The sequence below is a fragment of the Undibacterium paludis genome, from assembly GCF_022568815.1.
Lineage (GTDB): Bacteria > Pseudomonadota > Gammaproteobacteria > Burkholderiales > Burkholderiaceae_D > Undibacterium.
The window spans coordinates 1-57,671 of sequence record NZ_JAKZHX010000007.1; the positions used below are offsets into that span (position 1 = coordinate 1).

Consider the following 57,671-nt stretch of genomic DNA (forward strand, 5'->3'; position numbering starts at 1 on the left):
TTTTTTCCAGGATGTAAAAAAGGCAGGTGACTTTGTTCAGTTCCCTGCCTTTTTCTTTTCTGATTTTTATGATGCGTGATGACAGCGCTTTTTTTACTTGTTGTTTTCCATGAACGCAAAATACAGGTCACGTGCACGGGTGGCGATTTCACCTATCGGCAATTCGCGATTTTCATAGCGTGTGCATGGTGTGACTTTAGCATAATTACCGGTATTAAAAATCTCTTTCGCAGTCAACAATTCTTCTGGTTTGACTGAGCGTTCAGATACCTGTTTGCCATCCTCCTTCAGCAGGGCGATGACGCGTGCTCTGGTGATGCCTGACAAAAAACAGCCATTTGCCGCCGGCGTGACAATTTCATTCTCTGGTGTCACAAAAAAGATATTGGCTGTCGCGAACTCGGCGACCTGACCATGAATGTCACACATCACGGCATTATCAAAGCCACGCTCTTTTGCTTCACGCAAGGCCTTGGCCGAATTGGGGTAGAGACAAGATGCCTTGGCGTCGGTAGGCGCCATGCTGGGATCAGGGCGACGCAGGCTCGACAAACAGGCAGAGAAGCCGGCAAAAGGCGGCATGGCGGCATCAAACAAAGTCAATGCAAAGCCGGACGCAGCAGGCTCGGGCACAACCAGTCCATCAGTACCAAATACCAGCGGGCGTATATAGAGTTCTGCATCGGCGGGGAAAAGTGCAATACCTTCACGGCACAGTGCTTCCAGCTCATCGACGTTATAGGGGCACTGCAAACCCAGGCGATCTGCCGACTGTATGACGCGGTTCAGATGCAGGCGCAAATCCGGCGTCATACCGCGTATGGAACGTGCGCCGTCAAATACGGATGAACCCAGCCAGACAGCATTGTCCATGGCACCAAACAAAGGGGTATTGCCTTCACTCCATTGACCTTTGAAATAGCTACGATACATATCATTCCTCATTGTGGATGTTAAATAGGTCCTGCGCCTTGAAGGCATTATCCAGGCATCAGCCCGTCTGTGCATTTGCTACCTGATTGACACTATTACTGCTGCTTCTGATGACTATATATTGCTTGCGAAATTCCAGGCCCCGGTCTGGCCACTTTCCTGCGTACTGTTTCAAGTGTTCAACGGCGGGCAAAAAATCTTCCCCATTGACACGGCAATCTGCTGCCAGTTGCCCCTCATTATCGCGCGATGCAAACAGTCGTACACCAAGAAAATGGCTGGTCTGTAATACCTCGTGGAAAGCAGGCATGCTCTCGGTAAACAGGCAACAGGGGCAAAACGGGTGTTCTTCTTTTTTCTTCGGCTCCGGCAAGCTGGCCAGGTGTGCCACTGGCCCAAGTATCACTTGCCTGAACATGGGCTTGCCATCAGCCAGGTCAGCTTCACTGGCTATGTTCATTTCTATGACCGTACAGTCTTTCGGTGATTCACGGGTGGCGTCAAGCAGCACCAGTAAATCCATCCTGACCCAGGTACGAAAACCTTCAGTCAAGGCGAGCATCTCCGTACTTCCCATGGCATGCTGATATTCGCTTAGCCCTTGTGGGAAAAGGCTGGCGTGACTGACATGGATGCGGGTACAGGTCCTGAACTTGTCCTCAGCCAGATTCACAACTTCAACCGGCTCGGCCGCCAGTACCAGGCCCTCTGGCAGAGACAGATAACTGCCTTGCCAGCTTGATGCAATACCTTCGCTGCTTAATATCTCTGACAACATCTGCATCAATGCCGGATCAGCAGCTATCTGTGGTACGGCAGATGCCTGTACTTGCCTGGGATTCAGTTTGCTTTTGACGGCATTGACAGCTTTGAAGAACGAGTTTGAAACGGACATGGACAAGAAGAAAAAAGACTGGCAAACCTCATTGTAACAAGAACTGCCCTAACCGCCCCAAAACTGTGCATTCAGCCATTGCCAGAGGCATCACTCTTATGCAAAGCCTGCGCATAATTCGCCAGCGAGCGATTGTAGCGCGGCAGATAACCTGACAGCGCAGTCAGGCTGATCGCCAGTGCTTCTCTTTCCCGTCCAAGATCGGCCAGTGCCAGTGCGAGAAAGGCTCTTACGGCTCCATCCAGTTCATCGCCGCCCTCTTGCAATTCGGCTGTCAGCAAATCTGCTGCACGCTGCGGATTACCAAGATAGCGCGTAGAGCTGGCCATTTGTATGACCGCCCGCCGACGGCGCAGACCGGTCAATCCTGCCGCCAGTGCCGCCTGATACAGAGGAATAGCCAATTCCGGATAACCGCAGGAATCGCGCGCGGCACCACGCTCAAAACTGGCGATGGCAGCATCTGGCGGCAATTCTGCAGTCAGTGCATCCATGCGCGTAATGAAATCAGTTTTTTCCAGACTATCAAGGCTACCCCACAAGCTGGCCAACCTCTCTTCCCAATTATCAAGATTGTTCATCAAGCACTTTCTGCAATAGTTGCAAAGTTTAAGTCATGCTCATTCTAACAAGGATTTTTTCTTCAAAATCAAGCCTTGATCATACTAATCAGTTCACGTGCATGGGCCGACAGCTCATCATATTGCCTGACACAGATCAGCAATTGCCTGACCGCCCACATATCACTCAGGCGCAAATGCCGAATCTGCATGATTTTTGCATAACGCAAGGCAGCGCTTTCAGGAATGATGGCAATGCCGGCCGCACTTTCCACCATGCGACAGATGCCATCAAAGCTGCGCAGGCGTAGCCGGTACTGCAGGCGCTGGCCCAGTCTGGCAGCGTGCTCATTCAGGTATTGCTGTAGCGCGCTGTCGCCGGCCAATCCAATAAAATCATGGTGTAGGCAATCCATGAAATTTACCCTGCCATCACCATCTGTCATAGTAGTCAGCGGATGCTGATGCGCAGTTACCACGACCAATTCATCGTGACGAAACGGGAAGCTTTGGAGTCCGCTGCAATTGACGGTGTCGGCCACGATACCAATATCAGCCTGGTTATCCATCAATGCCTGGACGATGTCGTTGCTCAGGCGTTCTTCCACTTCTATGTTCACATGGGGATGTGCATGCATGTAAGTCGCCAGCGCCTGCGGTAAAAACTCGGTCAGGGCTGATGTATTGCATAACAGGCGTATCTGTCCTTTCAATCCCTTGGCATAGACAGCCAGGTCGCCACGCATTCTTTCCATCTGCTGCATCAACAGCCGGGCATGGTGCAAAAGACTGCGGCCTGCATCACTGAGTTCAATACCGCGGCGCTTGCGTATCAAGAGCGATACGCCAAGCTGCTCTTCCATGCCACGCAAACGGGCGCTGGCTGACGCCAGTGCCAGATGGCTGCGCTCAGCCCCCAGAGTGATGCTGCCTGCTTCGGCAACGTTCAGGAATAACTGCAAATCAATCAGATCAAAACGCATGAACAGCTCCTGCAAATCCGGTTGGGTAACAAGAACGCGACCTCAAGCTGGCCAGATGAAGCGCGCAATGGCAGCCTGTTTCCAATATTTCTCGACATAGCCTCAGTATAATCCGAAGGCTGACTGCGTATATTCCACATTTTCAGTTAATCAAGGTAATGGCAAACTGTCTATATGGAAAACCTGCCACAACTTTTCGCCAGCAACCAGCATTACCTGCTGGTTGTGCTTGTCTTTATCCTGGCGGGTATGGTCAAGGGCGTCATAGGGCTGGGCCTGCCTACGATTGCGATCGGCTTGCTCAGCCTGTCCATGCCTGCCATGGAGGCAGCGGCTTTATTGATCGTGCCTTCGCTTTTGACAAATATCTGGCAACTGGGTCGCGGCCCGCAACTGATCTTGCTGCTGCGCCGCTTGAGCCCCATGTTGCTTGGCATCTGTGCGGGTACCTTCTTGTCTGCCTTGCTATTTCACAAAATCAATGCTGCCTGGTCAGGACTGGGCCTGGGTCTGGCTTTGATCGCCTATGCAACAATGGGCCTGGCATCAATACACTGGAATGTGCCGACGAGACTGGAAACCGGACTGTCCAGCCTGACAGGCACATTGACAGGCATGGTGACCGCTACGACCGGCGTGTTTGTTATGCCTTCCGTACCGTTTTTACAGGCATTAAATCTCGACAAAGACAGCCTGATACAGGCGATGGGCCTGAGCTTTACCGTATCCACCCTGGCATTGGCCGTCAAACTGGCGAGTGCTGGTAGCCTGGACTGGCATGTCGCCGGCAGTTCTTTATTTGCACTGCTGCCAGCGCTGCTTGGCATGCAATTGGGTCAATGCCTGCGCAAGAAATTGCAACCCTTGTTATTCAAGCGCTGCTTTTTTATTGGCTTGTTTGGATTGGGTGCGCACTACCTATGGGGAGCAAGTGCATAATGGCTACCAAGATGGATACCTCGACACCCTGCTGCAATATTGCAGACTCACTCACCATCTGCAAACAATGCAGTGAAACCAGTCAATGCAACATCCTGTTCAATGCCTACCTGGACAAGCAGCATGTCGCCGCACTCGATTGCAGCGTCAATGACTGTGAAAGACAAATCCAGGTCCACGTCCTGTATGTGAAACCGGCATTCAGGGAGCAAGGTATCGCCAGGGCTCTGCTGAATTTTGTGCATGCAGATTTCCCGGGAATGGAAATCAGGTTCCAGCAGGGAACCTGACCAATAAGGCGGGTACAAAACACACAAACTCGCCGATTTACACTACCATCATGACTTTCCTTACCTGGCACTGAAGGTGAAAAGTCATGGATATCGAAGTACTTTTTCCTACCCTGGTTGGCATTTCACAAGCCGACCATGAAACCATCCTGCGTATCAATGAAGAAGTCTTGCAACACAAGGACGTGATGAATCGCCTGCTCAGCCATGCCTGGGGGGATAATGTGCTGAGCTCATTTGACAGGGAGAAAAACATCTTTGCCCATGCTCACCTGCATGCATTGAGAAAATTCGTGGAAGACAGCATCCTGGAGTTTGTACATAAAACCCGCCGGGACAAAGACTGGAAAATAGATCATCAATACACCCAGAGCTGGATCAATGTCACCAAGAAATTCGGCTACCAGGAAAGGCATAATCACGAAAGAAACGTCGAGGGCCTGCCGATTAGCGGCGCCTATTATTTCAGTACCAATCAGCATGACGGCGACCTGGCGATTTTTCCCGTCGACATGCACTACAAGCAATTTGAAAACTACATCATTCAGCCTGAAGTCGGCAAGCTGGTCTTGTTCCGGTCTGATGTATTCCATAGAGTAGGGGCAAACCTGACGGACACAGACAGGGTTTCATTCAGTTTCAATTATTTGCTGAACAAATAACCCCCAACTCCCAATGAGCAATTGCTTGCACAACGTTTTTGAACGATTTATCTTGGTAATAAGTGACGTTCAAAAAAATCACTGATTTTCTTGTCCACTTCAGCCATCTGGCTGCGCTCAAAACCAGGCGGATCATTGAGCATATCCCCGACCAGGCCAGTCAAATTCGGTGGCAGAGGTGATAGCAACGCTCCATGCCCTGCTGTTGTCAGGTCGGCGATGTGTTCGCAGGTTTTGCACACCTGCAATACCCTGTCGCTATGAAAACGAGGTATCAGCCAGCGGTCTTGCTGTGCAGTGACCAGTCCCAGTGCGATAGGTGGGTTGGCCAAAGTCGCCATATCAAAATCGGCAGCCGCTGGTACACCAGCAACCGCAGCAAGCACCCGTGGGTCGTGGTGTTCATGCATGGTGATGTCACTGAAGCGATGACTTATCACTTGTAAGGCCAGCCATTTCTTCAAACCATCGAATATGTTTCCCCTTAAACGGGTAATCAAACCCACACAGGTCTGGAAATCATCAGCTATATTGGCTTCGCAATGCTGTTTAAAACCGGCAGCCGACCAGCGACCGCCTGCCATACTGAGGGCTGTATGGCCGCCAGCTGACATGCCATACACCCCCACTTTATTGATATCAAACAAGGAGGAAAAACGCGGGTCACGACCAACAGCATCAATGGCGCGTGACACTTCGGCTGGCCTCAGCACCCAGCTTGCAGGCCCGGGATTGCTGTCATCCCTATAATTGTCGGCGTGATGCTCTGGCAGGGCAACGATGAATCCGGCTGCCACCAGAGTCCGGGCGAGGTCAGCATAGACCCAGGGTGAACCACCTGAGCCATGAGAGATGATGATCAGCCGATTATTGCCTGGCATGGGTTCAGCCTGTTCGGCCAGGCTAAGGACAAATGGCCCGCGCCTTACCGGTTGCTCCGTTGCAGTTGTCGGGTAATACAAGGTGATACGTCCATCCGTGGCACTGGCCGGTATAACTGCAAGGCCTACCGCCGCCCCCGCCACATTCGCAAGCAGGCTGGAAAAAACCAGCAGAAAACCGGTCACCAGCTTGCGCAAGTCAGTCATAGTTAAGGAAAAGGATAATACATCCAGAGGGTACATAAGTCAGGCTCCATGTCATGATTAAAACCAAAGACCAGGTTTTTGGTGAGCCTAACTGTGCAGTTGAAACAGAACGATGTCTCGCCAGAGTCTGTAAATTTCAGAATCCGGCTAGCCGATTTCAGGATTCGGCCATATTTTGTTTGCGGAACTCTGTCGGGGTCAGCCCTGTGGCTGCCTTGAAAGCCCGGTTGAAGGGCCCTATCGATTGAAAGCCCGAACTTAATGCGATCGTCAGCACCGGCAGTTCACGCCGGGCCGGATCTGTCAAGGCGGTACGGGCTTCTGCCAGGCGGAAGGCATTGATGTAGGAATTAAAATTGCGATAACCCAGTGCCTGATTGATCAATCTGCGCAGGCGATACTCAGGCAGCTGCATCCTGGCTGCCAGGCTGGCCAGGCTCAGATTTTCACTGCGATACAAATGCTCGGCCTGCATCAATGTCTGCAAAGCGTTGAGGTGATGGGTATCAGCCGCGTCGGTTTCAAGGTTTTTTTCTGATACTCTGGTAACTTGCATAATATCGATATCAGTAACACTGGTATCTGGCGCAGGCGGTTTGTGCAGAGCCGGAAACAATTCCAGATTACCCAGCATCAATATCTTGTAAGTGATCACCGCAATAATGCCGAGCAACATCAACACATCTGCCAGGGCTGATGTCGCTGTCAGCCGGCCATGCTGTCCACCCAGACGTGCAATCATGAAAATCAAGGTGTAAGCAACACCGGTGACAACAATAAAAGCGCGCAAACGCCGTCTTTGTTCCACCAGGTCGGTGCGCCAGCTTCTGGCCGCCGCCCAGGCTGCCAGGATGGCAAACAGCAATGGAATACCGCGTTGCACGCCCATCATGGCAGGTGCAAAGATGCTGGCGCTTCCTGCAACAACGAGACAGTTGAACAAGGTCAGGGCCATCACTACACACCAGCTAACGCCATGTATGGGCCTGAACCGAAAATCATCGTCAAACAAGGCTTGCACAAACACCCAGAACAAGACGCCATTGGCAACGGAAATAGCGATCAGGGGAACCTGCCACACAGCTGGCACGACTTCTTCAAATGCGGGGGTTGAACTGAAGACCTGCACGCAAAGACCAAGACAAAGCGCTACCCCAGCCTTGACAACCACCAGATCCGGACGGTCACGCAATAAAATAATGGACAACAGCAGAAGCAGCGCCAGCAAGGTGCCGCGCAAGCCTGCATCGATCAACATCAGCGGAGAAAAAGACAGCATGCTTATTGGACAGGATCAAAGATAAACAAGATATCAGTTGCCCGATATCTTGTGAAGCCTTGACTATAAGCTTACCTGCCGGCTCACCGGCAACATCGCCCATCAGCTATCGAGGTGGGAAATCAGCAAATTACTGAAGCGTGATAGTTCCTTGCGCCTGGCTTCATCGCCATTGGCAAGAGCATTTGCTGTACCTTCATCAGGTGCATCAATTGACAGCCCGACAGCAATAATGTCGATCAGCAGTAATTGCAATATACGGGAAATCATCGACAAGAAAGTGGCATTGTCTTCCGTATGATTGACCGCCAGGCAGACTGTGGCTTTTTTTGCCAGCGGCGATTGATTTGGCGTAATTGCAATCACGTCGGCGCCGGCATTACGGGCGGCATCCACGGCTTTCAGCAATTCAGGCAATTTGCCGGAATTGGACACCACGATCACCACATCACCAGGGTTGAGCAGCTCTGCCGCCATGGAGAACAAATGCGCGTCGCCATACGACGCCGTGGGGATGCGGAAACGGAAAAACTTGTGCTGGCCATCCAGCGCCACTGCGCGCGAGTTGCCCATAGCATAGAACTCGACCTTATTGGCCTTGCGCAGCAGGGCGATGGCCTGGTCCAGCGAACGCACATCAAGCTGATCACGGAAATTGAGAATTGCCGATACGGTATTGTCGATCACCTTGGCACTGAGGTCATGGGTACTGTCGCTCATGCGTACCTGGCTATGGCGCACAGGTATCGTGCCGGTCAGGCTGCTGGCAAATTTCAGCTTGAAGTCAGCCAGCCCCAAAAAGCCCAGGGACCGGCAAAAGCGGATGACCGTGGGCTGACTGACGTCAGCCAGGCGAGCGATCTCGGCAATGGCTTCATTCAGGACGGTACGCGGATTTTCCAGCACCAGAACAGCAACACGGCGTTCTGCTGGTGTCAGCTCAGCCTGGATTTGCTGTATGCGGTCCAGCAATGAACTGTCGCCACTACGGCCACGCAAGTGTTCCGACAGGATGGCCGATACTCCATAAAATGCCGGATTGGGCGTAGTAATGACAAAGGTCGGGATTTGCGCCAGGTAGCTGGAAAAACGACCCTTGGCTTCAAAACGGGTACGGAACAAGGAGGTCTTGAACCAGTCCCCCATTAGCGGCACGATGCCGCCACCGATATAGATGCCACCGAAAGCACCAAGCGTGACCGCCAGGTTGGCACTGAAGCTGCCCAACATGGCACAGAAGCATTCCAGAGCTTCCAGGCACAAGGCGTCCGCATCCGTCAATGCACCTCGCATGATATCCTGCGCAGCCAGTGCCTTGATTTTTTTACCATTGCGGTCCGCGAGGGCGCGGTAGATCAACTCAAGACCAGGGCCAGAAATCAGACGCTCTGCCGATACATGCGGCCATTCTTTCCAGGCAAACTGCAATATTGCATATTCCCTCTCGTCGACAGGAGCAAAATTGACATGGCCGCCTTCACTGCCCAAGGTCACAAAACCGTCGGAAGTCGGAATCAGGCCAGAAACGCCAAGCCCGGTGCCAGGCCCCAATACACCTATCACCGATTTTGCCACCGGCACACCGCCTCCAACCTGCATGACATCCCTGGCCTGCAAGCCTGGCAAGGACATCGCCAGTGCAGTAAAGTCATTGACGATCAGCAGGGTATACAAACCAAATTCACGGCGCACATCTTCAATCGAAAACGCCCAGTCGCGATTGGTCATCCTGACCTGGTCGCCATCGATAGGGTTGGCAATCGCAAATGCGGCATGATGAATCCTGACGCCAGGATTACCCGACACATATTCACGCAACAAGGGGATGATGCCTGTATAGTCATCACACTTAAAAACGCGCACTGCTTCAAATACGCCGGGTGAAGATTCAAGGGTAAAACGGGCATGGGTAGCACCAATATCTGCCAAAAGGCGTGGGCCACCAGAAAAGCCCGCCGCGCTGCCATGTTCTACAAGTGCGTGTTCTGTCGTCATGCTGTCTTTATTTAACCTGTCTTTATTTCACCTCTGTTGCCAGGGCGTGTTGCCAAATTTTCATAGCCAGAGCAATGTCGCAATTTACCACAAACCCTGCACTTTTCAGGGTAAAACCTGGCAAAAACCCCTTTGTCGGCTTAGTACTGAGCGTACAGAATGCCGGGTAATGTCGGCAGCAATATCATTTATTCAACTCGATATTGATGTTTGCCCTGGTATTCTTTCTCCATTCCACATCAAAACTCAGCAATTTTTTGCTGTCATCCCAGCTAAAAGTACTGACTTTGTTTTGCACCAGCAACTGCACAGGCTTGCTGTTGAGGTGATGGATTTGCATGCTTACCACCCTGTCCACCGCCGGTTCATGTTTACCGGTCTGTGCTGTCAGACGCAAGCTCAACACCTGGGTTTTCACCGTGCTGTCAAAATGCATCAAGGTGTAGCGACCTTTTTCATAGGCCTGTGCTGTTTCACCATCATCATCATAAAGCTTGCCGGCTGCCCTGCTCAGGGTCGCATCATGATAATAGTGGAGTTCGATTTTTTTGCTGGAGTAATCGCGCGTGTTTTGCACGACTTGCGTCATCGGTACGAAAGCACCACCACGTACAAACACGGGGATGTGATCTTCAGTCACGACAACGGATGCAATACTGCCGCCCTGGTATTGCTGCCCGGTATAAAAATCAAACCAGTTGCTGCCTGCCGGGAAATACACGCTCGCCTCTTTTTCACCGGACTTCAACACCGGATGTACCAAGAAGCTGTCGCCCCATAGATAGCTGTCAGCAACATTCAGTAATTGCTGGTTATGTGGCTCAGCATAAAACAGTGGGCGCATGAAAGGCAAGCCCTGCTGGTTATTGTCAAAGGCCAGGGTGTAATTGTAGGGCAACATGCGGTAACGCAATTCTACGGCCGCCTTGGCCAGCGCCCTGGTTTTTGGCTCACGCAAGACCGGTTCGGATGCTACTTCCTCCTGCGCATGCGGGCGGAATACCGGCTGGAAAACGCCATACTGCAGCCAGCGCGCATACAGCTCATCATCCAGATTGGCACCGGCAAAACCACCCAGGTCAGAATGCATATAAGCCATGCCCTGCATGCCCATTTGCAAGGCAATTTCTGGCTGCGAGCGTAAGCCACCCCAGGTGCGATTGACATCGCCCGACCACGGTATCATGCCCAGTCTTTGCGAACCTGAATAGCCGGAACGCATGAGTATGAAAGGTCGCTGATTGGAAAAATCCTTCTTGTAGCCCTCAGCAATCATTTTGGCCCATTGATGACCATAGATATTATGCAATTCGTCAGCACTACCTGTCTTGTGCTGCAAGGCAGATGGATGGACTTCCGGTTCACCCAGATCACCCCACCAGCCAGCGACACCCATATTCTTCAAGTCTTTATAGAGTGACCAGAACCAGTCTTGCGCGGGTGGGTTGAAGATATCGATAAGCCCGGTATTGCCGAAATAAAAATCATAAGTAAAAGGCTTGCCCTGTTTGTCTGTCGCCAGCACATTCTTGTCCACTGCCTCTTGCCATCTTTTTGAAGTCGTCAAGATGAAGGGCTCGGTAATCAGTACAGTCTTGATGCCTTGCTGCGCAAAGTCAGCAATCATACCCCTGGGATTAGGGAAGCTGTCTTTATCAAATTCAAGATTACCCATGGTGCCTTTGATGTCTTTACCAAACCAGTACAGATCAAAGATGATGGCATCGACAGGGATTTTCTCTGCGCGGAATTTATCCAGTATGCCACGCGCCTCTGCTTCATTGTGATAACCAAAGCGGCTGGCAAAATTGCCGAAAGTCCAGCGCGGCGGCAAAGGCTGGCGCCCGGTCAGGCTGGTGTAATTGCTGACGATGTCGGCCCAGCTGTCGCCGGCAATCACCTGGTAGGTTTTGCGGCCACTGATAGTTTCATAGGTCAATACATTGGTTTTCTTGCTATCGAGATCAAGATGGCCGATAGCCGCATTGTCAAAGTGTATGCCATACATCTTCGATGAAAATACCAGCGGCATGGCAAAGTTCATTTGCTCTGAACGCTCTTCATAGCCATAGTGTGCCTTATTGTATAAAGGCAGGCGATTGCCGCGACGGTTCATACCAAGTGCGCGCGCGCCGCCACCATACAGGGCTTCATTGGCATCGAGGTTGAAGTCCAGCACTTCTGCCTCTGCCGTTTTACTATAGCCATTTTTTTCTGACAGCAAGGGTTTGCCCTTGTAAGCATAGGCAATCTGCAGCGGTGACCTGGTGATTTTCACACTGATGTCACCGGCAAGGTATTGAATACTGCTCGCGGTCTCCTTGAAACTGGTCTTGACGCGCGCTGGCAACAAGACAACTGCATGCGAAGCTGGATTGAATCTTTCAGCAGCAGGAATAAAACTGGTTTCCATGATCTTGTCGCTATACGGCTTCAGGATATAGCGGCCATCATTGGTCTTGATTTCCAGATGGTCAGCCTGTTTGTTGACTGACACGATAGTGCGCGCAGAATTTTGCGCCTGCGCTGTGCTTGCCAATGACAGGATTGCTGCCGCAAGGATATTCAGTTTGATTGTGGATGTCTTTTTCATGTGTCTCAAATCATTTTTTGAGCAGACTAAGGCGCGATCAATACCGTGCTCAAGCCGCTATTGAATTGCACCTTGCCTTTGACGACTGTGGCGGTCTTGCCAGAGTAATAGTCACGCAGTCTCAGCCCATCGGCAAACACGCCACCGACGCTGATGGCGGGATTGCTGTTCGCCGGGATCTCCAGTGCAATCACTACCTTGTCGCTAATGCCATCTTTCTCATAAGTGCGCTTGAAGGTATAAGGTGCATCTGCGAGTTTTTCATGCAGGCCGGCACCTATGGCAGGATGACTACGCCGGAACACACCGAGACGGCTCCAATGCTGGCGCACATCGGCAATCCGGTAACCATCCCGGCTGGCATTGTTTGCCAGCTCATCCCAGTTCATGAAAGAGCGCAGAGTCGCGTCACCTTGCGCACCAGCGACATTCAAAGAGCGCGCGGTTTCATCGCCATAATAGATTTGCGCAGCACCAGGGCTCAGCAAGAGTTTATTGGCTGATTCAAAAGGCTTTTGGCGCAAGAGATCAAATGGCCCGCCGTCGTCATGCGAGCTGATGTAATTGAGTACCGAATACCCTGCCAAAGGTCCGTGCAGACGCGTGGCATAATCATTGAACAGGGCTTCATAGGGCTTATTGGCATCTGACTTGAAACCAAAATTGATGAGACTGTCAAAACCGTTCTGGTAAAAATTGACGGTCTGGCCACCACCCATATCAAAATCCTGGCCGTGAGCCAGTGCATAGTTATACACTTCACCGGTCATGAAGAAGGCTTGATTGCCCAGTTTCTTTTTGGGGTTGGCACGCTTCCAGTCTTCATAAGCTGCACTGGCAAGGCCATGCAGTTCTTTCCAGATTTCTGGCTCAGTATGTTTGGCAGTATCAGCACGAAAGCCATCGACACCATACTTTCTGATCCAGTCGGTATGCCATTTCATGAGGTAGTAACGCGGCGCACGAGGCAGGTGAGTACTTTGGAAAAATGCATCAAGCTCTTTGACTTCCTTATCGTAGCGGCCTTCTGCCTTCCATTTATCTGCCAATACTTGAGGAAGCGCGACATCTGCCTTGCTCTCGGTGCGTATGTCAGGCAAGTTTTTGACGAGGGTGCAACTGACGGTAGTCGCAGTATCTTTGTAGGTGCAGGTTGGTGATGTCCTGACCCATTCATCCGGCCAGACCGGGTCTTGCTCCGTAACCGGGCCCAGATGATTCATAACTACGTCGAGCAAAACCCGCATGCCATGCGCATGTGCAGTATCGACAAACTCGCGCATGTCAGCTTCTGTACCCAGGTTGGCATCGACACGCGTGAAGTCTTTGGCCCAGTAACCATGAAAGCCATAAGACTTGCCAGTCCCCTCATCCGTACCCGCATGGATTTGCTCTACCGGCGGCGTGAGCCAGATGACATCGACACCCAGGTCTTTGAAATAACCAGATTTGATTTTTGCCGTAATGCCAGCCAGATCGCCACCTGCATAGCCACGCAGAGGTGCTGCATCATTTTTACGACCATAGGCCAAATCATTTCTTGGATTGGCGTTATGAAAACGGTCTGTCAGTAAAAAATAGACAGTGGCATTTTCCCAGAAAAAAGGCTGGGCTGTTTTTAACTTTGGTGCGGCAAGTGACATGGAACTACAAGACGCGGCCAGCAACACTGCCAGACCGAGCCTGATTGCTTTTGCTTGCATGAGAAGACTCCGGCTGATGCCCAGATTAAATTGCTGCGGCATTAACTGCCGTCTTGTCCACGCTGGATGAAGCTTCTACAGCTTCATCCTTGACCAGCAAAGTCAACAAGCCTGCCAGCACCATGCAGGCACCACCGAGCATTAATACCTTGACCGACTGGTTATCAAAAAAATTCTTCATGATCGCCCCCAGTACAACACCGGCAATAATCTGCGGTATCACCACAAAGAAATTGAACAGGCCCATGTAGTAACCCATGCGGTTCGCTGGCAAGGCACCCGCCAGAATTGCATACGGCATGGTCAACACACTAGCCCAGGCGATGCCCACACCCACCATGGGCAAGAGCAGCATTTGCTTCGATGAGATCAGAAAAATACTCATCAGGCTGACACCCCCTATCACCAGGCAAAGCATGTGCACAAATTTGCGGCTGGTCTTTTTTGCCAGCACAGGCAACAAGAAAGCAGCGAGTGCAGAAACGCCACCATACACGGCGAACATGATGCCTACCCAGTTGCCGCCTTCCTGAAAAGCCGCTGACTGCGCATCGCTGCTATGGAAAACAGTTTGTGCTATCGAAGGCGTGGTATATACCCACATGGCAAACAAGGCGACCCAGGTAAAGAATTGCACGAGCGCCAGTTGCACCATGGTCTTGGGCATTTTGGTGAAGCCACCAAGAATTTCGCTGACCGCTTTGCCTATGCCCTGGTTGTTCTTGCGCTCCTGCTTGAATTTTTCAATATCGGCTGGTGGAATTTCTTTACTGGTGAATACCGTCCACATCACGGACAAGGCAAATATGGCACCACCGAAATAAAAGGAATAACGCACAGTATCAGGTATCGCACCGTTCACAGGCACATTGCTGACACCCAGGTAATCCGTAAATATCGTAGGCAGTAAAGAAGCAATCACGCCACCGCAACCGATGAAGAAAGTCTGCATGGCAAAGCCAGCAGTTTGCTGGGACACATCAAGCTTGTCACCGACAAAGGCACGGAAAGGTTCCATGGAAATATTGATGGCACTGTCCATCATCCACAACACGGCAATAGCCATCCACAAGACGCTGGAATTAGGCATGAGGAACATCGCAATTGATGCCAGTATCGCACCGATAAAAAAGAAGGGACGGCGGCGGCCCCAGAAAGGATGCCAGGTATTGTCACTCAGATAGCCAATGACCGGTTGCACCAGCAAGCCTGTAATCGGTGCCGCCAACCAGAACAGGGCCAGTTCATCCGGGTTCGCACCCAGGGTAGAAAAGATGCGGCTGGTATTGGTGTTTTGCAGAGCAAAACCAAACTGTATGCCAAAGAAACCGAAACTCATATTCCACAACTGCCAGAACGACAGGCGTGGTTTGTATGCAGATACTTGCATGGTGTTTTGTCCCCAAATTTATTATGAACTACTGTTGCAGTGTTACTTACTGGCCGAAAACGACTTCCCAACAAAGCCACCAGATCAAGAACATCTACATTTTGAAATACTACCACAGCAAAATGTAATCAAACTACATAAATTTTCAAGAACAACTACATAACATAAGTAACTATGATGAAAATGGAAAAATCCAATAAACCCTGAACCTGCAAACGCTAATCTGTAGCAATACTACCCATTGCTTGATGCACCTTTCCAAGCATATTCTGGCACATCTGCGCGCACAAACGCAGAAAGAAAATGCCCGCTACTTTCGCAAAAGCAGCGGGCATTTCACCTGAAAAAACGGAGATAAAAACTTACTTGCTCCTGAAAATCAACTCTTTCATCTTCTGCAATTTCGGATACACCACAGGTACGGTCAGCATGGTGCTGGCAATTGCCATCAACAACAAGGCGGTAAAAGTCTCGCTGGTGATGATGTTTTTATCGAGCAAAATATTGACGAAGATAATCATGATCAAAGCCTTGGTTTGCAATAACCAGCCTATGATGGATGCCTCGCCTTTTTCCCACTTGAGTATCCTGCCTGCCACCTGTATGCCTATCAGCTTGCCAGCGACAGAGGCGAACAGCAATACAGCCGCAGCGACGAAGACGGCAACACCGCCCATGGCCCAGTTAGTGCGCAAACCCGTGCTCAGGAAAAACACCGGCATGATGGCCAGCAAGACATGGTGGCGCATGAGATCCATTTTTTCCTGGTTGAACCAGTGTGCATCCATGACTGCACCCGCCAGAAAAGCACCCACCATATAGTGCAAGCCAGCCCAGTCAGCCGCAAAAGCACAGGCAGCCAGCCAAATCAGGCCCACATACCAGCGGTCACGTTCTTCCAGCCAGACCATAAGTTTGCGGAACAGCACTGTGGCAACGGCAAATACGAGCAAAAAGCCAACCTGACGCCCCATACGCGTCCAGTCCAGCAAGATGACTGCCAGCACGCCCCAGATGGCAATATCATCCAGGCTGGCATAACGCAAGATGCGCTGGCCTATGGGCTGGCGCAGGATATCGAGTTTTTCCATCAACAGGATCAGGATAGGCAAGGCAGTAACGGCGCAAGACATGCCTACACCGAGTACGAATTGCCAGCTCATGGCTTTGGGGCCCATCCAGCCATCCATACTGAGCAGGCCCATACCAGCTACGCAACCAAACAATAAGGGCATGCCTAACGCCAGGCCTGCCGTGATGCTGCTTTCGCGTCGGTATTCCCAGGCTTTCTTCAAGTCCAGTTCTATTCCGGCAATCATGACAAAAATCATGACTGCCCACCAGGCGATGCCATTCAATGACTGTATTACCTGGGGATTAAAGACAAACTTGTAGTAGTCGGGATAAATCGCACCCAACACACCAGGCCCCAGCAAAATACCAGTGATGATCTGGACTACTACCAGTGGTGCGTAATAGTCGGTTTTACCTACCCGCCAGATCAGGTAAGGCATCGTGAAAATCACTAGCATCGCGATCAGAAAGATCTCGGTAGTGCTCATACCAGTATGCATAATTTATATTTTTTTGAGTTTATTTTTTTATGCATTACTCATTAAAAGTAATGCCTCCCCCAACTCAACATTGCAAGGACTTACGCAAAATTGTCCCAGCAAGGCTAACGCCTTTAGGAAACATCTCTTGTAAGAGTGTTCGTTTCGCTGGCGGACAACATGTTGTCTGAAACCCCAGCCATACCGTAGCGACGAAGACAGTACTTTAGTACCGAATTTGCTCAATGCGGGAGCTACAACGCAGCTGGGGCGGTTTTGCGTAAGTCCGGACTTACTCAGCTTCTGGCCTTGCAATGCTGGGCAATATAGGCAGCATGCCCTGGCATGATGGCCACGCATTTCTGCACTACCTCACGCACACTTTCAAGATATTCCATGGTGTCCGCTTCGGTCTGCAAATTTACCAGAGGATTGAGGTTTTCAGGAATTAAATTTTGCCCTTCAAAAACCTGCAACCAACCAATCTCGGCAAACAGTTCATTATCGACGCGCAGCAAGCGCCCGCTGGCGCGGAACAAGTCAATCTTGTGCTGCAGACTTTCCGGCACGGGCATGGCTGCACAGGCTTTCCAGAAATCAGAATCATCGCGCTGATTGAGTTTGTAATGCAGAATCACAAAGTCGCGAATACGTTCATATTCAAAGCGTGACTGACGATTGTATTCTGCAATATCGACAGCGTTGAAACTCCGGTCAGGAAAGAAGTCAATCAGGCGCGCAATGGCAGATTGTATGAGGTGAATACTGGTTGATTCCAATGGTTCGAGAAAGCCACTGGACAAACCTATCGCGACCACATTCTTGTTCCAGGTTTTATTACGCATACCAGTCTTGAACCTGATGACGCGTGGATCAGCCAGTGGCTTGCCATCAAGATTAGACAGCAGCACAGAAGCCGCCTCATCATCGCTGACATACTGGCTGCAATACACATGGCCATTACCTATGCGATGTTGCAGAGGGATGCGCCACTGCCAGCCAGCACGGTGAGCGGTGGCCCTAGTATAGGGCAATAGCTCGGATGCAGATTCACAGGGCACAGCCTGCGCCCGGTCACAAGGCAACCAGTGCGACCAGTCTTCATAACCGGTGTGCAAAGTTTGCTCTATCAATAAGCCGCGGAAGCCTGAGCAATCAATGAATAAATCACCGTTGATGCGTTCGCCATTTTCCAGAACAATGGCATCGACAAAGCCATCAGCCTCGCGTTGGCTGACTGAGACTATCTTGCCTTCCGTACGCGTGACACCGCGTGATTCGGCGATCTTGCGCAGATAACGTGCATACAGTCTGGCGTCAAAATGATAAGCATGCGCAATCTGGTTCAGCGGTGAATTCGGCACGTCGTGACGTGCGGGCATGAATTTATTTGCCTTGCCCATCATGCGGGTGATGGAATAGGCCGCCAGCTCATCGGCCTTGCCCAGCGTGCGCATTTTCTGCCAATACTGATCAAAGCGTACGCTACCCAGGTCCTGGCCTATGCTGCCAAAGCCATGCATGTAGCGGTCACCCTGCCTGCCCCAGTTAACGAATTCTATCGCCAGCTTGAAGGTTCCCTGGGTCTCACGCAGGAATTCATTTTCATCGATACCGACGACCTGGTTGAATCTTTGTATCATCGGTATGGTGGCTTCGCCGACACCGACAATACCAATTTCATCCGACTCCACTACGCGTATCTGATATTGTCCCTGTAAGACCGTCGCCAGCGCCGTTGCCGTCATCCAGCCAGCCGTACCACCACCAACAATCACCACGTTTTTTATCGTTGTATTCTGCATTTTGTCTCCACCAAAAAAAACAGCCCCTGTAAGCTGACGCTGACAGGGGCTGTTTGTCTTTTCGCTTAAAACTTATAGTTCAAGCCAAACAGATAAGTTCTGCCATACACAGTTTTATCCGTGATCTTGCTTGGATCAGTATCATATTGCTGGAACGGTGCATTGTTCCAGTTATTTGCTTGCGCCAGCAATGATAAACCTTTCAGGTAACCTGTCTGGAATTCATACGACACCTGGAAATCAACGATGGTTTCACCCTTGATGAAAGTCAGTTGCTGATTATCCTGGAAGTCGCTGATCTGGCCCAGGAAGTCAGAGCGTTTGCGTCCGGCTACCGCTATCTGGAAGCCATTCTTTTCATAGTACAAACGCAGATTGCTGACGCGCTTGGACAGGCCTGGCAATGGAATATTTGCCGCACTGATATTCTGCGTACCAAAACCAAATGCAGGCAAAGTAATCTGACTCGACGTATCAGAGTGATTCACCATGACGCCAAAACCATCCAGTACTGGCGTAATCATGGAGAAAGGAATATTCAAGGCGACTTCAAAGCCATGGATATTGCCGCCATTGCCATTTTGTGGCGTCGTCAGCAAGCCAACGGTAGAACCTTGATATGGACCAGTCAAAGGCAGTGGTGTCGTTGCGCTGACAAACGGTTTAAAGTCAAAAGTGCGTGGCGCACGGTAGATATAAGTATCGAGTTGCTTATAGAAACCGGCAACGCTGAAATAACCCTTCTTACCGAAATATTTTTCATACGACAAATCAAAAGCCTTGGCACTGAAAGGCTTCAACTCTGGATTGCCACCAGTACCAGTGAGGATAGGGAAGGCGCCACCGGTTTTGACACCGAATTCCTGGCTGGCACGCAAATCATCCATGTTTGCACGAGACAACACTTTTGCCAGACCAACACGCAAGAACTGTTCTTTACCCAGATCAAAAGACACATTCAGGCTAGGCAGGAAATCGGAATAAGACTTGCCACCCGACGCAGTCGTAAATGGGCAGGTATCCACCGTAATGCCCGTGCACTTGGCGAGATCAACCTGATTACCGGTGGAGCGCTGGTTAGTATGAATGAACTGACCACCGAAATTACCACGGTAATTCAAGCCCATGAGCTGACCGTCCAGGTCACCCATCGCATAGGCGGTCGTTACTTTTTCACTGACAGACCAGTCTTTTGCGAGCACAGATGCGTCAACCCAGCGCGCCAGATCATAAATCGTACCCAAAGAACCATCAGGATCAAAAGAAACAACTGGCAGACCAACCGTGCCTGCGGTTGCAACCGCACTACCAGGCACAGCTGCAGATGCGTATCCGCCGCCGCCCTTGACAACCAGGCGCCCTTCCTGGCCAGTACGGGCTTTATCACGGTCCGTATAATTGAGGCCAAACTGGGCAGCAACGACAGGGCCAAAATTCACATCACGTTTAGCACTCAGACGTATGCTGTTGACCTTGTCGTTAATATCGGGCAAAGCCACATATCCGGCTTGTGGCGTATTCGGGCCACCGCCCCAGCCATCAACGTCAGTCAGCCTGGCAACATTGCGGTCGGAATAGTTCAGACTGGTCGTGTACTTCACATCAGAAAAATTACCGCCGTTAAAACCGGTATAAGAAATCGAACCCAGTGGCAATGCATCACCCGGCTGACCTGCGGTGGTTTCATAACGTTTGCTATGCTTGACTGCTTTCGAATAAGACAGATCGGCTACTGCGGTCCACTCATCGAGTTTCATTTCACTGTTCCAGCCTATCGAAGTCAGCTTGTCGTCAGCGCTTTCCTTGTGGTTGCGAACTACGCCTTTGTAGTTACTGAAAGTACCGGCTGTAGCGACGCCATTGACGATAGTTGCATTGCTGAGCACCCCGTCTGGATCATAACCGCCAGCGGAGCCGGCAATTGCACCTTCGAGACCGGTTTTCTTCAAGCTGGTAGAACCTGCTGAGTAAAATACATCGACCGATGATTTGAAGTTTTTATTTGGCTTGTATTGCAGCGTCAGAGAAGCGCCATCGCGGTTATTCTTGCTGACTTCCGTATCAGACTTAAATCCGCCTGGTGCCACAACTTTGGCGCCGTTATAATCAACTGTCGGAGCAAAGCCCCCCCAGGAGTCAAATTTTTGCTGACCACCGCCATCTTCCTTGAACTTGGTCAGGCCCAGCGAAACACCAATAGTGCGGTTGGCAAACTGATCGACATAAGAGAATGATGCGCGGTCGCCTGTGCCCTCTTCGGAGCCTGATTGTACGCCGGTGCGCTGTTTGCGATAGCTGGCTGCCAAAACGCGCTTGCCAAAATCGAGTGGCTTGAGTGTATTCAAATCGATAGTTGCTGCCAGGCCCTGACCAACCAGTGCTGCATCTGGCGTCTTATAGATCAAGACAGAACCCATGAGTTCAGCCGGAAACAGATCAAATTCCGGACTGCGGGCATTACCTGTAGAAGCCTGTTCACGACCGTTCAGCAGGGAGCCATTGAAACTTGGAGACAAGCCACGCACGCTGACATCCGCCGCTTTGCCGGACGAACGGCTGCGCTGTGCGGTAACACCTGGCAAACGGGCAATCGATTCTGCCACGCTTGCATCCGGCAGTTTGCCGATATCTTCCGCAGAAATTGCTTCGACGATGGAATTGGAATTTTTCTTGATCGAGATGGCTTCTTCTATGCCTTTGCGGATACCTGTCACGACCACTGTATTGCTTGACGCCTCTTGCGCGCTGGCGATATCGGCCATACTGAAGATCAACACCGCACATCCAGCCGCAACCGGACTCAACTTAAAAGAAAAACGGTGCAGAGCTTCGCCCTGCCGACGCTTTTGCGTAGCTTGTTTCATGTAATGTCCCCTCACACTTTTATTTGACTTGCACTCTTTGAGTCACCGGGCAGAAACCCAACATTCCGGCACGGCAATCAGAACCCAACGTTCCGAAATGAATTTTGTACTAAAACTAGATTAAGTGTCAAACAAAGACTACAAAAAACTACAAGTCTGAATCAAGCAATACATCCATCCTCTATGGGAAGCAGCGAGCCATGCACCAAGATGTGTTGCATACGCCCCACAAGAGAGCAAGAGAACAATGTAGTTAGACTACTTTATGTAATTGAACTACTTACTCTTTTATATACAAATTGCGCTCCCTAACTCTTTTTGCCTGCCTTTTGACAATCGTGAATAAGTCAAAGCGATTAGCACTCAGACAGGGAAATGCCTGGGGCCCGTATTACCAACACCTGATTCGATTGAAGTGACCACATACAGGAACAGAAACTAGAGGGGGGAAAGAGATCAAAGATTGTTGCTACCCCACAGACACGGGCACAGCAGTTCTTTATTGTTGATCAGATCGGTTAACTGACAGCATGCAGCTGGCAGCTCTGGCACAAAAATTACAAAAATATTAAAGGCAAGTATCGCAGCTTGGGTTAATCAGGTACCAGACTGGTCGCAGTACGCACGAACCACCCTGTCTTTAACTTCGATGACTGAAGTACTAGACATACAGCTCCCCCTTGGCTACCAGGCAAACTTGCCCGTGCACGGTAATCGTGTCGTCTGCTGCATTTTGCATGGCATGCAATTCACTGGGGCGATGTACAAAGCTACCCTGTGCAAATACCAGACCTTCTCCAGCTTGGGCGCGCTGATGCCTGATCAGGTATGCCGCTGCCGCTCCTGCCGCACTGCCTGTAGCAATGTCTTCGATCTTGCCTTCATTATCCCAGGTGCGCCCTTCGCGCCGGTTGATATCGAGCACATAGACAAATTTTGCATCAGCGCCGGCCAACAGTGTTTCAAATTTTTCATGACAGATACGTGCCCTGTCCAGGTGCTGCTGCACAGGTACGATCAGATAGGGTAAGCCGGTGGAAACCACTTGCAAGGGTAAATCATTTGCCTGATCATGCGCATGCAGGTTCAATGCTTTCAGAAAAACTTCGCTGACGGGTGGTGGCAACGGCTCACCAAAGCTGGCCTTACCCTGGTTCATGACGGCAAAGTAATTGCCATGCTCTTGTTTGCTACTGGCAAAGACACTGCGCTCATTCAAAACAAATTCAAACTCGGCAGACTCGTCCTGCGAAAAAAAATGCTGATGCAGGTAGGCTGCCGCGCCAATGATGGGATGACCGGCAAAGCCCAACTCTTCTTCCATGGTAAAAATGTGGGCACGCCATTTTGAGTGACCCTCTAGCGCCTGAAGAAAAATACTTTCAAACTGGCGCATCTCGCGCGTCATTGCCAGCATCATGTAGGTTGAGATAGTCTGTTCCAGAACGAAGACGCCCAAACCATTGCCAGCCAGGGTTTGCCTGGCAAATACGTCAACCAGGGCAAACGGAAAAGTTTGTTTTTTCAATCGATTCTCCCTGGCCTGCATCAGCCTGTGGCGAGTGACAAGGTTTCATCAGTATAGGCAAGAAAACCGCAAGATAAAGACAAATCTCATTCCGAGCCATGCTGGCGGCGACGCCAGTAGTGGCCATATAGATAAAGGCAACTCATGGGTAGCAAAAACCAGAATATCGCGTTGGCTATTACGCTTGCTTTTGTAAAATTGAAATCATAATGATTGTCAGTTGCATCCACATACACCGCCATGAAAGGCAGACCTGCGAACCAGCCTTCGCCAGCAACGTTAGAATAAGGTAAAAGCATCCAGAAAGTGCCCAGCCAGGAACTCAAGGCAAGCAGGATACCTGCAGCAAAAGCACCGTAGCTGAGTTTTTTCCAATTCGCTGGACTATCACCGCGCCCCACATGCAACAGGTTGCTGATCAGGCTGTAAACACCGGCAAGCATGAGCACACTGGCCGCCAGTATGATGGTAATGAACATGATGATCCTGAAACAGCAATAAGAAAATTTTAGCAATGCACAAGGCTTAAGCCAATTGTATATGTAATTATAGGAATTCATGCAGCTTCCGTTGTAAAACTGGCTTGTTCGCCTTTTTCCTGGCAGTCTTGCTTGATCACCGTGGCAGGCTGGATTAAGCTGGATGCGATGCATCAGTCACGACTGAAGATTACTGAGCCCGAAAATGGTCATAACAAAAAAACTTATGCAATCTCGATCACCATTTTTCCTGCCTTTATGTGCTGTCCTTGCATTGCTCAGCGGCGCAGCTCATGCAGCCGGTACCATAGAAGAAGAGGAACTGGCTCTGGTATATGGCGACAAGTCCATGATCAGTATCGCCACCGGTAAAGCACTGAGCTTGCGACGTGCTCCCGCGGTGGCCTCTGTCATCACGGCAGAGGATATACATGCCCAGGGCTTCACTGATATTGACCAGGTCATGGAAACCATACCCGGCATGCATGTGAGTCGTTCAGCCATCACCTATTTCCCTGTCTATATGATGCGTGGCATAGGTGGCGGTGGCGTCACCAATCCGCACATACTGGTGCTGCAAAATGGCATACCAATGACAACCTCATACACCGGCGACAAAGGACAGATGCTCTGGCACGGCATTTCAGTGGAGAACATTTCGCGTATTGAAATCATACGCGGACCGGGTTCCGCGTTGTATGGTGCAGATGCGTATTCGGGTGTTATCAATATCATCACCAAAACTGCAGACGAAATACCGGGTACGCTATTGGGCGCAGGCTTTGGTTCATTTCGCACCCGTGATGCCTGGGCTTTGCATGGCGGACAATGGGGACCATTCAAGGTGGCAGCTTATCTGCGTGCCGGCGCTACGGACGGCCAGAAAGAATTGCTGACAGCCGATGCACAAACCAGGAATGACAAGCTGTTCGGCAGCAGGGTGAGTCTGGCCCCGGGCAGCGTGCATACGGGCTTTAACCCTGTCGACGGCAATCTTGACCTGAGCATGGATAACTGGCGCTGGCGCTCCAGCCTGTTACGCAGGTCGGACTTACAAACGGGAGCGGGTGTTTCTTCTGCGCTCGATTTTGGCGCGGGCGCTACCACAGAAAGATTGACTTCCGACCTGTCCTGGACAGACCAGGATTTTGCCCCGGGCTGGGAAGTCGGCACGACGTTCAGCTATCTGTACTACGTCGAGACAAGCAGTCTGCAGCTCTTGCCGCCAGGCGCAAGATTACCTACTGGTGTCTTCCCGAACGGCATGATAGGCGGTCCGTCGCGCTGGGAGCGGCAATTTCGTCTGTCAGCCTTTGCCAGCTACACAGCCTGGACTGACCACCAATTACGGCTCGGTCTGGGACACGATGATGTGAATCTGTACCGTACCCAGACCATCAAGAATTTTCTGCTCAGCCCCGCAGGCATCCCCATTCCCACCGGGCCAGTAATCGACTACAGCCAGATACAACCGCACATATTGCCAACGAGGCGGCAAATCGATTACCTGTATGCGCAGGATGAATGGAATCTGGCCAAAGACTGGACCATGACCGCCGGCATACGCCACGACAGATATTCTGATTTTGGCAACACGACCAACCCACGTCTGGCCCTGGTCTGGGATGCCAGTCACAACCTGACCGCCAAACTGCTGTACGGGCGGGCTTTTCGTGCCCCGGCCTTTAATGAGTCCCGCGGCCTCAATCCCGTCGCCAATGGCAACCCCGATTTGAAGCCGGAGCGTATTGCCACCAGTGAGCTGGCCCTGTCCTGGCAAGCGAACAAGGATGTTTTACTGAACCTGAATCTGTTTCACTACACCATGCAGGACATCATTCGCGCCATACCAAACTCGACACCTGGCACAGGCTCGACTTTTTTCAACACCGGCCAGCAAAGCGGCCGCGGCCTTGAAGCAGAATTGCGCTGGGATGTGAATACAAATCTGAAGTTGCTGGCAAATTACTCATATCAGCATTCGACCGATGAAGCTACGCAAACCGATGCAGGTTATGCCCCTCACCATCATTTGTACGCCAGAGCAGACTGGCAGGTCAGTCCGGGCTGGAGCGTCAGCCCGCAATTGAACTGGGTGGCAGATCGTCGTCGCGCCGCCGGTGATCTGCGCCCGGCCATCCCTGACTACACCAGTCTGGACCTGAGTCTGCGCTCATTGCGGGAACGCGGCAAATGGGAATGGTCGGCAACGATACGCAACCTCTTCAATGCTGACATAAGAGAACCAAGTATTGCCCCCGGCCTGGCAATACCGAATGACCTGCCCATGGCGCCAAGATCCATTTATCTGCAAGTCTTGTATAAAATATAAGTATGTAAGACATGCATACATCCGTACAACGCCCTCTGAAAGTCAGTGACAGTACTTTCTGACGGACTTATGATGCAGATACTGAAGCAATGACTGACCGGGGGAGTAAAGATGCGCTTGCCGCCACACACAGCAATGCTGACAGCCATATTACTGGCCTTTTCACTAACAGCAAACGCACGCACACAAGTCAATGATGAAGATGATGACCTGAAGGCCATCTACGGTGACAAACTGACCGTCAGCATTGCCACCGGCAGCCAGAAACCCTTGCGACTTGCACCAGCCGTCACCAGCGTCATCACTGCTGCCGACATACGCGCCATGGGCGCCACCGATCTTGACCAGGTCCTGGAAAGCGTGGCCGGTATGCACGTAGAAAGAATCGGCGTCAATTCATTTGCTGCCTATGTCATGCGCGGCATCATCAACGAACTCAATTCGCAGATATTGGTATTGCAAAATGGCGTACCGATGACGGTACTGTTAACCGGCAACAGGTCACGACTCTGGGCTTCTTACCCCTTGCAGCATATCTCGCGCATAGAGATCATACGCGGCCCCGGCTCGGCCCTGTATGGTGCTGATGCCTATAGCGGCGTCATTAATATCATCACCAAAACTGCAAATGAAATCCAGGGAACAGCGTTTGGGGTCCGCACAGGCACGTTCTCCAGCCGCGACGTCTGGATACAGCATGGCGGCAAAGCAGGCAATGTGGACGTTGCTGCCTATTTACGGGTAGGTAGAACTGCCGGTAATACGGACGTGATCAGCACCGACGCACAAAGCGGCCTCGATCGCCTGTTCGGTACCCACGCCAGCCTGGCTCCCGGCCCCATCAATAATGGCCACGATGATATGGATGCCAATCTTGACCTGAGTTACGAAAAATGGCGGATGCGCACCAGCCTCATCATACGTGACAACATAGGCACAGGCACTGGAGTTTCTTCTGCGCTTGATCCGTCCGGTAAACTGAAAAGTCAGCGGCTGACGTCGGACCTGTCCTGGAGTGACGGCCATGTCAGCCAGGACTGGGGGTTGGGTTTCAATATCAGCTATATGCAATACCTGCAACGCCTGCCTGTTCCTCTGACGCTGTACCCGCCCGGAGTCACTTTTCCAACCGGCAGTTTTCCGAATGGAATGATAGGTTCACCCAATACTTCAGAGCGGCAGATACGCACTTCAGCGTATGCAGTATATTCAGGCTGGCGTGAACACCAGTTGCGCGTGGGAGTGGGCCATGACGATCTGGACATGTACGACACTTTTGAATACAAGAATTTCCTGATTACACCGGCAGGTCTGCCGCAACCGGCAGGCGCAGTTCAGCTCTATACCGGTGCACTCGCCTTTCTTGAACCGCATAAACGCAAAATTGATTATGTGTATATCCAGGATGAGTGGCAACTGGCGCCGGACTGGAATCTGACAGCAGGACTCAGGCATGACCGCTATTCTGATGTTGGCAGCACCTCCAATCCGCGCATGGCGCTGGTCTGGGAGGCGGCGTATAACCTGACCGCCAAACTCATGTACGGCGCTGCCTTCCGTGCACCTTCCTTTGCTGAACTTTACAGCATCAACAACCCCGCCCAGCGCGGCAATCCCACTATCCAGCCTGAGACTATCAAGACACTGGAAGCAGCCCTGATCTGGCAACCACGCAATGACCTGCAGGCGAAAATCAACGTCTTCCAGTTCAGGATGAAGAACCTGATACGCACTGTACCCAATGCAATCAAAGGCACCGGCAGTTCCTATGCAAATACAAATAGCCAGGAAGGACAGGGCGTGGAAACCGAACTGAACTGGCAAGCCAGTCGCCAGTTGCGGCTGAACGGCAACTACAGCTATCAGCGCAATACCGACCAGACCACCAACCAGGATGCCGGCTATGCACCCCAACACCATTTGTTTGCCCGCGCCGATTGGCAATTTGCGCAAGACTGGCTATTGAGCCCGCAATTGAACTGGGTGGCAGGACGCAAACGCACCGTGGGTGACCTGCGTCCACCGGTTGCTGATTACAAGATCCTGGACATCAGCCTGCGCACCACTGCCGGTCGTTGGGAGGTGTCCGGCAGTGTACGCAATCTGCTCAATGCAGATGCCCGTGAACCCAGCCTTGCGCCAGGCAGCATCCCCAATGACATACCGCTACCAGGCCGCAGCTTTTACCTGCAACTGGTCTACAGAATGTGAATGGAAATGTGAAACTGCACGATGCAGCAGATTAACTGCGGCGTGAAGCCAGCAGGCCAAGGCCAGCCGTTGCCAGCAAGGCAGAGCAACTGCGATTAAACAGGCGCTTGCCACGTGGCTCGGCAAACCAGCGGCGCATGTGCACCCCCATATAGGCATAGAGAATGATCGCTATCCATTCCAGCACCAGAAAAGCTGCTCCCAGAATGGCAAATTGCATGGCAGCCGGTTCTTCCGGGTTGACGAACTGCGGCAAGAAAGCCGTAAATATCAGGATAGCCTTGGGATTGCCAATGGCCACCAGAAATTCCTGTCTGCCCAGTGCCAGCAAACCCAGGCTCGGTGCCGTCACTTCGGCCTGCTGGCTGGTGTCGCTACGCCATAATTGCCATGCCAGGAACAACAGATAAACACCACCTCCCAGCTTGATCATGGTGAACAATAGTTCAGAGGTATGCAGTACCGCAGCCAGGCCGACCGAAGCCAGTGCCAGCATCAGTGCAAATGCCAGCAGACGTCCCACGCCCGCAACACAAGAAATGCGCAAACCATAACGCGTGGCATTGCTGAGCGACAGTAAATTGTTTGGCCCTGGCGCCATATTCAGGGCAAAGCAGGCGGGAACGAAGAGTAAAAGACTGGCGATATTCACGATATATCCTTGCACTAGCTGGTTTGGTTACTGACAATTTTTCCACAGATCAGACATCGAGGCAGATTAAATAGTACAGCACCCACCCTGTTTAGGTAAAATGCCAGCCATTAAGTTCAGTCGTCACTACAAAAGTACTTACTATCTTGAGTAATCCTGTCGTCTACCACCTCTTCCCGCCCCATCCCAAACTGTCAGCATTGCTCATGCATGTGCTGGTTGTGGAATTAGATGACCATGAAGTCTTGTTACCTGCCACTCTCTGCCCTTCCATTATGTTGTTCGCAAGCGGTGGCGCAACGCTGATTCAGGATGACCGCAGTGAGCTCGCTGTGGAAAAATTTTTTCTGCGCGGCCCCATGATGACTCCATCACTGGTGCGCTATGCTCCCAGGACCCTCACGGTGTCGGTCTGTTTTCGCCCTGGCATGTTGCAGCAAGCCATGGGCATCAAGGTTGCCGGTATGACTGGCACAGCTTTGAACTTTCATGACCTGGTCGATCAAGACAAGGTGAATCGTTTTCTGCTTGCAATCGACAATCAGACTGACATTCAACAGATAGTCGCCATGTTCCAGGATTTTTTACTGACAATACTTGATCACCGGCCACAAAGCAGTCTTGGTGCAGCCTTCCTGGCAGCACACAAGAAAATCTTCTTCCCTCTGCTGGAATTGACTGAATACTTCGGCATAGGGGAAAGGCAGCTGGAAAGACGGGTGCGTGACAATTTTGGCGTCACCTTGCGTGACGTGAGACGCATCGTCAGATTCGGCTTTTCCTTACCGCATATCATCAAACCTGGCCTGGCTTGGGGTGACCTGACCCAGATCGCCCAGGACACCGGTTACTACGATCAGGCACACATGCACAGGGAATATGTGGAACTGGCCGGCATACCACCAGACCAGCTCAGGCAAAAAATCGCCAGCCAGGACCAGTCTTTCTGGATTTACCGTATGCCGGGTGAGGACTTTGTCAAAGCTTTTATCCTCGTGGATTGACGGGTCGGTACAAATTTGACGGCTTGGTACAAGTAGATATCGGTTTGACCCGCTAGACTGGTTTCCATCAACAATCATGGAAGCCCGTATGAGTCACGCTAAAGGAATGGATAGAACTTCCCGCACATTGCAAGTCAGGCAGTTGAAAATCGATTTTTCACATGGTTTTTCCCGTCGCTGGCTGGGTGGCGATGCTTTCCGCACGCAATTATTCAATGCTCAGTCCTTCAGTTTCCCTATCGGCGAGCAATATTTTATCGACAGTGTCCGTGCAGCACTGCCACTGCTGACAGACGAAGCCCTGAAGGCCGAAGTGAAAGGCTTCATCGGCCAGGAAGCAAGTCACCGCCATCTCCACACGCAATTCAATGCACAATTGAATGCCCAGGGTCTGAGCTATTTGATTGAGCCTTTTGTATCCTGGCGCGTTCGCAGTGCGGCCCGCTTAAGTGTCAAAAGCAACCTGGCCATCACCATGGCATACGAACATTTCACCGCCATTTTTTCTGATGCCTGCCTGAGTGAAACATCCTGGATTGCTGATGCAGAAGAACCTTTGAAAACCCTGTGGACCTGGCACTCGATAGAAGAGACAGAACACAAATCAGTCGCTTTTGATGTCTACCACGCAATTGGTGGTGGCTACGTCGCCAGGATAGCCTGGTTCATCTATGTCAGCCTTTTGTTTGCCTTCGACACTACTGTGCAAACCTTGCATTGCCTGTATCGTGCTGGCGAGTTATTTAAACCAGCAACCTGGTGGCAAGGGCTCCGGTACTGCCTGCGCCCGCGTGGTCTGATCTGGTTTACCCTGCCCCACTACCTGGCCTATTTCAAACCTGGCTTCAAACCCTGGGATCGTGATAATTTACATCTGACTACACATTGGCTGACAGAACAGGCCGGCAACTATAGGGCACTGGGAAGACCAACTGAATCATAAAAGAAAAAAACATCGTTATTTGTTTCATGTTAGTGCACCAAAATCGATTTTGATTTGCTGGCGATACTGACGAATGTCTATTCCTACAGCATGGTTTCCAAGTAGCGTCGATACCCGGTCTGTGAACAATAATCAACCTTCTATAGGATTGATTTTCTGTAGTGCAAGGCTCGTGCTGTCGTTTTGACTTCCATATTGACCGATGCTGGAGTCGGGTCATACCCGTGTTGCTCAAATTTATACGACACGACCATCTACCAATTCAATGATGCGGTCGCAACGCCGAGCCAAGTCCATATTATGCGTCACCATCAGGAAGGTAGTGCCATTCTCGACATTCAACCGGCGCATCAATTCAAAAATCGCGTCTGTCGATTTGGTGTCAAGATTTCCAGTGGGTTCGTCAGCAAGTATCAGCGGCGGATTCAAGGCCAATGCACGGGCAATGGCGACTCTTTGCTGCTGACCACCTGACATGGTTCCAACCATACTGTTCTTCCATTGCTCCAGGTCCACTTGTGCGAGTAGCGCCTCTGCCCGTTGACGCATATTAATATCAGCATGACCTTTTTGCATCATCATTGGAATCATGACGTTTTCTGTGGCGGTAAAGGCACTCAATAAATAATGAGCCTGAAACACAAAACCAATCGCAGCACCGCGCAGATGCGTAAGCGCTGCATCATTCATCGTACTGGTTTCTTTGCCTGTCAAATACAGTAAGCCACTACTTGGTCTGTCCAGAAGACCGATGATATTAAGCAGAGTGCTTTTCCCAGAGCCTGATGGCCCAATCAAGGCGACGAACTCCCCTTTCCCAATATCTATCTGTATATCATGTAAAACCTGTGTTTCTGCAGGAGTCCCCAGCCCATAGGACTTATTGAGCATCTCCAGACGTAACAAGGATTCAGCCACGGATTGCCACCACGGGATCTAATCGGGATGCACGTAAAGCAGGGGTGACAGCAGCCAACAAACCTGTCAGCGTGGCGATCACCGCACTCCAAAAAAATAGAGTAAAGTCCATACTGATAGGGAACATAGGTGTGCCGTCCGGATTTTTGGCGATCACCCTCCATGCGGCCAGCAAACCCGTAGCAAGCGTGGAACCGACCAGAGAGCCAAGCAAACCAACCACTGCACCTTGTATCAGGAAAATCCTTAGTACCTGCCTGCGGGTTCCGCCCATAGCGCGGAGGATGCCAATCTCCTTTTGGCGCTGTACGACCGAAACCACCAGGACGCTGGCGATACCTGCTGCTACCGACAACGCCACAAAGATACGTATGAGCAGACTGGAGTATGTTTGCGCACGCATCCCCAGGAAAAACTGATTATTATTCGCTATCCAGCTCATGGCTGTCAGACCCGTCGCATTCGCGATCAATTGAGCAATCGCTTCCGCCAAGTATGGATCTTGTACTGTCAAGTCTATTCCAGAGACACCACCAGTCATGCCAAGCAGATTTTGTGCAGTCGATAGCAGGACAAATACCGTTCGTTGATTTGCTCCACGACTACCCAGATCAAAGATACCTGCAATATTCAGATTCAGGCTGGCACCTGCTGCACTGGTCACACGCAGTTTGTCACCAAGTTGCACCCCCATATCCTCTGCCAGTTGCATGCCGATGATCATGTCTGTATTAGTCATGCGAAAACTTCCGGCGATCATTTTCTCCGGCAAGGGCACGATCTTGATGTATGCATCCGGCTCAATACCTATCAGCGAAATAGCCTGAGTAGCACTGCCACGTACAACCAGGGCAGGTCCGGAAGCGCTTGGAGACACCGCTATAACGTCACTACGTGCACGCATCTGGTCACGGACTTTTTGCCATTGATCAATGGTATTCATCCGTTGCGACGGTTTTTGTATCGTAGCAGCGATGGTTTCCTGTCCATTGAGCTTCAATACGGGCGTGGCCTGTTGTTTGGGTCTCTCGAGGGTGATATGGGGTTGCGAACTCAGTACACGTTTAAACAAGTTGCCCTGCATGCCAGACAATAACGCTGACATAAAGACGATAACCCCTACACCAATTGCCACTCCCAAAATAATGAAAATGGATTGCATGCGTCCTTCACGCAAAAAACGCATGGCAACTATCCATTCAAATGGGAAGATGCTATTCATCACTAACCGCCACTTTGGGCACTCCTGGCCTGAGCTGCACCACCACGTTGCAAGTCTGCCCGTGCCCGCTTGCCCTCCTGTACTGCCATACCGGTCGCCGGCAACACCATATCCTGCTCGCTCAGGCCAGACAAAATCTCTACAGATTTATCACCGCGCACACCAACACTGATCGCACGACGTTCTGCTTTGCCTTTATTGATAAGCATGACCCAGGGTGAAGTCGCTACATCATGGATAGCTTCAGCGCTGAGAGACAGTGTGTCTTTCCGCCGCGCCACTTCAATCTCCACCGACACAGTCATATCCTGCTTTAAATAAGAAGGGGGATTAGGCACATTCAGTTTCACATCGACTGAACCACGTTGAGCGTTGACAGCTGGATTAATGAACGTCAGCTCTGCAGGAAACTTCTGCCCTGGGTAAGCATCTGCCGTCGCCACTGCAGATTGCCCCAATTGCATATAACGCAAATTTTTTTCATCTATCTGTATCAGCAACTGTGTCAATCCCACAGGTGACAAGACCATCAGGACCTTGCCTGGCTGAACCGTATCCCCTCTTTCAACATCGCGTGAAATCAAGGTTCCGTCTGCAATAGCCCTGATCTGGGTATGCTGCAGTTTTGCTTGCGCAGATTTTTGATTGGCCCTGGCTTGATCCAGTGCTGCAAGCGCCAATTGAAAGTCGCTACCTGTCGGCTGGGAGGACTGTTCCTGCAACTTTACACTATCAACCTGGCTACGCGCTATGTCCAGGTTACGCTTGGCTTCATCCAGTTGAGCCTGTCCGACGAAACCTTGCGCTACCAACTCTCTGGTGCGCTCAAATTGCTTTTGTACATTTGTGACATTGACTTGGGCCTGTTGCAGAGCTTGCTCCGCAAGCGGCTGGGTCAGTTCCTGAATTTGCCTGAGTTTTATTTCAGCCTGGCGCACATTTGCATTGGCCAGTTCAAGTGCCGCTTTTTCATCGGCACCATCGAGTTCGATCAGCAAATCACCGGCCTTGACGGTTTGCCCCTCCTTGACCGGTACCGATGCCACCAAGCCTGTAACCTGCGCTCCTATATCTACCCTGGCAGGTGTCTCTACACGACCGCTGGCGACCACTGTCTGAACCAGCTCACCGCGTTTTGCCTGGAAGACCCTGGATTTACTGCCAAACAAAAGGGGTGTGGCAAAATAAGCAACGAACACGAATGAGACTGCTAAAACAGCCGCTTTGATCAATCTGGATTTGGTCAGGAATCCATGCGTTTCTGCCATCATCAAGCCTTTCTTACCAGAGCCAAACAGACCAAGTTTGATGGCCTTGGATTATTTTGGCTTGATTTAAAGCAAGCAATAACAAAAAAGCCCGCCAACAAGCGAGCTTTTTTGTTGATTTCAACAATCTTAATGTTGCAGCAAGGCATTCACTTCAGCCAGATCATCCTCTTTCAAAGTACCTGCCGCAGATTTCAGGCGCAAGCCGTTCAAAATAGTGTCGTAGCGTGCTTTCGCCAGGGTCTGACGTGTGGTGTACAACTGTTGCTGTGCATTAAGCACGTCGATATTGATACGTACACCTACCTGGTAACCGAGCTTGTTAGAGTCCAGCGCCGACTGACTGGAAATTTCTGCCGCTTCGTACGCTTTCACCTGGGCCAGGCCGGAATTCACACCAACGAAAGCCTGACGCGCACCTTGTGCAGCAGTACGGCGAGCGTTTTCATAATCATTACGCGCCTTGTCTTCAAGCGCTATCGACTCCTTGACGCGACTGTCGACTGAAAAGCCTGAGAAGATCGGGATATTCCATTGCACACCGATCGTAGTCGGTTTAATGACGCCGGCGCCATTCGGATTGGTGGCGCCAGAATTGGATGTACGGCCAGTGCTGGCAACCAGATCGACTGTAGGATAATGGCCGGCGCGATTCTTTTCAATATCACGCTTGGCTATTTCAACAGCAACCTGTGACGCTACCACGCCGAAGTTCTGTTTTTCTGCTGAGGATACCCAGTCATCAACCTGCGCAGGTTGCGGGCTGCTCAGTTTGACACCCGGTTGCAACGAGGCCAGGTCACCTGCTTCTTTGGCGATGATTTGCTGCAAGGCTGCACGCTTGACTTGCAGATCGCTCTGCCCGGCAAATTCCTGTGCTGTCACCAGGTCATAACGTGCCTGGGCTTCGTGCGTGTCAGTGATGGTCGATGTACCCACTTCAAAATTACGCTTGGCAGAAGCCAGTTGTTCGGAAATGGCGCTTTTTTGCGCACGCAGGGTTTCCAGCGTATCCTGCGCTGCCAGCACATCAAAATAGGCTTGCGCAACACGGACGATCAAGTCCTGTCTGGCTTGCTCAAACTGTGCTTCACTGACCAGCAGGGACAATTTGCTTTGTTCATACTGTTGCCAGTTACCCCAGTTGAACAAGGGTTGCGACAATCCCAGAGTCCAGGTATTGGTGACACCTTTCCCGGTACGGGTGCCAGGCAAAACATCGTTTTCCACGTCTGTACTTGATTTGGTGTTACTACCTTTCAGAGCAATACCTGGCAACAGTGCCGCACGGCCCTGCACCGGTTTTTCCCGGCCGGCTATCAACGAGGCACGTGCACTTGCATACTGCGCATCATTTGCCAAAGCATCCTTATAGATTTGCAGCAAATCCGTGGCGTTTGCATTCAGAGAAAGGAAGGCACTGGCAAGCAGTGTGGCAAGAATGGGATTACGCATGTAAGGCTCCGAAAAAAATTAAATTAATAAGTGGGCATACCAGGATCAACTTGCTGTGCCCATGCATGCACACCACCAGTCAAGTTGATCGTCTGGGTAAAGCCCTGACGTTCCAAAAAATTTGCTACCTGCATACTGCGCCCACCGTGATGACAAATGCAGACAATCACGTCGTCGGGTTCCAGCTCCTGAAACCTGGCTGGCACCGTTTGCATGGGCATCAATTGCACACCCTCGATATGACAGGTTTCATACTCCCAAGGTTCCCGCACGTCCAGCAAAACCGGCGGTTTTTTACTACTATCGTTCAACCATTGCGCCAACTCTGCGGCAGTAATATGTTGCATGGCAAGCCGTCCGTTTCTTCTCTGGATTACAGGCTGAAATGCGAAACTGGTTTGGCGCCGGCAGCTGGTGCCACCACCGTTTCAAACAGATTCTTTTTCACGATTTCCGACGAAGATGCGCGTGTCAGCAATTCTGCAGTCAGGGTCGGCAATTGCCCGACAAAGGCCAGCAGGCGACCACCAACATTCAGTTGTTTTTGCAGATGCTCAGGGATAGATTCCAGACCACCGGCAATGACGATCGCATCATAGTTACCGGTATTTTTTTCACTGAAAGCATCAGCAAGAACCACATCAACGTTGTTGACATGATTGCGGTGCAGATTACCGGCAGCCAGCTCATGCAAGACCTTGGACGACTCCAGCACAGTCACGTGACGTGCGCGATAGGCAAGCATTGCCGCCAGGTAACCAGTACCAGCGCCGATCAGCAAGACGTTTTCCTGTTTTTTCAACCCAAGTTCTTGCAGGATGCGTGCTTCCAGCTTTGGTGTCATGGCCTTGCTGCCGTCTGGCAAAGGCAATTCCGTATCAAAAAACGCCAGACTTTTTTGCTCGGCAGGGAAATACTCTTCGCGTTTGACCACAATCAGCATATCCAGCACTTCCTGGTCCAGCACATTCCAGGGGCGAATTTGTTGCTCTATCATGTTGAAGCGTGCTTTTTCGATATTCATTTCTATACTCGATTGCAAAATTAATAGGGAAGCAGCATTTTATCAAAGCGCTTGCTCACGTAGACGTTTACCTTGCCATTTTTGCGTAATCCATAGACCCAGATCATCCAGATAGGTGTAAATCACCGGCACGACCACCAGGGTCAGTAATGATGAAGTGATAATTCCACCAATCACGGCCTGCCCCATGGGAGCACGCTGCTCTGAGCCTTCCGACAGGGCAAAAGCCAGCGGCACCATGCCAAATACCATGGCAAGCGTCGTCATCAATATCGGGCGCAGGCGTACATGGGCGGCTTCCAGCAGGGCTTCCATGCGTTCCATCCCCTCTTTTCTTGCCTGATTGGCAAAATCCACCAGTAAAATCGCATTCTTGGTGACCAGGCCCATCAGCATGATGAAGCCAATAATCGAAAACATATTCAGCGTGGACCGGAAGAACATCAGCGCCAGAAACACCCCTATCAGCGTCATCGGCAGCGCCGACATGATGGCGACAGGCTGCAGGAAGCTGGCAAACTGCGACGCCAGTATCATGTAGATGAAGATCACTGCCAGCGCCAGCGCAGACAAGGCATAGCCAAAAGATTCGGTCATGTTCTTGGTGGCTCCCCCCATCTTGTAACGATAGCCAGGCTGCCATTGCATGCCATCCAGCACTTTTTTGACTTCGGCACTGACTTCACCGGCAGAGCGCCCAACCACATTGGCAGACAATTCCACCTCACGGTTCAGGTCGCGCCGATTGATCTGGTTGGCGCCTGTCGACGGTTTGATATCGGCCACCTGGCGCAAAGGCACCATCTTCGGTGAACCATCCGCGTTAGTCTGCGAACTGGTCAGCATCAGGCGTGACAAATCATCGGCATTGTTCCTGTCGCCTGGTGACAGACGTACCGTCACATCGTAGTTTTCATCATCCGGGGCACGCCAGGTGGTGGCGATCTCACCAGCCAGCAAGGGGCGCAATGCGCCGCCGATTTGCGCTACGCCAACACCGAGATCGGCACCAATATCGCGGCGCGGCTGTACCGAGATGGTGGGTTTTTGCGCCTTCAGGCTGGAATCAAGATCAACCAGGCCAGGTATGTTGCGCAATCTGTCCTGCACCTGCTCGGATAATTTGCCCAACTCCAACAGATCGCTGCCCTGCAGACTGAAGCGCAGGTTCTTGTTGTCACCACCAACACCGTCCAGAGCACCTATATGCGTTACCGTAATGCCGGCAATCTGGCTCAGGCGCTGGCGCAGCGGGACGGATAACTGTGCTGTGGTCCGACTCCTGTCCTTGCGTGGCACCAGGCGAATGAAAGTCGTCACATAATTCTTGCCTTGCGCCGAACCGGTATTCACGGTGCTGTAGGTGTCGAGTACTTCAGGGAATTCCTTGACGACAGCCTCCACCTGGTGGACCTTGGTTTCTGTCAATTCCAGTGACGAGCCAACAGGCGTGTAGTAATTGACGCCAGTTTCAGAATAATCGGCCTGCGGTACAAATTCAGAACCGATCAAACCTGTACCAGGGATAGCCAGACCAAGGAAAAAAGTCAGTGCAGCAATCAGCAAGGTCTTGATACGGTGCTTGAGCGACCAGCGCAGCATCACCTGATAGCCACGCGAAAACCATTGCACGCCACGCTCAAACTGTTCCAGTACACGGCCTATGGTATTGGCATACCAGCCCTTGCGCTCGCCACCTGCGGCATGACCATGCGCATCAGGATCTGGCCAGATGGAAGACAGCATGGGGTCCAGCGTGAAGGACACGAACATCGATATCAACACCGCCGCAGTCACCGTAATGCCAAACTGGTGGAAGAAACGGCCTATGATCCCGCCCATGAAACCGACCGGCAGGAATACCGCCACGATGGAAAAGGTCGTCGCCAGCACCGCCAGGCCAATTTCAGCCGTACCTTCCAGGGCAGCAGTATGGTGGTCCTTGAACTTGCCATTCACCTTCATGCCGGCATGACGGACGATGTTTTCACGCACCACGATGGCATCATCAATCAACAAGCCCACGCACAGTGACAAGGCCATCAGGGTAATCATATTGATGGTGAATCCGAACATGTCCATGAACAGGAAAGTACCTATCAAAGCTACCGGCAAAGTCAGGCCGGTGATGACCGTAGAACGCCATGAATTGAGGAACAGGAACACAATCAGCACTGTCAACGCTGCACCTTCGATCAGGGTGCGGCGCACATTCTCTACACCCACACGTATCTGGCGTGAACCGTCCTTGATGATCTGCACTTTGACACCAGGGTATTGCGCCTGCAATTGCGGCTCCAGAGCTTTCAGGGCATCAGTCAAACCGTTCGCCACTTCTATGGTGTTTTGCCCCTGGGCCTTGAGAATATCAAGCGCCACCGTGCGTTGGCCGTTATACAGGGCCAGACTCTCCTGCTCTTCCTGGCCATCCACCACACTGGCAACTTGCGACAGCAATACTGGCTGACCACCACGACGGGCGACGATGATGCGGCCAAAGTCTTCAGGATTTTTTACACGTCCCTGTATCTGCACCACTTTTTCATTGTCCAGTGCACGTATGGCGCCGGTAGGCAATTCCTGGTTTTCATTGCGCAAGGCATTGATGACCTGGTCTACACCCAGCCCCAGTGCTTCGAGTTCATTTGGCTTGAGGTAAATCTTGATCTCGCGCCTGACGCCGCCAACCAGGGTGACGGAGCCGACCCCACGGACATTCTCCAGACGCTTCTTGACCAGTTGATCACCTATGGTGGTCAACTCGCGGAAGCCTCGCTTCTTGATTTTGTCATCATTGGTGACTGATACCGAGAAGATGGGTTTATCCGAAGGATCATAACGGGTGACGCGCGGCTCTTTCACTTCCTTGCGGAAACCGGCCTTGATCAAGGCCACTTTTTCGCGCACGTCCTGGGCTGCCTGTGCCGGGTCTATGGTCAGGTCAAACTCCAGGATGACGACAGATGTGCCTTCATAAGAACGTGAAGTCAGGGCGCTGATGCCATTGATGGTATTGACGGTTTCTTCGACCTTGCGGGTAATGTCGGATTCGATGGTTTCTGGCGAGGCGCCAGGATAATCGGTTTGGATGACCACCACAGGGAAGGTAATGTCAGGGAATTGATCAACCCGCAGGCGCTTGTAGGAAAACAGACCGAGCACTACAAAAGCCACCATCATCATGGTTGCCAGTACCGGGTTGCCTATGCTGATACGTGTGAACCACATGATTACACCTTGCCTGTGGTTGTGATCAGCTTCACTGCGAGGCCGGGTCGCAAACGCCCCAGGTTGGCTTTGACTATACGCGCCCGTGGTGCAAGTCCAGACTGCAACTCAACCACGGCCACGCCCTTGCTTTCACCACGCAAGCCCAGCTTGACCGGTTTTTGCTGCAAGACATTGTTTTCTATCGCGTAGACAAAAGCCTGTTCAGCGTCAAACTGTATCGCAGTTTCAGGCACGGTCAGCACATCAGATTTTTTCTCTACGACCAGTTGTGCTTCACCGAACATGCCTGCGCGCAAAACCGAATCAGGATTGGCAAGCTGCACATAAGCCATGATAGAACGCGAGCCCGTCGTAGTTGAAGGATTGATCCTGACGACCTTGCCTTCGACGGTAGCCGTAACACCTTCTATTTTTAACTGCACCAATTGACCTATTTTGATACTGCTGATGTCCTGGGTAGGGATAGGTGCTTCCATTTCCAGTACGCGCAGATCAACAACATCGAGCAGGCGATTGTCCGGTGATATTTTTTCGCCCGGTTGCACCATGCGACTGCTGACCAGACCACTGATGGGGGCACGTATGACTGTGTCCGCCAGGGCTTTCTGGGCGACAGCCAGCGCCGCTTTGGCACTGTCGACATTGGCTACCGCTATGGCATACTGGCTATTGGTGTTGTCGTAGGCATTCTTTGAGATGAAGCTTTTATCGAGCAGGGCCTTGTTATTGTCACGCGCCTGGCGGGCGATTTCCAGTTGCCCTTGTGCTGCTGCCAGCGCCCCCCTGGCCTGCTCCTGCCTGGCAAGATAATCACTGCTATCCATCTTCACCAGCACCTGCCCTGCCTGCACTGCCTCACCTTCACGTACCAGTACTTCGGTAATGTCACCAGCAACCTTGGCCTTGACAGCCGCCTGATTAACAGCGCGCAATGCGCCGGAAACGGCCAATAGCTTGCGTATGTCTGCAGTGCCTGCTTCCACAATATCGCCTGGCAAGAATTCAAGCACCTGTGGCATGGCGGACTGGCTGGCTTGTTGTGAATTGGCAGTATTTGCCGGTACCTGGGCAACACTACCTTGTGATTTCTTTTTCATGATGACCAGGCCGGCAGCCAGCAACAGCACTACAGCAATGATCCAGAAAGTCCTGCGCTTTAACATGGTGTTTTCCAAAAAGTAATGGTTTCAGAGCCTGGGCAAAAACATCAGCAAACTGTCCAGGTTACAAAACCCTGACTTTAAAGCCTGACACAAGGTAAGGGTCAAGCAGCGCATACTCTCCAATAAACAAATCTATTTTTTTAACAAACTACGCAAAGCCATCTCTATATAGTGTTGTATATAAGTATCGAGCTGCTCAGGATCGATCTTGCAAACACCCTGAGAGTGTTTCCAGATCATCATCATGATCATGGGGGCAACCAACAGGCGGGCATCGATTTCCAGATTCACATCCCGTATATCGCCACGAGCCATGCCGCGCTTGAGCATCTTTGCAACCATGCTTTCACCACGGTCGATAACCTCTTCCTGGTAAAACCTGGCGAGTTCAGGGAAATTCCCGGCTTCTGCCATCATCAGCTTGGGCAGGCCAGACAATTTGTTGTTGCCCACACTGCCCCACCAGGTCGTCATGATCAGGCGGAATAACTCTTCACTACTGCCTTCGAACTGATCAATGACACTCTCGGCTTCACCGATCAAGGGAACAATATTTTCCCTGACCACGGCTTTGAATAATTCTTCCTTGCTGGAAAAGTACAAGTACAAAGTCCCTTTTGATACACCAGCCGCACGCGCCACATCATCAAGACGTGTGGCAGCAAAACCGCGCTCAACAAACAAATCGAGGGCAGCAGCGAGCAATTCTTGCGGGCGGGCGTCCTTGCGGCGCTCCCACTTGGGCTTAAAAGGGCATGACATGATAGCAACAACTCAATTAACTTACTTTCGAGTCAGTAATATAGTCCGCGCCCAGATCAGCGTCAAGATAGATACCCTGCGTTTCGGCATGCATTCTTGCAAATCGTGACAAAACTAGCCCGATGTTTGCGACAAAATGACAATATTTGGGTAGGAAACGAGAAAATCACGGTGGCAATGTAAATTGTCCGGGGACAGTGGCATTGTTATTTTATTACCACAAGTGAATAATGGAATATCAGTCCGCCATGAATCCTCCATGACTAATTCTGTCCAAGAAAAAAGAAAAATTTCATTGGTCAACAATCTTGTTACGATGATCGTTATCAATGGGCGGACCTGAACCCAGGCTGCCAATACCAGATATATCACCCCGAATCTTACTTAAACAGACCATGTCGCGCGGGCTGCGCCTGGTCGAAACCGTGAAAGAATTGACTTCACTCCATCCCGCCCAGGACTGGCCACTGGAGGCCATGCACGAAGGAAATTAAAACTGACTGACATCGCCCATGACACGGTCTCTAATAATTACAGCCATTTCAGCAGCAGTTTTCGCTCCCTGTCTGGAGTGATGCCAACACAGTTACGCTTGCACATGGCTGGCGCCTACCTGAATTGTCATCTGCATCAGTCACAAGAGGGATTGATTTGCGCAAGATTCTGGTAGCCGCGACCTGTCTCAGGTATTAAGCTGATCCAGTCTGTCTTTCACCATAAAAGCGGGATTCATGCACCATCACTTCAGCCCCCTGTTCAATGTCAGCGACATGCCGCGCAAGACCCGTATCAGCCTTGGCCTGCTGGCCTTGTCGTTGCTGGTTTTTCCATTCATTGCCGCACAATTCGGCAATTCCTGGGTACGCATCATGGACATGGTTCTGCTCTACATCATGATGGCACTGGGCTTGAATATTGTTGTCGGTTTCGCCGGCCTGCTGGATCTTGGTTATATTGCCTTCTATGCACTGGGAGCATATATGACAGCACTTTTGGCATCCCCCCAATTCGCTGTCGTACTGGCTTCCTTCGTCGAACATTACCCGACACTGGGCAATGCCCTGGTCTGGCTGTGCGGACCAGAAGTAACCCAACATGGCCTGCATTTATCCATCTGGCTGGTAGTGCCCCTTTGTGCCGCACTGGCGGGATTTTTTGGCGCATTACTCGGCGCACCAACCCTGAAACTGCGGGGTGATTACCTCGCTGTTGTTACACTGGGTTTTGGTGAGATCATCCGCATACTGATCATCAACCTGAATGCCCCGATCAACATCACCGACGGCCCCAAAGGCATCAATATGATAGATCCCGTCTCGGTATTTGGCACGTCGCTGGCGGGTGAGCCCGGTTCCAATGCCATGCTTGACATCGCCGGATTGATGATGCCCTCGGTCAATGCCTATTACTTTTTGTTTCTGTTCCTTTGCCTGTTGATTATCTTTGTTTCCGTGCGTCTGGAAAACTCACGTCTGGGTCGGGCCTTTGTTGCAATCCGCGAAGACGAGGTGGCAGCCAAAGCCATGGGTATCAATACCCGTAACATCAAGTTGCTGGCATTTGCACTGGGCGCTTCTTTCGGTGGCGTGGCTGGCTCCATGTTTGCGTCGTTCCAGCGCTTCATTTCGCCAGAATCGTTTTCACTCAATGAATCGGTAGCAGTGTTGTCCATGGTGGTGCTGGGTGGCATGGGTCACATCCCCGGTGTCATACTAGGCGGCGTGATACTGGCTGCCCTGCCCGAGATATTGCGTCATGTCGTCGAGCCTTTGCAGCAACAGCTGTTTGGGCAGATCCTGATTGATGCGCCGGAATTACGGCAATTGCTGCTGGGCTTTTCCATGGTGCTGATCATGTTGACCCGCCCTGCCGGCCTGTGGCCACGCCCCAGACATGAAGACAAACTCCCGTCTGAAGCTGGTCAAACAGAGCAGCCGATAGATACAGTCAATACCATGCTGACCTGACTGGCGCACTTTACTGCTCTAGCGGAAGCGTCTGGTCGTTTCCCTGGCGATCAATTCCAGTGGCGGCAAGGGACTGTCGACTTCACTACCGCTGATCAGACCCAGCAAGGTCCTGGTCGCCAGCAACCCCATGTCATACAAAGGCTGGTGTATAGTCGTCAGAGGCGGTGTGGTATACAGCGAACTGGGCAGATCATCAAAACCTATCAACGAAATATCTTCTGGCACGCGTATGCCTTTGCGGTACAGCCCCAGCCTGACACCATAGGCTGACAGGTCATTCGCAGCAAATATGGCGCTGAATTGCTGCTGCGTTTCCAGCAGGCGGTTGATCGCCAGCAAACCGCTGGCCTCATGGAAGTTACCCTCGGCAACCAGGTTTTGCTCAAACGCGATATTGGCCTCGCGCAACGCCCGCTGATAACCTTGCTGGCGCTCTTCTGCATCAGTGTTATTTGCCGGGCCGGTCACAAAGGCAATGCGGCGGTGCCCCAGTTCAATCAGGTGACGGGTGGCAAGATAAGCGCCATACTCATTGTCAAGCTTGAAGCCTACCGCTGTCTTGCTACGCAAGGCCCGGCCCGTAGCAACGATGGGTTTATCTTTGGCAAATTCCAGCACGGTCTTGTCAGCAATACGGCCAGACAAGAGGATAATGCCGTCAACCTTGCGCGCCAGCAGCAGCTTGATGCGTGCAGCCTCTTCTTCGGCATTCCAGTGACCACTGACGATCACCGACGCATAACCAGTGCCTTTGAGACCATCATCCACACCATGCAGGGTTTCATCAAAGAAGGGGCTGGCGATATCCTGGACCACGATGCCTATGGTCATGGAACGACCACTTTTCAGTCCCTGTGCCAGTTGATTGGGTTCGAATTTCAGCTCGGCGATGACGGTTTCCACCGCCTTGCGTTTTTCTGGTGAAACCTTGGCCGTGCCATTGAGTATGCGCGACACCGTACTGGGGGAAACCCCGGCTTCGCGCGCCACATCCAGCAGAGTTACCGGTTCATTCTTTTTTTTTATTTTTTCAACCACGCAATACCTTCCAGTGAGCAGGAATTATCAATCTATAGCACAACAGGATGCAGCCCTGTCATTTTCCCCTATTGTCCCTATTGCTTTACACCTGATTCCCAGGTGAAAAGCTTTTCACGACCAGCATAGCATGCTTTTTCCCCGACGAGCAGCCCAACAATAGGTTGTCACTATGGCTGCGCCTGTCTAAGAAACGGGCAGCGACTGACTCCCTCTGGCTGCTTTGCGGCAAAGATACTCCACCAGGCGCCGGTGATCGGGCAAGTCCGCCAGGGCGCGCTGTGACATCTGGGCTATCATCTGGAATTCACGCCTGGCCTCTTCCCGCTGCGGATAGTTGAACTGGTTCGCGGCCATGTCAGTCTTGAATTCCATGCCATACAAAACAAATTGCCAGCTTGATGGCGGATACATTTCCAGATCAGTAATAAAATCCATGCGGTGGGGTGGCCGACACTGCCACATCATCAGTTTCTCTTTCAGGCTGTCGGGTATCGATGCTGGGTCAGTATTGTCGCGCCAGAATGCTGTATCTGTTCTTTGTGTCAGACAATAATGCATTTTCACAAAATCGACGATGCGCTCATAACGCGCCTTCATGTGCCGATTAAATTCTCTGGCAACAGGGGCATACTCACCATTGAACGGAAACATGTACGTAAGCATGTAAGCCGCCGTTTCTATCAAACCTATACCGGAAGACTCGAGCGGTTCCAGGAAGCCGCCTGACAAACCGATGGCCACACAATTTTTGACCCATTGCGTTTCACGATAACCGACATTCAGTTTCAGCAGGCGAGCCGACATGTCCCTGGACGCCGGACCGATGTAGTTGCGCAAAACCTGCTCCGCACTATCTGCGTCGGTATGAAGGCTGGAGTAGACATAACCGATGCCGCGTCTTTGTTGCAAACCTATATCCCAGGTCCAGCCAGCTTCATGTGCTGTGGAAATGGTGTAAGAAGGGATATCGGCGTCAGCATCATCATAGGGCACCTGCATCACCACTGCACGATCAACAAACAGCACATCATTGATAGCTTTGAATGGCGACGCCAATGCATCGCCTATCAGGGCAGCACGAAAACCTGTGCAGTCTACATACAAGTCTGCACTCAATGCCTGCCCTTCACGCGTATGTACTGCGACAATTGCGCCATCATCCCCCAGTTGCACATGTTCTACAGTTGCCAGTATCTGCTCCACACCAAGGGACTTGCCCTGCTCGGCCAGCAATGCAGCCAGGCGGCCCGCATCGAAGTGATAGGCATAATTCATTGGGCCAAGGAAATCCTTGTCTTCATAACGCTTGGGGCCGCGCGCCGCATCAGCGATGCGCTTTTGCATGGTGACTGCATCGGCAAACGAAGGCGAGTTACCGTCACTCGTTGCCGCCAGCCCTTGCAGCCAATAAGGCAGCAACTCAGGGCCACGCTGGCTGGGATGACTGAAGGGATGAAAATAATGATTTACTCCCGCACTGCCTGTCGGCCTGACCCAGTCATTGAACCTGATCCCCTGTTTGAAGGTCGCATGACATTCGCGCACAAAGCGTGCTTCGTCTATGCCTATTGCCGCCAGCGTGCCGCGTATGGAAGGGAAGCTGCCCTCCCCCACGCCGATGATCCCGATGTCTTTTGACTCCACCAGGCGTATCTGCACTCCCCTACCCACATGGCTCTGGCTGACGTGACGCGCCAGGAAGGCGGCAGTCAGCCATCCTGCTGTCCCGCCGCCGACTATCAAAACATTTCTCACCGATTGCACCACAATACCCCCGCAAAGAAAGCAACAGATTAAACAGGACATGAAAGGCAAGGCTGGTCTGGCATAGAACTTTTGCTTATCAGTAACGTGATAAACAGTGCCCTGACTACAAGACTTGAAGCAGGTTTCGACTCATATTACAACAATTTGAAAACGTTACCATTTTATATTTGACACAAAATTGAAAATTTATGTAATATGAAAACGGTTTCAAGGCAATGCCGCACCAAGAACCCATAAGAAAACGTTTTCAAAGAAAAACGCGGAATTCAAACCACACTAACCTGCAACAGGAGACATATGAAAATCCGTAATCTGGCGACCCGGAAGGTCGCAGGCACCCCTATACAGTTGGCGATATTTACCTTGATTGCCAGCATGGGCGCTGCCCAGGCTCAAAGTCAGACGCAGCCACCGGCACCATCAGCCCAGGCGCAAAACAAGGCAGATAGCAATAGTGCTACCATCTCCGAAGTAATCGTGACCGGCACCAAACGTGCCACTTCACTGCAACGCACCCCGGTTGCCATTACCGCCATCAACGCCGCCGCACTTGAAGATGCGCATGTACAAAATGTGCAGGACGTCGTCAACCTCGTGCCAGGCTTCCAGGCTACAGGACAGGGTGACCATGGCGTCATCACCATGACCATGCGTGGTATTGGTAACGACAGCGCGAAAACCGAATACGCCGACCCTGAAGTAGCCTTGTTCATCGATGGCATCTATGCCCCGCGCCCGGAAGGTGCGACCTCCCTGCTGTTTGACCTGGAAGGTATAGAAGTCCTGCGTGGCCCGCAAGGCACGTTGTGGGGGCGCAATGCCACAGTCGGCGCAGTCAATATGCAAACCACCAAGGCCAAGATAGGTGAAAGCTCAGGTAATCTCGAGGGGGGGCTGGGCAGTTACAAACGTTTTGGTACACGCGGCGCTTTCAATATCCCGGTCAGTGATGAATTTGCCCTGCGCTTTGCTTTTGTGCATGAAAAACATGATGGTTATGTCGATTACCAGACGCCACCCACACTATCACTCGACAGCCAGAAAGCGGCATTTGCCACCTATCTGAAAAACGGCGGGACGGTCGTCAACTTCCAGCCGATCAACTACGCCCTGTTTGTTCAGGATGGCCCTAAATATGGCGCCCAGGATCAGAGTGCAGCCCGTATCAGCATGTTGTGGAAGCCAAATGCAGCTACCAGGATCGACCTGTCCTACGAAAAGTTCATAGACCGGGGCACGCCGTCAATGAACCTGCTGCAAAATCCAAGACCAGGTACGAGCCATTGGTCTGCACTGATCGATACTGCTCCCTACCTGCAGCGTGATACGGATTCCATCCGTGGACGGATAGAGTATGCGATCGATAAAAACATGCAATTGACCTATATCGGCGGCTATTCGAAATTCAGCGGATCTTCCCGTTTTGACCAGGACGGCGGCGCCAATGTACCGACCAGCTTTACCTCGGGCGGCAGCATGCAGGCGAATAACACAGTCTCATCCAACTACAAGAACTTCAGTCATGAAGTTGAGCTGCAATCAGTCGGGACACGTGAAGTTGACTGGCAACTGGGCCTGTATTACGGCTCCGAAACCAATGACATACGCTTTGACATCCCCATCCTGAACGGCACCTACCAGGGTACAGTGGGCTGGCAGGGATCCTTCATCCAGCCGAAGGAGACTGTGGAAACCGCCGCCGCATTTGGCCAGGCAACCTGGAACCTCAGCAGCAGTACGCATTTCACCGGTGGCCTGCGTTTTACTTCAGACAAGCGCACCAATGTCGGCGGCCGTGGCTACGGATTTTCAGGCAAACCTGAACTGAGTCAGTCGGCAATTACACCCAATGTCGATCCTGCATCGCCCAATTCCAACTTTGCTGCCTACTCCTTCAATGACGGCAGTTACAGTGGCAGCAAGATGACCGGCCTGCTACGCCTATCTCACGATATCGATAAAGACAATATGATTTACGGTAGTATTTCTACCGGTTACAAGTCTGGTGGATTGCAGGATGGTGGCAAAACCTATGGCCCGGAAACCCTGACCAATTTCGAGATCGGTACCAAGAGCAGTTTGATGGGGGGCACAATCCGTTTGAACAACGCCCTGTACTATGGCAAGTTCAAGGACTTCCAGTTCAGTGCGCCGGTAACTGCACCAGACGGTACACGCGGCCTGCAAACCTCCAATGCAGACGGCGCCACTGTGTATGGTTTCGAATCAGAACTGGCAGCAAAACTGAGCAAGGATGACAAGCTGCAAATCACCCTTGCACTTGCCAAGGCCACGCTGGGCAACCTGATCGGCGGCTCCAATGATTATGCACTGCCTGCCTGCAAAATCCCCGGCATCAGCAATTGCCTGGATGTCTCCAACAACACGATGCCACATACACCCAAGTTCTCTGCCCAGGTCATGTATCAGCATACCTTCCATCTCGATCAGGGTACTCTGACACCGCGTATCAGCCTGCATTACGAGACCGATACCTGGCTCAGTGTGTTCAATTATGGTGATGGCGACAAGCAGGAAGCCTATGGTCGTGCCGACCTGGGCCTGCGTTATCAGTCAAGCGGAAAAACCAACTGGTATGCCGATTTCTTTGTCCGTAATGTCAGCGACAATAAAATCAAGACCAGCGCCATGAATGCCAATGGCCTGTGGCAGGCACAATACCTGCCACCGCGCACGATAGGTTTCAATGTCGGCATTGATTTCTAATTGAGAAGCAAGATTCAGATCAGAGGCAGCAATACAGCAACACAGCAACAAATAAAAAAACCGCCACGGCGGTTTTTTTATTTGTCGTGAGCAAGAATACCTATGCGCATGCACGCTAGTTGTTGTACAGCTTATTTGTTTAGCATTGTTTAACAAAGGCTGAAACACCAAACATTGCATTCCGTAAATTCGTGATTAGAATGAAGTGACCTCAATTCTGTCTTTCCCGGTTTTGCAATATCATTTCAACAATAGGAGATCACGATGCGACAATTCATCAGAGTCATGCTGGCATGTGTAGGCTTTTTCTTCATGGCATCCGGCCAATTGGCACAGGCGGCCGACAAAGGGACTGCTGATGAAGCGATAGCGCTGGTGAAAAAAGCGGCCGCCTACCTGAAAGAAAACGGCAAGGAAAAAGCCTATGCCGAATTCAACAACCCCAGCGGTCAGTTCGTTAATAAGGATTTATATGTATTTGTCTATAACACCAACGGTGACGGCATCAACCGTGCCCACGGCGCGAATGCCAAAATGGTAGGGAAAAACCTGCTGGAATTAAAAGATGCCGACGGCATGCCCATCGTGAAAAGTTTTCTCGATGTTGCCAACAGCAAGACTGGCCATGGCTGGGTTGACTACAAATGGCCAAACCCGACTACCAAGCAAATGGAACCCAAATCAACTTACATTGAACGTGTAGGTGATGTACTGATCGGTTGCGGCATTTATAAATAATCGTCTCTGTCTGGGGCGCAAGTACAAATGCGCTCCAGACATCTCATCGTCGTCATTTTAGGCTTTTGAGATTTCACGTATCAGTAAAAAACTTGCCCCTCCATCGTGTGGACTGCGGTAAATACCTCTGGCATTCAGTACGTGGACTGCAACTGCAGCCATCTCCCAGGCATTCACTTCTTCAGCGGCCCACTTAGGTGTAGTCAAGCACGGGTAATCGCACCGTTCACCAAACTCACGTACTGCCCGAACACTCGTTCTTACATTTTCAAGCAAATGGAAATTTGCCCAGGCCCATAGCCATGTGCCCGTCTTGGATGAATAGGAACCTATGAAGTCTATCTTGGCAACGACAGCTGCTATGCCATTATTGGAAAAGACCAGTTCCCCTTTTGCCTGGTCCCAGTCATATCGCTGATGAGAACCCAGGTCAAACTCCCGGTTCAACTGATCAGTTTTCTTTTGCAAATCTTCGTAACAGGTATCAAGAAAATTATTCCATGTAGCGAGTGCAGTTCCCTCTATCCTGTCCAAGCTGGCAGAGCGAGCATCTTCATAGCAAACATGGCAAAGCAATTTAATAGGTACCAGACCTTCATTGCGCTCATTCCATTCACCTTCTTCCTTATAATGTGCATCACATATTGCACACCATGCATCCGGCCAGTGGTTTTCAGCATCGGGGTAATCACAATGCCACTTTTGCACGGGATTAGCTATCAGGTGCTCACATACATAAGTCGTATACGCCTTGCCATGTTGTGCACATTCCAGCTCATCTACCTCTTCAGGTTTTTCATCCATATAAAAATCAGGTTTTCGTTTTTGTGAAAATCTGAAATTAACAGGAAAAGCGGCATATGACTATTCCTTTTTTTTACTGGAGAAATATTCAGGATTTCACTTCGCCTGCGGTTGCTTACTGACAAAATCACGGTACCAGTGTGCGCTCTCCTTCAAGGTGCGTTGCTGAGTCTCATAGTCGACATGCACCAGGCCAAAACGTTTGGCATACCCTGAGTTCCATTCAAAATTATCGAGCAGGCTCCAGTAAAAGTAACCTTGTACATTGACGCCACAACGCATGGCTTCATGCAAGGCTTGCAGGTGCATTTTCAGGTAAGCGATTCTTTGCTCGTCATGGATCTTGCCATCTTCCATTTTGTCGGCAACAGCCATGCCATTTTCCGTGATGTAGATTGGTGGCAGGTTCTCATATTCAGCATGCAGTTTGAGCAGCAAATCGGTCAGGCCAGAAGGATAAACTTCCCAGCCCATGTCGGAGAACCCCAGCTTTCCTTCTGGCTGCTTGGGCGGATTATCGGTGCTGACAAAGGCCCGGAAATAATAATTCACACCAAGGAAATCGAGGGACTGGCGTATTATCTCCATATCTTCGGCATGCACATGAAACCGGCTGAGGTCCATACGATCCAGGGCTTTTTGGGGATAACTGCCTTTGAATATCGGGTCCATGAACCATTGGACAGAACGTGCATATTCCCATTCCGCCTCAGCGACATCAGCCGCCTTGTCCGTGGCAGGCATGGCTGGCCACTGGTTCAGCACTATGCCCAGTTTGGCCGGGCAATTCTGTGCGCGCATGGCTTGCAAGGCCAGTCCATGCGACAACAATAAATGATGCGATACCTGTGCAGCCAGCGCAGTGTCAGCAACGCCCGGCGCAAACTGGGCATTGCCATAGCCCAGGTTGGCAGTACACCAGGGTTCATTATGGGTCGCGATGCTGACAACCCGGTGACCAAAGCGGTGTGCAATTTCTGCTGCATACTCAGCAAAGCGCAAGGTCGTTTCACGATTAAGCCACCCCCCCCTGTCCTGCAAGCCCTGCGGCAAATCCCAGTGATACAGTGTCAGGTGTGCTGCGATACCATGCTTTTCCAGTTGATCAAGCAGGCTGGCATAAAATGCAAAACCTTTTTCATTCCAGTCACCGTAGCCAAGTGGCTGCACGCGCGACCAGGATACAGAGAAACGATAAGCCTTCAGCCCCAGGTCAGCAATAATGGCGACATCATCAACATAACGATGATAATGATCGCAGGCGACATCACCGGTACTGCCATCAATGATGGTGCCAGCAGTATGGGTAAAAGTATCCCAGATGGATGGTCCGCGTCCGTCGACATCAGCGGCCCCTTCAATCTGGTAGGCACTGGTAGCGACACCCCAGCTAAATGCAGTCGGAAATTCAGGCATCGTTTGAGGATTTTTCATGGTATTTGTCTGGATGATATTCATTGTATGTTCAATTTGGTGCTCTGGATTTACCTGAAATGCCGTCTGGCAATGCATGTCGCTTTACTTTGAATCACTGAAAAATCTCAGCAGAATCACAAATTAGGCTCCACCTGGTATGCACGGTGATGAATGCCTGGCAGTACGCCAACCAGGCACACCCGTGTCCCTGGTTCAGTATTTTTTGAGGCTCCCTCAACTTCAGTGAAATCGTTTTCAATTTAATGCAAAAAAAAATAGCCTTCTAAAAACCCCGGCAAATTGAAAATATTCTCATTATCTGTTTGCAATCTATTTTGTAAAAAAATCGACTCACTTAGTGAAAACGTTTTCAAATTCAGAATTTATCACTTGGATTTCCCGCTGTCAACGCTCATACCTGTCAAACATTTTGTCCTGTTGACGTTTTATGCTTCCCCAAATACAGGCACGATCTCTATAGGCACATTTATTCCAAGACAAATTCAGGCCCAGATGTGAAATCATTTTCACATCACATAAGATATCGTGCTGAATGATTTGTTTTTTTTCAGATCTAGCCACACTTGCCAATTTTAATGAAGGACGTCTGGAAGTATGTTGTAAGCCTTACCAATACTGATGTTCAAGGCATAGTCTGTATAGGAAGGAGAAATTTTTTCCAATTATTTTTAAGTTTTCCCGCCAATCTGATGTAATGCTGAAAAAAATCATGCTATCCTTCGTTTGAAAAGGTTTTCATAAACATGAAAATATGAGAACTGAATAAATAGAACGATTGATGAGACAGCCTGACCACTTACTAACTGGCAGTACACGGCAGCGAAGCATGCAGCATTACATACGGTTAGCGTAGAAATTCATCGCCCGCAGCAGGGCTTGCGTCAAGATGAAAATGGACAGGTGTGCCGCCCACTTAAAAGAAGCGTGCTAACCATGATAACCGAGACAGAAATCACCATGTCAGCCAGCCCGGCCAGAAAAACGCCGCTGTTCTGGGTGCCAACCACCTATTTCACCATGGCGCTGGCCTATATGATGCTGACCAATGTCAGCGCCATCATGTTCAAGAACATGGGAATGGATAATGGCAAGGCGGCAGAATATGCAAGTTACCTGATCCTTGCTTACACCATCAAACCCGTGTTTGCGTCTTTCGTAGAAATGTACAAGACCAAAAAATTCTTTGTCATCTGTGCACAACTGGCTATCGCCGTGGGTTTTGTCGGTGTCGCTCTGGTCATGTCGCTGCCAGGCTACATGATGATATTGATGGCCTTGTTCTGGTTTATATCCTTTCTTGGAGCAACCATGGATATTGCAGCCGATGGTGTGTATGTCACCTCACTCGACAGCAAAATGCAATCTCTCTACTGTGGCATACAGAGCCTGAGCTGGAACATCGGCCCCATCGTTGCCGCGGGTGGCCTGGTGTTTTTAAGTGGTAAACTGCATACGGATTTTTTCCATCACGATCCCAAGGTATTTGGTGCCGACTGGATGGATGCCTGGCGCGTTATCTTCCTGATCGTGGCAGCCATCATTGCCCTGATGGCAGGTTGGCATTTGCGTACCATGCCAGACGGTGCCAGGGCAGAAAACACACCGAAAAACGTCGGTGAAGCACTGTACATATTGCGCGACTCTTTCGTCACTTTTTTCCAGAAGCGCGACGTCTGGATGATGATAGCCTTCGCCTTTCTGTTCAGGCTCAGCATAGGTTTCCTGGAAAAAATCGGGCCTTTCTTCATGGTGGATCCCGTTACCAAAGGCGGCCTGGGTTTATCGAATGAGTTGCTGGGCCTGACTTATGGCACGTATGGCCTGATTGCCGTCTTGCTGGGCTCATTGCTGGGTGGCTGGTTCGTGGCAAAACGCGGCTTGCGCCCCAGCCTGTTCATACTATGCTGTGCAGTGAACATACCCAATGCCAGCTTCCTGCTGATGAGCGTCTTCCAGCCGGAAAGCCTATGGCTGATCACTGCCGGCGTGGCTGTCGAAAAATTCTTCTTTGGCTTTGGTTCTGTCGGCTTCATGATCTACCTGATGCAGCAACTGGCGCCCGGTAAATACACAACGACACACTATGCCTTCGGCACCGGCCTGATGGGGCTGTGCATGATGCTCACTGGCGTCATCAGTGGTCACTTGCAGCAATTATTGGGCTATACAAATTATTTCATCTTCGTGATGCTGGCAACCATCCCCTCATTTGCGGTATGCTGGTTCGCCCCCTTCCATCATCAGGAGGATGCGGCGCAGAATTAAAAGACTATGCATTAAACTTGTTTTTCATAATAAAAGAAAAGCGGCTCGTCCCAACCGGGCACGTTTTAACGTAGCACTGTCCCCCACTTTGATGCCGCCCCAGGGCGGCATTTATATTTCTTGCCACCTTCCTTTTCACCCAATCAAGCCCTACCATAAATAACCTGCTTACCATACCGGCACGGCCACCAATTACATTAATAGAATGATTAGTCTTTTAGATAAGTCATTGATAGCCAAAACGTCTATACTATGACCATGCGAATACACTTTGCTTCCTGGCAGCAACTGGCGGACTGTAATAGTGGAATCGAGAGTGCAGGACATGTGCCCGGTATATCAGGGCAAGACAAGGTGTTGATCAATAAGCGCAGTGATAGCATGCCTGTCGCGAGCATTTGCAACGCTGCCATGATCGTCGGGCGCATGGCAAGCACTCCGATCTTCACTGTGACAGTCCACCAGATTCAAAACCCTGTCTGACTCGAAGCATCAGCATTTTTTGCATATACATAGACGGAAAAATTCCTTCCGGCTTACCAGCCGGTATCGCTAGCATGACGGCCTCTTCAACCAAAGACAGCCAGTCATGTATGAATGATGTACAGCCTGGAGTAAGTAATAATGACAAAACAAACTGATCCCGCAGTACTTGCGCTGATTGGCAATACCCCCATGGTCAAGGTTACCCGCTTTGACACAGGGCCATGTGAATTATTCCTCAAACTGGAATCGCAAAACCCGGGTGGCTCCATCAAGGACCGCATAGGCCGCTCCATGATAGAAACGGCAGAACGCGAAGGCCACCTGCAGGCAGGCGGTACCGTCATCGAAGCAACGGCTGGCAATACCGGCCTGGGCCTGGCATTGGTAGCGCGCGCCAAAGGTTACCGCGTGGTGCTGGTGGTGCCGGACAAGATGTCTACAGAAAAAATCCTGCACCTGAAAGCCATGGGGGCAGAAGTTCACATCACTCGCTCCGATGTCGGCAAGGGTCATCCTGAGTATTACCAGGACTATGCCGCACGCCTGGCCAGGGATATTCCCGGCTCCTTCTTTGCCGACCAGTTCAATAATCCTGCCAATCCGCTCGCGCATGAAACCACGACAGGACCGGAAATCTGGGCGCAGACTGACCACAAGCTTGACGCCATCGTCGTTGGTGTAGGCTCTGCCGGTACGCTGACCGGCCTGACGCGCTATTTCAACAAAGTCCAGCCTGGGCTGGAATTCGTTTTGGCTGACCCAAAAGGTTCGATACTGGCAGAGTACATAGAAACAGGCCATGTCAATGAAGTCAGCGGCTCCTGGGCCGTTGAAGGAATAGGCGAAGACTTCATCCCTGGCATTGCCGACATGCGTTCTGTCAAACATGCCTATACCATCGACGATGCCGAAAGCTTTGGCACAGCGCGTGAATTGCTGCGCGCCGAAGGCATACTGGCTGGTTCTTCGACGGGTACCCTGCTCGCGGCAGCACTGCGCTATTGCCGCGCCCAGACCGCGCCCAAACGCGTAGTCACTTTTGTCTGCGACACTGGTACACGCTATCTGTCCAAGGTATATAACGATAACTGGATGACAGACCAGGGCCTGCTCAAGCGAAAAAACTATGGCGACCTGCGCGACATCATCAGCCGTCGCTTCGATGAAGGCGGCGTGATCAGCGTCAATGCCAGCGACACCCTGATGGTGGCTTTCAACCGCATGCGCAGTGCCGATATCTCACAACTGCCTGTCATACGTGATGGCGCGATTATCGGTATTATTGATGAATCAGACCTGTTGTTGAAAGTATCTGCCGATGCCAGCCTGTTCCGCAGCGCCGTAGAAAGCACCATGACCAGCCAGATAGAAACCCTGGCGCCGGACGCCAGCATTGCCGCTTTGCGCAGCATACTGGATCGCGGCCTGGTTGCCATCATCGCCGCCAACAAACCTGAAAAGCAGTTTTATGGCCTGATTACCCGCTTTGACCTTCTTAACCATATGCGCAGGACACTTTCATGAGCTATCCCGAATACAAGAAGCCTACCCACCCGCAAGCCTTTGGTACCCGAGTCATCCACGCCGGGCAATTCCCTGACCCGGTGACCGGCGCCATCATGCCGCCAATTTATGCGACATCAACCTTCGTGCAGGACAGCCCTGGCGTGCACAAAGGCCTTGATTATGGCCGCTCGCACAACCCCACGCGCTGGGCGCTCGAACGTGCAGTCGCTGATCTTGAAAGTGGAGCACAGGCGTTTGCCTTTGCCTCCGGCCTGGCCGCGATTGCCACAGTGCTCGAAATTGTCGACAGTGGCGCCCATATCATCGCCGGTGACGACATGTATGGCGGCAGCTATCGCCTGTTTGAACGCGTACGCAAACGCAGCGCCGGTTTACAGTTCACTTATGTGGACATGACCAAGCCGGGAGAAGTGCTGGCCGCCATACGCCCGGACACGAAGATGCTGTGGGTGGAAACACCAACCAACCCCATGCTGAAGCTGGCAGACTTGCGCGCCATTGCAAAAATCTGCCGTGAACACAACATCATCGCCGTGGCCGACAATACCTTTGCCAGCCCCAAGGTACAGCGCCCGCTGGAACTGGGTTTTGATATCGTCGTGCATTCAATGACCAAATACCTGAACGGTCACTCCGACATCATCGGCGGCATCGCCATTGTTGGTGGCGAACCACATCAGGCAGAATGGCGCGAACGCCTGGGCTTTTTGCAGAACTCGGTTGGTGCCATCGCAGGCCCCTTCGACAGCTTTCTCGCCCTGCGTGGTATCAAGACACTCAATATCCGCATAGAGCGCCATAACGCCAATGGCCTGGAACTGGCACGCTGGCTGGAAAAACAGCCCAAGGTCAAGAAAGTCTACTACCCGGGTCTGGAAAGCCACCCGCAACATGCATTGGCGAAAAAGCAGATGGATGGTTTTGGCGGCATCATCTCCATCGAACTTGATACCGACCTGGCAGGCGCACGGCGCTTCCTCGAACGTTGTGAAGTGTTCGCCCTGGCTGAAAGTCTGGGCGGCATAGAAAGCCTGATCGAACATCCAGCGATCATGACGCATGCCACCATACCGGCAGAACAAAGGGCTAAACTGGGAATCACCGACGCCTTCATACGCCTGTCTGTGGGTATAGAAGATGTGGAAGATTTAAGGCAAGATCTGCAATCTGCACTGGACGCTGTTT

Annotated in this window: 42 protein-coding genes (1 of these 42 running past the window's edge); 13 read left to right on the forward strand and 29 right to left on the reverse strand. The window is 51.3% G+C overall.

Translation table 11 applies throughout. The annotated features are described in order from the left end of the window. Positions 1 to 93: 93 nt before the first annotated feature. From LZ463_RS12785 to LZ463_RS12800, 4 genes are all read right to left on the reverse strand, one after another. Positions 94 to 933, reverse strand: a complete 840-nt coding sequence (locus tag LZ463_RS12785) for a branched-chain amino acid aminotransferase (RefSeq protein ID WP_241456131.1) — start codon at positions 931 to 933, stop codon at positions 94 to 96. A 58-nt stretch (positions 934 to 991) separates the two neighbouring features. Then, a complete protein-coding gene (locus LZ463_RS12790; protein ID WP_241456132.1) occupies positions 992 to 1,828 on the reverse strand; it encodes a DUF6348 family protein in 837 nt (278 codons plus the stop codon). A 71-nt stretch (positions 1,829 to 1,899) separates the two neighbouring features. Further along, on the reverse strand, positions 1,900 to 2,409 hold the full coding sequence (locus tag LZ463_RS12795) for a tetratricopeptide repeat protein (RefSeq protein WP_241456133.1): 510 nt from the start codon (positions 2,407 to 2,409) through the stop codon (positions 1,900 to 1,902). A 68-nt stretch (positions 2,410 to 2,477) separates the two neighbouring features. Beyond that, positions 2,478 to 3,371 carry a LysR family transcriptional regulator gene (locus tag LZ463_RS12800; protein WP_241456134.1) on the reverse strand — a complete coding sequence of 298 codons (894 nt, stop codon included), beginning with the start codon at positions 3,369 to 3,371 and terminating at the stop codon, positions 2,478 to 2,480. Between the two features lie 174 nt (positions 3,372 to 3,545). Here LZ463_RS12800 and LZ463_RS12805 point away from each other — a divergent pair, with 174 nt between their 5' ends. The 3 genes from LZ463_RS12805 (at position 3,546) to LZ463_RS12815 (ending at position 5,262) form a co-directional block, all read left to right on the forward strand. Further along, the gene (locus tag LZ463_RS12805) at positions 3,546 to 4,310 is read left to right on the forward strand and encodes a sulfite exporter TauE/SafE family protein (RefSeq protein WP_241456135.1); all 765 of its coding nucleotides are present in this window, start codon (positions 3,546 to 3,548) and stop codon (positions 4,308 to 4,310) included. After that, positions 4,310 to 4,600 (forward strand): GNAT family N-acetyltransferase, encoded by a 291-nt coding sequence (locus LZ463_RS12810; protein ID WP_241456137.1) that lies wholly within the window; start codon positions 4,310 to 4,312, stop codon positions 4,598 to 4,600. Before LZ463_RS12805 ends, LZ463_RS12810 begins: the two co-directional genes overlap by 1 nt. Positions 4,601 to 4,686: 86 nt before the next feature. After that, entirely contained in the window at positions 4,687 to 5,262 is a 576-nt protein-coding gene (locus LZ463_RS12815) for a putative 2OG-Fe(II) oxygenase (protein ID WP_241456138.1), read from the forward strand. A 47-nt stretch (positions 5,263 to 5,309) separates the two neighbouring features. Here LZ463_RS12815 and LZ463_RS12820 read toward each other — a convergent pair whose 3' ends face one another. From LZ463_RS12820 to LZ463_RS12870, 11 genes are all read right to left on the reverse strand, one after another. After that, positions 5,310 to 6,350, reverse strand: coding sequence for an alpha/beta hydrolase family protein (locus LZ463_RS12820; RefSeq protein ID WP_241456465.1), 1,041 nt, complete (start codon positions 6,348 to 6,350; stop codon positions 5,310 to 5,312). Between the two features lie 157 nt (positions 6,351 to 6,507). After that, positions 6,508 to 7,629: a helix-turn-helix domain-containing protein gene (locus tag LZ463_RS12825; protein ID WP_241456140.1), complete on the reverse strand. Its 1,122-nt coding sequence runs from the start codon at positions 7,627 to 7,629 to the stop codon at positions 6,508 to 6,510. A 102-nt stretch (positions 7,630 to 7,731) separates the two neighbouring features. Next, a complete protein-coding gene (locus LZ463_RS12830) occupies positions 7,732 to 9,624 on the reverse strand; it encodes a glucokinase (protein WP_241456142.1) in 1,893 nt (630 codons plus the stop codon). Positions 9,625 to 9,808: 184 nt separating this feature from the next. After that, a complete protein-coding gene (locus tag LZ463_RS12835) occupies positions 9,809 to 12,217 on the reverse strand; it encodes a glycoside hydrolase family 31 protein (protein ID WP_241456143.1) in 2,409 nt (802 codons plus the stop codon). Between the two features lie 26 nt (positions 12,218 to 12,243). Next, positions 12,244 to 13,920 (reverse strand): alpha-amylase family glycosyl hydrolase, encoded by a 1,677-nt coding sequence (locus LZ463_RS12840; RefSeq protein ID WP_241456144.1) that lies wholly within the window; start codon positions 13,918 to 13,920, stop codon positions 12,244 to 12,246. 25 nt (positions 13,921 to 13,945) lie between these two features. Continuing rightward, on the reverse strand, positions 13,946 to 15,310 hold the full coding sequence (locus tag LZ463_RS12845) for an MFS transporter (RefSeq protein ID WP_241456145.1): 1,365 nt from the start codon (positions 15,308 to 15,310) through the stop codon (positions 13,946 to 13,948). A 362-nt stretch (positions 15,311 to 15,672) separates the two neighbouring features. Continuing rightward, on the reverse strand, positions 15,673 to 16,872 hold the full coding sequence (locus LZ463_RS12850; RefSeq protein WP_489686111.1) for a cation:proton antiporter: 1,200 nt from the start codon (positions 16,870 to 16,872) through the stop codon (positions 15,673 to 15,675). 287 nt (positions 16,873 to 17,159) lie between these two features. Continuing rightward, positions 17,160 to 18,668 carry a tryptophan halogenase family protein gene (locus LZ463_RS12855; protein WP_241456147.1) on the reverse strand — a complete coding sequence of 503 codons (1,509 nt, stop codon included), beginning with the start codon at positions 18,666 to 18,668 and terminating at the stop codon, positions 17,160 to 17,162. 65 nt (positions 18,669 to 18,733) lie between these two features. Next, positions 18,734 to 21,532: a TonB-dependent receptor gene (locus LZ463_RS12860; RefSeq protein WP_241456148.1), complete on the reverse strand. Its 2,799-nt coding sequence runs from the start codon at positions 21,530 to 21,532 to the stop codon at positions 18,734 to 18,736. 661 nt (positions 21,533 to 22,193) lie between these two features. Next, the gene (locus tag LZ463_RS12865) at positions 22,194 to 23,060 is read right to left on the reverse strand and encodes a PhzF family phenazine biosynthesis protein (RefSeq protein ID WP_241456149.1); all 867 of its coding nucleotides are present in this window, start codon (positions 23,058 to 23,060) and stop codon (positions 22,194 to 22,196) included. 86 nt (positions 23,061 to 23,146) lie between these two features. After that, a complete protein-coding gene (locus tag LZ463_RS12870) occupies positions 23,147 to 23,539 on the reverse strand; it encodes a hypothetical protein (RefSeq protein WP_241456150.1) in 393 nt (130 codons plus the stop codon). Between the two features lie 226 nt (positions 23,540 to 23,765). Between LZ463_RS12870 and LZ463_RS12875 the strand changes: the two genes are divergently transcribed. Both LZ463_RS12875 and LZ463_RS12880 read left to right on the forward strand, forming a co-directional pair. Beyond that, complete coding sequence (locus tag LZ463_RS12875) at positions 23,766 to 25,871, forward strand: TonB-dependent receptor plug domain-containing protein (protein ID WP_241456151.1); 2,106 nt, start codon at positions 23,766 to 23,768, stop codon at positions 25,869 to 25,871. A gap of 111 nt (positions 25,872 to 25,982) precedes the next feature. Further along, a complete protein-coding gene (locus LZ463_RS12880; RefSeq protein WP_241456152.1) occupies positions 25,983 to 28,082 on the forward strand; it encodes a TonB-dependent receptor plug domain-containing protein in 2,100 nt (699 codons plus the stop codon). Between the two features lie 31 nt (positions 28,083 to 28,113). Here LZ463_RS12880 and LZ463_RS12885 read toward each other — a convergent pair whose 3' ends face one another. Next, positions 28,114 to 28,734 carry a LysE family translocator gene (locus tag LZ463_RS12885; protein WP_241456153.1) on the reverse strand — a complete coding sequence of 207 codons (621 nt, stop codon included), beginning with the start codon at positions 28,732 to 28,734 and terminating at the stop codon, positions 28,114 to 28,116. Between the two features lie 146 nt (positions 28,735 to 28,880). Here LZ463_RS12885 and LZ463_RS12890 point away from each other — a divergent pair, with 146 nt between their 5' ends. Next, positions 28,881 to 29,738: an AraC family transcriptional regulator gene (locus LZ463_RS12890; RefSeq protein ID WP_241456154.1), complete on the forward strand. Its 858-nt coding sequence runs from the start codon at positions 28,881 to 28,883 to the stop codon at positions 29,736 to 29,738. A gap of 88 nt (positions 29,739 to 29,826) precedes the next feature. Beyond that, positions 29,827 to 30,681, forward strand: coding sequence for a metal-dependent hydrolase (locus tag LZ463_RS12895; protein WP_241456155.1), 855 nt, complete (start codon positions 29,827 to 29,829; stop codon positions 30,679 to 30,681). Positions 30,682 to 30,918: 237 nt separating this feature from the next. Here LZ463_RS12895 and LZ463_RS12900 read toward each other — a convergent pair whose 3' ends face one another. The 9 genes from LZ463_RS12900 to LZ463_RS12940 all read right to left on the reverse strand — a co-directional run bounded on the left by LZ463_RS12900 (position 30,919) and on the right by LZ463_RS12940 (position 41,724). Next, positions 30,919 to 31,599, reverse strand: a complete 681-nt coding sequence (locus LZ463_RS12900; RefSeq protein WP_489686112.1) for an ABC transporter ATP-binding protein — start codon at positions 31,597 to 31,599, stop codon at positions 30,919 to 30,921. Further along, positions 31,592 to 32,821 (reverse strand): ABC transporter permease, encoded by a 1,230-nt coding sequence (locus tag LZ463_RS12905; RefSeq protein WP_241456156.1) that lies wholly within the window; start codon positions 32,819 to 32,821, stop codon positions 31,592 to 31,594. Before LZ463_RS12905 ends, LZ463_RS12900 begins: the two co-directional genes overlap by 8 nt. 2 nt (positions 32,822 to 32,823) lie before the next feature. After that, positions 32,824 to 34,092 (reverse strand): efflux RND transporter periplasmic adaptor subunit, encoded by a 1,269-nt coding sequence (locus LZ463_RS12910; protein ID WP_241456157.1) that lies wholly within the window; start codon positions 34,090 to 34,092, stop codon positions 32,824 to 32,826. Positions 34,093 to 34,218: 126 nt separating this feature from the next. Further along, the gene (locus LZ463_RS12915; RefSeq protein WP_241456158.1) at positions 34,219 to 35,544 is read right to left on the reverse strand and encodes a TolC family outer membrane protein; all 1,326 of its coding nucleotides are present in this window, start codon (positions 35,542 to 35,544) and stop codon (positions 34,219 to 34,221) included. Positions 35,545 to 35,567: 23 nt separating this feature from the next. After that, complete coding sequence (locus tag LZ463_RS12920; RefSeq protein ID WP_241456159.1) at positions 35,568 to 35,891, reverse strand: rhodanese-like domain-containing protein; 324 nt, start codon at positions 35,889 to 35,891, stop codon at positions 35,568 to 35,570. A 26-nt stretch (positions 35,892 to 35,917) separates the two neighbouring features. After that, a complete protein-coding gene (locus LZ463_RS12925; protein WP_241456160.1) occupies positions 35,918 to 36,568 on the reverse strand; it encodes a protein-L-isoaspartate O-methyltransferase family protein in 651 nt (216 codons plus the stop codon). A 42-nt stretch (positions 36,569 to 36,610) separates the two neighbouring features. Beyond that, the gene (locus tag LZ463_RS12930; protein ID WP_241456161.1) at positions 36,611 to 39,796 is read right to left on the reverse strand and encodes an efflux RND transporter permease subunit; all 3,186 of its coding nucleotides are present in this window, start codon (positions 39,794 to 39,796) and stop codon (positions 36,611 to 36,613) included. Between the two features lie 2 nt (positions 39,797 to 39,798). Further along, positions 39,799 to 40,962, reverse strand: coding sequence for an efflux RND transporter periplasmic adaptor subunit (locus LZ463_RS12935; RefSeq protein ID WP_241456162.1), 1,164 nt, complete (start codon positions 40,960 to 40,962; stop codon positions 39,799 to 39,801). 132 nt (positions 40,963 to 41,094) lie between these two features. Further along, positions 41,095 to 41,724 carry a TetR/AcrR family transcriptional regulator gene (locus LZ463_RS12940; protein ID WP_241456163.1) on the reverse strand — a complete coding sequence of 210 codons (630 nt, stop codon included), beginning with the start codon at positions 41,722 to 41,724 and terminating at the stop codon, positions 41,095 to 41,097. Positions 41,725 to 42,494: 770 nt separating this feature from the next. Here LZ463_RS12940 and LZ463_RS12945 point away from each other — a divergent pair. Then, entirely contained in the window at positions 42,495 to 43,691 is a 1,197-nt protein-coding gene (locus tag LZ463_RS12945; protein ID WP_489686115.1) for an ABC transporter permease subunit, read from the forward strand. Positions 43,692 to 43,709: 18 nt separating this feature from the next. Here the strand turns inward: LZ463_RS12945 and LZ463_RS12950 are convergent, their stop codons facing one another. After that, positions 43,710 to 44,732 carry a LacI family DNA-binding transcriptional regulator gene (locus LZ463_RS12950; protein ID WP_241456166.1) on the reverse strand — a complete coding sequence of 341 codons (1,023 nt, stop codon included), beginning with the start codon at positions 44,730 to 44,732 and terminating at the stop codon, positions 43,710 to 43,712. A 186-nt stretch (positions 44,733 to 44,918) separates the two neighbouring features. After that, positions 44,919 to 46,490 (reverse strand): tryptophan halogenase family protein, encoded by a 1,572-nt coding sequence (locus LZ463_RS12955; protein ID WP_241456167.1) that lies wholly within the window; start codon positions 46,488 to 46,490, stop codon positions 44,919 to 44,921. 309 nt (positions 46,491 to 46,799) lie between these two features. Here LZ463_RS12955 and LZ463_RS12960 point away from each other — a divergent pair, with 309 nt between their 5' ends. Then, positions 46,800 to 49,229 (forward strand): TonB-dependent receptor, encoded by a 2,430-nt coding sequence (locus LZ463_RS12960; RefSeq protein ID WP_241456168.1) that lies wholly within the window; start codon positions 46,800 to 46,802, stop codon positions 49,227 to 49,229. 264 nt (positions 49,230 to 49,493) lie between these two features. After that, positions 49,494 to 49,967: a cache domain-containing protein gene (locus LZ463_RS12965; RefSeq protein ID WP_241456169.1), complete on the forward strand. Its 474-nt coding sequence runs from the start codon at positions 49,494 to 49,496 to the stop codon at positions 49,965 to 49,967. 57 nt (positions 49,968 to 50,024) lie between these two features. On the opposite strand, the gene LZ463_RS12970 is transcribed toward LZ463_RS12965, so the two are convergent. After that, complete coding sequence (locus tag LZ463_RS12970) at positions 50,025 to 50,771, reverse strand: DUF6882 domain-containing protein (RefSeq protein WP_241456170.1); 747 nt, start codon at positions 50,769 to 50,771, stop codon at positions 50,025 to 50,027. 96 nt (positions 50,772 to 50,867) lie between these two features. After that, on the reverse strand, positions 50,868 to 52,205 hold the full coding sequence (locus tag LZ463_RS12975) for a GH1 family beta-glucosidase (protein WP_241456171.1): 1,338 nt from the start codon (positions 52,203 to 52,205) through the stop codon (positions 50,868 to 50,870). Between the two features lie 936 nt (positions 52,206 to 53,141). On the opposite strand from LZ463_RS12975, the gene LZ463_RS12980 reads away from it, so the two are divergent. The 3 genes from LZ463_RS12980 to LZ463_RS12990 form a co-directional block, all read left to right on the forward strand. Further along, positions 53,142 to 54,473 carry an MFS transporter gene (locus tag LZ463_RS12980; RefSeq protein ID WP_241456172.1) on the forward strand — a complete coding sequence of 444 codons (1,332 nt, stop codon included), beginning with the start codon at positions 53,142 to 53,144 and terminating at the stop codon, positions 54,471 to 54,473. 624 nt (positions 54,474 to 55,097) lie between these two features. Then, complete coding sequence (locus LZ463_RS12985; RefSeq protein WP_241456173.1) at positions 55,098 to 56,483, forward strand: pyridoxal-phosphate dependent enzyme; 1,386 nt, start codon at positions 55,098 to 55,100, stop codon at positions 56,481 to 56,483. Beyond that, a protein-coding gene (locus LZ463_RS12990; RefSeq protein WP_241456174.1) for a trans-sulfuration enzyme family protein crosses the window boundary here: on the forward strand, positions 56,480 to 57,671 show its 5' portion. Its footprint extends 2 nt past the window's final position; the window shows 1,192 of its 1,194 coding nt (coding positions 1–1,192); its start codon is at positions 56,480 to 56,482; the stop codon is cut by the window's right edge — 1 of its three bases falls inside, at position 57,671. The genes LZ463_RS12985 and LZ463_RS12990 overlap by 4 nt, the downstream gene beginning before the upstream one ends.

Excerpts from the sequence above, each read along its gene's own strand:
- LZ463_RS12870 (WP_241456150.1), bottom strand. The coding sequence starts at position 23,539 with ATGTTCATTACCATCATACTGGCGGCCAGTGTGCTCATGCTTGCCGGT.
- LZ463_RS12800 (WP_241456134.1), bottom strand. The coding sequence starts at position 3,371 with ATGCGTTTTGATCTGATTGATTTGCAGTTATTCCTGAACGTTGCCGAA.
- LZ463_RS12855 (WP_241456147.1), bottom strand. The coding sequence starts at position 18,668 with ATGCAGAATACAACGATAAAAAACGTGGTGATTGTTGGTGGTGGTACG.
- LZ463_RS12875 (WP_241456151.1), top strand. The coding sequence starts at position 23,766 with ATGCAATCTCGATCACCATTTTTCCTGCCTTTATGTGCTGTCCTTGCA.
- LZ463_RS12825 (WP_241456140.1), bottom strand. The coding sequence starts at position 7,629 with ATGCTGTCTTTTTCTCCGCTGATGTTGATCGATGCAGGCTTGCGCGGC.
- LZ463_RS12925 (WP_241456160.1), bottom strand. The coding sequence starts at position 36,568 with ATGAATATCGAAAAAGCACGCTTCAACATGATAGAGCAACAAATTCGC.
- LZ463_RS12790 (WP_241456132.1), bottom strand. The coding sequence starts at position 1,828 with ATGTCCGTTTCAAACTCGTTCTTCAAAGCTGTCAATGCCGTCAAAAGC.
- LZ463_RS12970 (WP_241456170.1), bottom strand. The coding sequence starts at position 50,771 with ATGGATGAAAAACCTGAAGAGGTAGATGAGCTGGAATGTGCACAACAT.
- LZ463_RS12945 (WP_489686115.1), top strand. The coding sequence starts at position 42,495 with ATGCCGCGCAAGACCCGTATCAGCCTTGGCCTGCTGGCCTTGTCGTTG.
- LZ463_RS12820 (WP_241456465.1), bottom strand. The coding sequence starts at position 6,350 with ATGACTGACTTGCGCAAGCTGGTGACCGGTTTTCTGCTGGTTTTTTCC.
- LZ463_RS12935 (WP_241456162.1), bottom strand. The coding sequence starts at position 40,962 with ATGTTAAAGCGCAGGACTTTCTGGATCATTGCTGTAGTGCTGTTGCTG.
- LZ463_RS12840 (WP_241456144.1), bottom strand. The coding sequence starts at position 13,920 with ATGCAAGCAAAAGCAATCAGGCTCGGTCTGGCAGTGTTGCTGGCCGCG.
- LZ463_RS12810 (WP_241456137.1), top strand. The coding sequence starts at position 4,310 with ATGGCTACCAAGATGGATACCTCGACACCCTGCTGCAATATTGCAGAC.
- LZ463_RS12830 (WP_241456142.1), bottom strand. The coding sequence starts at position 9,624 with ATGACGACAGAACACGCACTTGTAGAACATGGCAGCGCGGCGGGCTTT.
- LZ463_RS12880 (WP_241456152.1), top strand. The coding sequence starts at position 25,983 with ATGCGCTTGCCGCCACACACAGCAATGCTGACAGCCATATTACTGGCC.
- LZ463_RS12920 (WP_241456159.1), bottom strand. The coding sequence starts at position 35,891 with ATGCAACATATTACTGCCGCAGAGTTGGCGCAATGGTTGAACGATAGT.
- LZ463_RS12815 (WP_241456138.1), top strand. The coding sequence starts at position 4,687 with ATGGATATCGAAGTACTTTTTCCTACCCTGGTTGGCATTTCACAAGCC.
- LZ463_RS12975 (WP_241456171.1), bottom strand. The coding sequence starts at position 52,205 with ATGAAAAATCCTCAAACGATGCCTGAATTTCCGACTGCATTTAGCTGG.
- LZ463_RS12845 (WP_241456145.1), bottom strand. The coding sequence starts at position 15,310 with ATGCAAGTATCTGCATACAAACCACGCCTGTCGTTCTGGCAGTTGTGG.
- LZ463_RS12930 (WP_241456161.1), bottom strand. The coding sequence starts at position 39,796 with ATGTGGTTCACACGTATCAGCATAGGCAACCCGGTACTGGCAACCATG.
- LZ463_RS12850 (WP_489686111.1), bottom strand. The coding sequence starts at position 16,872 with ATGAGCACTACCGAGATCTTTCTGATCGCGATGCTAGTGATTTTCACG.
- LZ463_RS12960 (WP_241456168.1), top strand. The coding sequence starts at position 46,800 with ATGAAAATCCGTAATCTGGCGACCCGGAAGGTCGCAGGCACCCCTATA.
- LZ463_RS12980 (WP_241456172.1), top strand. The coding sequence starts at position 53,142 with ATGATAACCGAGACAGAAATCACCATGTCAGCCAGCCCGGCCAGAAAA.
- LZ463_RS12895 (WP_241456155.1), top strand. The coding sequence starts at position 29,827 with ATGAGTCACGCTAAAGGAATGGATAGAACTTCCCGCACATTGCAAGTC.
- LZ463_RS12940 (WP_241456163.1), bottom strand. The coding sequence starts at position 41,724 with ATGTCATGCCCTTTTAAGCCCAAGTGGGAGCGCCGCAAGGACGCCCGC.
- LZ463_RS12965 (WP_241456169.1), top strand. The coding sequence starts at position 49,494 with ATGCGACAATTCATCAGAGTCATGCTGGCATGTGTAGGCTTTTTCTTC.
- LZ463_RS12785 (WP_241456131.1), bottom strand. The coding sequence starts at position 933 with ATGTATCGTAGCTATTTCAAAGGTCAATGGAGTGAAGGCAATACCCCT.
- LZ463_RS12795 (WP_241456133.1), bottom strand. The coding sequence starts at position 2,409 with ATGAACAATCTTGATAATTGGGAAGAGAGGTTGGCCAGCTTGTGGGGT.
- LZ463_RS12910 (WP_241456157.1), bottom strand. The coding sequence starts at position 34,092 with ATGATGGCAGAAACGCATGGATTCCTGACCAAATCCAGATTGATCAAA.
- LZ463_RS12985 (WP_241456173.1), top strand. The coding sequence starts at position 55,098 with ATGACAAAACAAACTGATCCCGCAGTACTTGCGCTGATTGGCAATACC.
- LZ463_RS12905 (WP_241456156.1), bottom strand. The coding sequence starts at position 32,821 with ATGAATAGCATCTTCCCATTTGAATGGATAGTTGCCATGCGTTTTTTG.
- LZ463_RS12805 (WP_241456135.1), top strand. The coding sequence starts at position 3,546 with ATGGAAAACCTGCCACAACTTTTCGCCAGCAACCAGCATTACCTGCTG.
- LZ463_RS12835 (WP_241456143.1), bottom strand. The coding sequence starts at position 12,217 with ATGAAAAAGACATCCACAATCAAACTGAATATCCTTGCGGCAGCAATC.
- LZ463_RS12915 (WP_241456158.1), bottom strand. The coding sequence starts at position 35,544 with ATGCGTAATCCCATTCTTGCCACACTGCTTGCCAGTGCCTTCCTTTCT.
- LZ463_RS12860 (WP_241456148.1), bottom strand. The coding sequence starts at position 21,532 with ATGAAACAAGCTACGCAAAAGCGTCGGCAGGGCGAAGCTCTGCACCGT.